This window comes from Caballeronia arationis, from assembly GCF_001544975.2.
GTDB lineage: Bacteria > Pseudomonadota > Gammaproteobacteria > Burkholderiales > Burkholderiaceae > Caballeronia > Caballeronia arationis.
Window position 1 is genome coordinate 57,672 of record NZ_FCOG02000018.1, and the last position, 57,008, is coordinate 114,679.

Annotated in this window: 53 protein-coding genes (2 of these 53 cut by a window edge); 29 read left to right on the forward strand and 24 right to left on the reverse strand. The window is 65.2% G+C overall.

All coding sequences use genetic code 11. The annotated features are described in order from the left end of the window. The 7 genes from AWB81_RS13440 to AWB81_RS13470 all read left to right on the forward strand — a co-directional run. Positions 1-1,723, forward strand: partial view of a ShlB/FhaC/HecB family hemolysin secretion/activation protein gene (locus tag AWB81_RS13440; protein WP_235025792.1) — the 3' portion only. 38 nt of this gene lie to the left of the window's left edge; only the last 1,723 of its 1,761 coding nucleotides appear in the window; its start codon lies off the left edge, out of view; its stop codon occupies positions 1,721-1,723. A gap of 16 nt (positions 1,724-1,739) precedes the next feature. Further along, on the forward strand, positions 1,740-2,393 hold the full coding sequence (locus AWB81_RS13445) for a FecR family protein (RefSeq protein ID WP_235025793.1): 654 nt from the start codon (positions 1,740-1,742) through the stop codon (positions 2,391-2,393). Positions 2,394-2,461: 68 nt separating this feature from the next. Then, positions 2,462-2,641: a hypothetical protein gene (locus AWB81_RS13450; protein ID WP_062636048.1), complete on the forward strand. Its 180-nt coding sequence runs from the start codon at positions 2,462-2,464 to the stop codon at positions 2,639-2,641. A gap of 57 nt (positions 2,642-2,698) precedes the next feature. After that, positions 2,699-4,921 carry a CHASE2 domain-containing protein gene (locus AWB81_RS13455; protein ID WP_062636050.1) on the forward strand — a complete coding sequence of 741 codons (2,223 nt, stop codon included), beginning with the start codon at positions 2,699-2,701 and terminating at the stop codon, positions 4,919-4,921. A gap of 332 nt (positions 4,922-5,253) precedes the next feature. Next, a complete protein-coding gene (locus tag AWB81_RS13460) occupies positions 5,254-5,538 on the forward strand; it encodes a hypothetical protein (protein ID WP_062636052.1) in 285 nt (94 codons plus the stop codon). Positions 5,539-5,789: 251 nt separating this feature from the next. Next, a complete protein-coding gene (locus AWB81_RS13465; protein WP_062636055.1) occupies positions 5,790-6,230 on the forward strand; it encodes an Hsp20/alpha crystallin family protein in 441 nt (146 codons plus the stop codon). Positions 6,231-6,257: 27 nt separating this feature from the next. Further along, positions 6,258-6,671, forward strand: coding sequence for an Hsp20/alpha crystallin family protein (locus tag AWB81_RS13470; protein WP_062636056.1), 414 nt, complete (start codon positions 6,258-6,260; stop codon positions 6,669-6,671). A 70-nt stretch (positions 6,672-6,741) separates the two neighbouring features. Here AWB81_RS13470 and AWB81_RS13475 read toward each other — a convergent pair whose 3' ends face one another. Beyond that, positions 6,742-9,900, reverse strand: coding sequence for a bifunctional diguanylate cyclase/phosphodiesterase (locus AWB81_RS13475; RefSeq protein WP_062636058.1), 3,159 nt, complete (start codon positions 9,898-9,900; stop codon positions 6,742-6,744). Next, complete coding sequence (locus AWB81_RS13480) at positions 9,897-10,691, reverse strand: substrate-binding periplasmic protein (protein WP_062636173.1); 795 nt, start codon at positions 10,689-10,691, stop codon at positions 9,897-9,899. The genes AWB81_RS13475 and AWB81_RS13480 overlap by 4 nt, the downstream gene beginning before the upstream one ends. 377 nt (positions 10,692-11,068) lie before the next feature. Between AWB81_RS13480 and AWB81_RS13485 the strand changes: the two genes are divergently transcribed. After that, on the forward strand, positions 11,069-11,524 hold the full coding sequence (locus AWB81_RS13485; protein ID WP_062636060.1) for a universal stress protein: 456 nt from the start codon (positions 11,069-11,071) through the stop codon (positions 11,522-11,524). Positions 11,525-11,542: 18 nt separating this feature from the next. Here AWB81_RS13485 and AWB81_RS13490 read toward each other — a convergent pair whose 3' ends face one another. From AWB81_RS13490 to AWB81_RS13505, 4 genes are all read right to left on the reverse strand, one after another. Then, on the reverse strand, positions 11,543-13,096 hold the full coding sequence (locus AWB81_RS13490; RefSeq protein WP_062636061.1) for a phospholipase D family protein: 1,554 nt from the start codon (positions 13,094-13,096) through the stop codon (positions 11,543-11,545). Between the two features lie 126 nt (positions 13,097-13,222). After that, entirely contained in the window at positions 13,223-13,534 is a 312-nt protein-coding gene (locus AWB81_RS13495) for a hypothetical protein (RefSeq protein ID WP_062636063.1), read from the reverse strand. 86 nt (positions 13,535-13,620) lie between these two features. Beyond that, positions 13,621-14,739 (reverse strand): extracellular catalytic domain type 2 short-chain-length polyhydroxyalkanoate depolymerase, encoded by a 1,119-nt coding sequence (locus AWB81_RS13500; protein ID WP_062636065.1) that lies wholly within the window; start codon positions 14,737-14,739, stop codon positions 13,621-13,623. Positions 14,740-14,953: 214 nt separating this feature from the next. Next, complete coding sequence (locus AWB81_RS13505) at positions 14,954-16,525, reverse strand: sensor domain-containing diguanylate cyclase (RefSeq protein WP_087134965.1); 1,572 nt, start codon at positions 16,523-16,525, stop codon at positions 14,954-14,956. Between the two features lie 388 nt (positions 16,526-16,913). Between AWB81_RS13505 and AWB81_RS13510 the strand changes: the two genes are divergently transcribed. After that, positions 16,914-18,104, forward strand: coding sequence for a chromate transporter (locus AWB81_RS13510; RefSeq protein ID WP_062636067.1), 1,191 nt, complete (start codon positions 16,914-16,916; stop codon positions 18,102-18,104). Here the strand turns inward: AWB81_RS13510 and AWB81_RS13515 are convergent. Then, a complete protein-coding gene (locus AWB81_RS13515; protein WP_235025794.1) occupies positions 18,101-18,859 on the reverse strand; it encodes a ProQ/FinO family protein in 759 nt (252 codons plus the stop codon). The genes AWB81_RS13510 and AWB81_RS13515 overlap by 4 nt on opposite strands. Before the next feature lie 277 nt (positions 18,860-19,136). Continuing rightward, a complete protein-coding gene (locus tag AWB81_RS13520) occupies positions 19,137-20,027 on the reverse strand; it encodes a LysR family transcriptional regulator (RefSeq protein WP_062636070.1) in 891 nt (296 codons plus the stop codon). A gap of 142 nt (positions 20,028-20,169) precedes the next feature. Between AWB81_RS13520 and AWB81_RS13525 the strand changes: the two genes are divergently transcribed. Then, on the forward strand, positions 20,170-21,054 hold the full coding sequence (locus AWB81_RS13525; RefSeq protein WP_062636071.1) for an aldo/keto reductase family oxidoreductase: 885 nt from the start codon (positions 20,170-20,172) through the stop codon (positions 21,052-21,054). Between the two features lie 14 nt (positions 21,055-21,068). On the opposite strand, the gene arsH is transcribed toward AWB81_RS13525, so the two are convergent. Beyond that, positions 21,069-21,839: an arsenical resistance protein ArsH gene (gene arsH / locus AWB81_RS13530; protein WP_062636073.1), complete on the reverse strand. Its 771-nt coding sequence runs from the start codon at positions 21,837-21,839 to the stop codon at positions 21,069-21,071. After that, positions 21,839-22,162, reverse strand: a complete 324-nt coding sequence (locus AWB81_RS13535; RefSeq protein ID WP_062636075.1) for an ArsR/SmtB family transcription factor — start codon at positions 22,160-22,162, stop codon at positions 21,839-21,841. The genes arsH and AWB81_RS13535 overlap by 1 nt, the downstream gene beginning before the upstream one ends. 114 nt (positions 22,163-22,276) lie before the next feature. On the opposite strand from AWB81_RS13535, the gene AWB81_RS13540 reads away from it, so the two are divergent. The 3 genes from AWB81_RS13540 to AWB81_RS13550 all read left to right on the forward strand — a co-directional run bounded on the left by AWB81_RS13540 (position 22,277) and on the right by AWB81_RS13550 (position 24,563). Continuing rightward, positions 22,277-23,326, forward strand: coding sequence for a DMT family transporter (locus AWB81_RS13540; RefSeq protein ID WP_062636077.1), 1,050 nt, complete (start codon positions 22,277-22,279; stop codon positions 23,324-23,326). Positions 23,327-23,432: 106 nt separating this feature from the next. Continuing rightward, positions 23,433-23,825 carry a DUF6632 domain-containing protein gene (locus AWB81_RS13545; RefSeq protein ID WP_062636079.1) on the forward strand — a complete coding sequence of 131 codons (393 nt, stop codon included), beginning with the start codon at positions 23,433-23,435 and terminating at the stop codon, positions 23,823-23,825. Between the two features lie 63 nt (positions 23,826-23,888). Then, the gene (locus tag AWB81_RS13550) at positions 23,889-24,563 is read left to right on the forward strand and encodes an HAD family hydrolase (protein ID WP_062636081.1); all 675 of its coding nucleotides are present in this window, start codon (positions 23,889-23,891) and stop codon (positions 24,561-24,563) included. Between the two features lie 57 nt (positions 24,564-24,620). On the opposite strand, the gene AWB81_RS13555 is transcribed toward AWB81_RS13550, so the two are convergent. Beyond that, on the reverse strand, positions 24,621-25,067 hold the full coding sequence (locus AWB81_RS13555; RefSeq protein WP_062636083.1) for a DUF3597 domain-containing protein: 447 nt from the start codon (positions 25,065-25,067) through the stop codon (positions 24,621-24,623). A gap of 85 nt (positions 25,068-25,152) precedes the next feature. Beyond that, entirely contained in the window at positions 25,153-25,311 is a 159-nt protein-coding gene (locus tag AWB81_RS45685; RefSeq protein WP_159938889.1) for a hypothetical protein, read from the reverse strand. A gap of 181 nt (positions 25,312-25,492) precedes the next feature. On the opposite strand from AWB81_RS45685, the gene AWB81_RS13560 reads away from it, so the two are divergent. Further along, positions 25,493-25,786: a hypothetical protein gene (locus tag AWB81_RS13560; protein ID WP_062636085.1), complete on the forward strand. Its 294-nt coding sequence runs from the start codon at positions 25,493-25,495 to the stop codon at positions 25,784-25,786. Between the two features lie 73 nt (positions 25,787-25,859). Here the strand turns inward: AWB81_RS13560 and AWB81_RS13565 are convergent, their stop codons facing one another. Continuing rightward, positions 25,860-27,872: a glycoside hydrolase family 28 protein gene (locus AWB81_RS13565; protein ID WP_062636088.1), complete on the reverse strand. Its 2,013-nt coding sequence runs from the start codon at positions 27,870-27,872 to the stop codon at positions 25,860-25,862. Between the two features lie 478 nt (positions 27,873-28,350). Between AWB81_RS13565 and AWB81_RS13570 the strand changes: the two genes are divergently transcribed. From AWB81_RS13570 to AWB81_RS13580, 3 genes are all read left to right on the forward strand, one after another. Further along, positions 28,351-29,661: an MFS transporter gene (locus AWB81_RS13570; RefSeq protein WP_062636089.1), complete on the forward strand. Its 1,311-nt coding sequence runs from the start codon at positions 28,351-28,353 to the stop codon at positions 29,659-29,661. Positions 29,662-29,731: 70 nt separating this feature from the next. Next, positions 29,732-30,544 (forward strand): NAD-dependent epimerase/dehydratase family protein, encoded by an 813-nt coding sequence (locus AWB81_RS13575; RefSeq protein ID WP_062636091.1) that lies wholly within the window; start codon positions 29,732-29,734, stop codon positions 30,542-30,544. A 165-nt stretch (positions 30,545-30,709) separates the two neighbouring features. Next, positions 30,710-31,498 carry an HpcH/HpaI aldolase family protein gene (locus AWB81_RS13580; protein ID WP_062636093.1) on the forward strand — a complete coding sequence of 263 codons (789 nt, stop codon included), beginning with the start codon at positions 30,710-30,712 and terminating at the stop codon, positions 31,496-31,498. A 208-nt stretch (positions 31,499-31,706) separates the two neighbouring features. Here the strand turns inward: AWB81_RS13580 and AWB81_RS13585 are convergent, their stop codons facing one another. Both AWB81_RS13585 and garD read right to left on the reverse strand, forming a co-directional pair. Then, positions 31,707-32,099: a hypothetical protein gene (locus AWB81_RS13585; RefSeq protein WP_143753709.1), complete on the reverse strand. Its 393-nt coding sequence runs from the start codon at positions 32,097-32,099 to the stop codon at positions 31,707-31,709. A gap of 189 nt (positions 32,100-32,288) precedes the next feature. Further along, positions 32,289-33,875, reverse strand: coding sequence for a galactarate dehydratase (gene garD / locus AWB81_RS13590; protein ID WP_062636098.1), 1,587 nt, complete (start codon positions 33,873-33,875; stop codon positions 32,289-32,291). Positions 33,876-34,112: 237 nt separating this feature from the next. Between garD and kdgD the strand changes: the two genes are divergently transcribed. From kdgD to AWB81_RS13615, 5 genes are all read left to right on the forward strand, one after another. Beyond that, entirely contained in the window at positions 34,113-35,030 is a 918-nt protein-coding gene (kdgD, locus tag AWB81_RS13595) for a 5-dehydro-4-deoxyglucarate dehydratase (RefSeq protein ID WP_062636100.1), read from the forward strand. An 81-nt stretch (positions 35,031-35,111) separates the two neighbouring features. Next, positions 35,112-36,473, forward strand: coding sequence for an MFS transporter (locus AWB81_RS13600; RefSeq protein ID WP_062636102.1), 1,362 nt, complete (start codon positions 35,112-35,114; stop codon positions 36,471-36,473). A gap of 174 nt (positions 36,474-36,647) precedes the next feature. Then, entirely contained in the window at positions 36,648-37,391 is a 744-nt protein-coding gene (locus tag AWB81_RS13605; protein WP_062636104.1) for a FadR/GntR family transcriptional regulator, read from the forward strand. Next, positions 37,392-38,348, forward strand: a complete 957-nt coding sequence (locus tag AWB81_RS13610; RefSeq protein ID WP_268811740.1) for a 2-hydroxy-3-oxopropionate reductase — start codon at positions 37,392-37,394, stop codon at positions 38,346-38,348. 241 nt (positions 38,349-38,589) lie between these two features. Continuing rightward, positions 38,590-40,098 (forward strand): MDR family MFS transporter, encoded by a 1,509-nt coding sequence (locus tag AWB81_RS13615; protein WP_062636174.1) that lies wholly within the window; start codon positions 38,590-38,592, stop codon positions 40,096-40,098. Between the two features lie 21 nt (positions 40,099-40,119). Here AWB81_RS13615 and AWB81_RS13620 read toward each other — a convergent pair whose 3' ends face one another. Next, on the reverse strand, positions 40,120-40,860 hold the full coding sequence (locus AWB81_RS13620; RefSeq protein WP_062636108.1) for a DUF899 family protein: 741 nt from the start codon (positions 40,858-40,860) through the stop codon (positions 40,120-40,122). A gap of 188 nt (positions 40,861-41,048) precedes the next feature. On the opposite strand from AWB81_RS13620, the gene AWB81_RS13625 reads away from it, so the two are divergent. Further along, entirely contained in the window at positions 41,049-41,267 is a 219-nt protein-coding gene (locus AWB81_RS13625) for a hypothetical protein (protein ID WP_062636116.1), read from the forward strand. Between the two features lie 17 nt (positions 41,268-41,284). On the opposite strand, the gene AWB81_RS13630 is transcribed toward AWB81_RS13625, so the two are convergent. Genes AWB81_RS13630 through AWB81_RS13645 form a run of 4 tightly spaced genes read right to left on the reverse strand, consistent with a single transcriptional unit; the run spans position 41,285 to position 45,801 of the window. Beyond that, positions 41,285-42,247, reverse strand: coding sequence for an amidohydrolase family protein (locus AWB81_RS13630; protein ID WP_087134966.1), 963 nt, complete (start codon positions 42,245-42,247; stop codon positions 41,285-41,287). Then, positions 42,247-43,248: a 4-hydroxythreonine-4-phosphate dehydrogenase PdxA gene (locus AWB81_RS13635; RefSeq protein WP_062636178.1), complete on the reverse strand. Its 1,002-nt coding sequence runs from the start codon at positions 43,246-43,248 to the stop codon at positions 42,247-42,249. Before AWB81_RS13635 ends, AWB81_RS13630 begins: the two co-directional genes overlap by 1 nt. Before the next feature lie 24 nt (positions 43,249-43,272). Next, the gene (locus AWB81_RS13640; protein WP_062636118.1) at positions 43,273-44,574 is read right to left on the reverse strand and encodes an MFS transporter; all 1,302 of its coding nucleotides are present in this window, start codon (positions 44,572-44,574) and stop codon (positions 43,273-43,275) included. A 51-nt stretch (positions 44,575-44,625) separates the two neighbouring features. Then, positions 44,626-45,801, reverse strand: a complete 1,176-nt coding sequence (locus AWB81_RS13645; RefSeq protein WP_062636121.1) for an L-rhamnonate dehydratase — start codon at positions 45,799-45,801, stop codon at positions 44,626-44,628. Between the two features lie 219 nt (positions 45,802-46,020). On the opposite strand from AWB81_RS13645, the gene AWB81_RS13650 reads away from it, so the two are divergent. Beyond that, positions 46,021-46,944, forward strand: coding sequence for a LysR substrate-binding domain-containing protein (locus AWB81_RS13650; RefSeq protein WP_062636123.1), 924 nt, complete (start codon positions 46,021-46,023; stop codon positions 46,942-46,944). 5 nt (positions 46,945-46,949) lie between these two features. Here AWB81_RS13650 and AWB81_RS13655 read toward each other — a convergent pair whose 3' ends face one another. Beyond that, the gene (locus tag AWB81_RS13655; protein WP_062636125.1) at positions 46,950-48,266 is read right to left on the reverse strand and encodes an MFS transporter; all 1,317 of its coding nucleotides are present in this window, start codon (positions 48,264-48,266) and stop codon (positions 46,950-46,952) included. Positions 48,267-48,586: 320 nt separating this feature from the next. Here AWB81_RS13655 and nadE point away from each other — a divergent pair, with 320 nt between their 5' ends. From nadE to lhpH, 3 genes are read left to right on the forward strand one after another with little or no spacing between them, the layout of a single operon-like run. Further along, positions 48,587-49,438, forward strand: a complete 852-nt coding sequence (gene nadE, locus AWB81_RS13660) for an NAD(+) synthase (RefSeq protein ID WP_062636127.1) — start codon at positions 48,587-48,589, stop codon at positions 49,436-49,438. A 57-nt stretch (positions 49,439-49,495) separates the two neighbouring features. Next, positions 49,496-50,617, forward strand: coding sequence for a branched-chain amino acid ABC transporter substrate-binding protein (locus AWB81_RS13665; RefSeq protein WP_062636128.1), 1,122 nt, complete (start codon positions 49,496-49,498; stop codon positions 50,615-50,617). 10 nt (positions 50,618-50,627) lie between these two features. After that, complete coding sequence (lhpH, locus tag AWB81_RS13670; RefSeq protein WP_062636131.1) at positions 50,628-51,635, forward strand: trans-3-hydroxy-L-proline dehydratase; 1,008 nt, start codon at positions 50,628-50,630, stop codon at positions 51,633-51,635. 41 nt (positions 51,636-51,676) lie between these two features. On the opposite strand, the gene AWB81_RS13675 is transcribed toward lhpH, so the two are convergent. Further along, a complete protein-coding gene (locus tag AWB81_RS13675; RefSeq protein ID WP_062636180.1) occupies positions 51,677-52,639 on the reverse strand; it encodes a substrate-binding domain-containing protein in 963 nt (320 codons plus the stop codon). Between the two features lie 272 nt (positions 52,640-52,911). Between AWB81_RS13675 and AWB81_RS13680 the strand changes: the two genes are divergently transcribed. Continuing rightward, positions 52,912-54,627, forward strand: a complete 1,716-nt coding sequence (locus tag AWB81_RS13680) for a methanol/ethanol family PQQ-dependent dehydrogenase (protein WP_062636132.1) — start codon at positions 52,912-52,914, stop codon at positions 54,625-54,627. A 69-nt stretch (positions 54,628-54,696) separates the two neighbouring features. Further along, positions 54,697-55,869, forward strand: a complete 1,173-nt coding sequence (locus tag AWB81_RS13685; RefSeq protein WP_062636134.1) for a c-type cytochrome — start codon at positions 54,697-54,699, stop codon at positions 55,867-55,869. A 413-nt stretch (positions 55,870-56,282) separates the two neighbouring features. Here AWB81_RS13685 and pqqA read toward each other — a convergent pair whose 3' ends face one another. Next, positions 56,283-56,357, reverse strand: coding sequence for a pyrroloquinoline quinone precursor peptide PqqA (pqqA, locus tag AWB81_RS13690; protein ID WP_062636182.1), 75 nt, complete (start codon positions 56,355-56,357; stop codon positions 56,283-56,285). 183 nt (positions 56,358-56,540) lie between these two features. Beyond that, positions 56,541-57,008, reverse strand: partial view of a sigma-54-dependent Fis family transcriptional regulator gene (locus tag AWB81_RS13695; RefSeq protein WP_062636184.1) — the end only. It continues 1,461 nt past the right edge of the window; 468 of the gene's 1,929 nt are visible here — the last part of the coding sequence; its start codon lies beyond the right edge, outside the window; it ends in the stop codon at positions 56,541-56,543.

The following is a 57,008-nucleotide window of genomic DNA, read 5'->3' on the forward strand; positions in this document are numbered from 1 at the left end:
AGCGCGCCGCCATCGTCGCTTCGTGCCACAGGGCGCTCTCGCGCGTCTTCGATGTCGCGCATCGCGGGCGGCGTTCGGGCTCGCGTTCGCGGCCCTTTTCCTGCATGGCGCCAACGCCCAGATTCCCCAGGTGCCGAACGCGGGCAGCACCTTGCGCGAACAGCAGCAGCAACCGGCGCCCGCGCCGCCGCCATCGGATTTCCGGCTGCAGGTCGCGCCGCCGGCCTCCACGCCGCCCTCGTCGCCGGGTGGTATCCGCTTCGCCGTCAACGCGTTCGAGCTGAGCGGCAACACGACGATCGCCACGCCCGACCTGCTCGCGCTCCTGAAGGAAGACACCGGCCCCGCCCGCTCGCTCGACGACCTGAACGCCGCCGCCGCGCGCATCACCGCCTTCTACCGCGCGCACGGCTATCTCATCGCGCGGGCCTACGTGCCGCCGCAGACCATCGACAACGGCATCGTGCATATCGCGATCAGCGAGGGCCATTTCGGCCGCGTCGAATTGTCGAACCAGTCGCGCACGCGCGACGCCGTGCTCGCGCGCTTCATCACGCCCGAGCGGCTCGGCGACGTGATCGACGAGGACCGGCTCGCCCGCGCGACGCTCCTGATGCAGGACGTGAGCGGCACGACCGGCGCGAGCGCGACGGTCTCGCCGGGCATGGCGCCCGGCACGTCTGATCTGACGCTGCAGATACCCTCCGCGCGACCGCTCTCGGGCAGCCTCCAGGTCGACAACTTCGGCGAAACGTCGACGGGAACGGCTCGCGTCATCGGCGCCTTGCAGTGGAACAACCCGCTCGGCCTCGGCGACCAGCTGGGCGCGCGCGTACTCACCTCGATCACCGGCCAGACTTACGGCAACATCGGCTACACGCTGCCGCTCGGCGGCAGCGGACTCGCGTGGGGCGTCGCCTACACGCGTTCGACGTATGTCGTCGGCGGCGACTTCAGCTCGCTCGATGCGCACGGCAGCGCGAACGTCGTCTCGACGTACCTGAGCTATCCGCTGCTGCGCTCGGTGTCGGCGAATGTGATCGCGACGCTCGGCATCGACCACAAGCTGCTCGCCGACAACCTCGGCGCCTTCAACATTTCGAACGACAAGAACAGCGACGTCGGCCGCTTCGGCCTCTCGGGCAACGTGAATTTCGCGAAGAGCATCAGCACGTTCGACGCGAGTCTGCAGCAGGGCAACCTGCGTCTCGACGATCCCGCGCCACAACAAGCCGTGGCGCAGACTGCCGGCGCGTTCACCAAGTTCGTGTACGCGTTCACGCACACGCAGGCGCTCACCGATGCCACGCAGGTCTACTTCGCGGTGAACGGACAGTTCACGTCGCGCAACCTGGATTCGTCGGAACAGATGTCGCTCGGCGGGCCGTACGCGGTGCGCGCCTACGCGACCGGCGACGGCGCGCTCGACCAGGGCTACGTCGCCACCTTCGAGTTGCGCCAGACGATCCGGCAGTCGCTCGTGCCGGGCCTCGTCACACTGATCGGTTTCATCGATACCGGCGACGGCAAGCTCGTCGCGCATCCGTTCCTGCCTGGCAGCAATCATCTGAGGCTGTCGGGCGGCGGCGTGGGCGCGTCGCTGATCGCGCCGGGCAACTACCTGCTGATGATGTCGTATGCGCACACGCTCGGCTATGTGCCCTCGACGCTCGGCACCGGCCACGCGAACCGCTTCTGGCTCACGCTGGCAAAGTCGTTCTAGCCCGGTCCCGGACATCGTGAAAACGCTCCGCATTCTCGCTTCGTGTTTGTGGTTCGGCTTGGTTGCCGCGATGCTCCCGTGCACGGCCGCAGCAGCAGCGGCCACTCCGGTCGCGACCGTCACGGCGCTCGTCGGCAGCGTCGCGATCCAGTCGGCGGACGGCGCGCAGCGGCTCGCGGCCGTCGGCGGCGAAATCAGGAACGGCGACACCGTCGAGACCTCGGCGGGCTCCGAGATCGTGATGGTCTTCACCGACCATCAGCGCGTGTACCTGAAGCCGGGCACTGTGTTCCGCGTCGACGACTTCAACTACGTCCCCGCCGACGCGCAGCAAGGCCGCAGCTTCCTGTCGCTCGTGAAGGGCGGGCTGCGCATGCTCGACGGACTCGTCGCGAGCCAGGGCAAGGGCGAGAACTACAAGGTGAAGACCCCGACATCGACGATCGGCATTCGCGGCACCGAATACTCCGTGACCGATTGCGGCGACAACGCCGCCTGCCAGGGCGACCAGATCGTCGTGTTCGCGGGCGAGATCGTGGTGAGCAACGAAGTCGAGTTTCGCGTCGTGCGAGCCGGCGAAGGCGTGATCGTCGCCAGCTTGCGCGCGCCGCTCAGGGTGCTGCCGGCGAGCCGCGTGACGCCGGTGGTGCCGTCGGCGGCATGCCGATGAGGTTGCAGCGGTAACGGCGCAGCGGCCGGACGCGAGTCCACGGCAACTTCTTGCATGAGACCAGGGCCATGGCAGCACTCGAAGATCCATCGCACGTGCCGACGGTCGTTCTCCGGCTCACGCTGCCGACGCTCCGTCGTCTCGAAGCCGAAGACCCGGCGCTCGCGTCGCAAGTCCACGAATTCGTCGTGAAGGTGCTGGCAGCGCGGCTCGCCATCGCCAACGAGCAGATTCGCGCGGCGCATTAGATCGCGGGCGCCGGGAGCATCGGCGCACACCGTCGCCCATCGTCACCCGAGGTCGACTTGAAACAGCACGCATTGCGCTTCGCCGCCGGCCTTCTGATCGTGTTCGCGCTCATCGGACACGTGCTGCATCGCTACGACGTGCGCTTTATCGACACGCTCGACGCCCTCGCCTACGACACCAAGGTCCGGCTCACCATGCCGCGTGGCGTCGATACGCGCATCGCGATTCTCGACATCGACGAGAAGAGTCTCGCCGAACTCGGCCGCTGGCCGTGGGACCGCGCGCGCATGGGAACGCTCGCCGACACGCTGTTTGCGCGCGACGGCATCGCGCTGCTTGCCTTCGACATCGTGTTCGCCGAGCCCGACGAGAGTTCGGGGCTGCCGGTGCTGAACCGTCTGGGCAGGAGCGAACTGCAGGACGACGCGCAGTTTCAGCGCGCGCTGCCCGGCCTCGCCGCACAACTCGACTACGACCGCCGCTTCGCCGACGCGCTGCGCGGCCGGCCAGTCGTGCTCGGCTACTACTTCGCGAATCAGGGCGCATCGAGCGGCGCGATCCCGCCGCCGGTGCTCCCGGCGACCGCGTTCGGCGCGCATCCGATGACGCTCTTCGACTGGAGCAGCTACGGCGGCAACCTGCCCGCGCTGCAGACGGCGGCGGGACGCGGCGGCTTCTTCAACCCGGTGATCGATTTCGACGGCTCAGTGCGGCGCGTGCCGCTCGTGACCGAGTATCGCGGCGGCGTGTATGAAGCGCTTTCGCTCGCGGTCGTGCGCGCGCTGTCGGGCGACGCGGCGCTCGCGCCCGTCTTCGACGACCCGGCCGATGCCAGCTCGACACTCGCCGGTCTCGCGCTGCGCACGCCGCGCGGCATGCTCGCGATTCCCGTCGATGCGAACGGCGCCGCGCTCGTGCCGTATCGCGGACGCGAGCGCAGCTTCGCCTATTTCTCCGTGGCGGACGTGCTGGCCGGTCGGGTCGCGCCCGAGGCGTTGCGCGGCAAGATCGCGCTCCTCGGCACCACGGCGCCGGGCCTCGTCGACCAGCGCACGACGCCTGTCGGCGAGGTGTATCCCGGTGTCGAAGTCCACGCGAACCTGATCGCCGGCATGCTCGACGGCACGCTGCGCGCCGAACCGGCGTTCGCCGGCGCGGTTCAGGCGTTGGCGGTGCTCATCGTCGGCTGCGCGATGATCTTCGTGTGGCCGTGGCGGGCGCCCGCCCGCGCGACGCTCCTCACCGTGCTGCTGACCGGCTGCGTGATCGCAGTGGATCTCGCGCTCTGGCGCTATCGCGCGTGGTCCCAGCCGGCCGCCTCGCTGCTCCTTGCGATCGGCGCGCTGTTCGTGCTGAACATGTCGTATGCGTTCTTCGTCGAATCGCGCGCTCGGCGGCGCTTCACCCAGCTGTTCGGCCAGTACGTGCCGCCCGAACTCGTCGAGGAGATGAGCCGCAATCCCGAGAGCTACAGCATGACCGGCCGACGCGCGGAACTGACCGTACTGTTCTCCGACGTCCTCGGCTTCACCGCGATTGCCGAGACGCTCGAACCGGAGGAACTCGCGGTAATGATGAACGAGTATCTCGGCACGATGACGGCGGAGATCCGCAAGGAACGCGGCACGCTCGACAAGTACATCGGCGACGCGATCATGAGCTTCTGGGGCGCGCCGATGGAGGATCGCGACCACGCGCGCCGCTCGGTGGCCGCGGCGCTCGGCATGCGCGCCGCGCTTGCCGAGCTGAACCGCACCTTCGCTGCGCGCGGCTGGCCGACGCTCTGGGTCGGTATCGGCATCAACACCGGGCCGATGACGGTCGGCGACATGGGCTCGACCGTGCGCAAGGCGTACACGGTCATGGGCGACGCGGTCAATATCGCGGCGCGGCTGGAAGGGCTGACGCGGCACTATCGGGTGTCGATTCTGGTCGGCGAAGCGACGCGGGAAAACGCGCCCGATGTCGTGTATCGCGAGATCGATCGCGTGCGGGTGCGCGGGCGCGCGACGCCCGTCGCCGTGTACGAGCCGCTCATGACGAACGAAGCGTGGGCCGCAGCCGATGCCGAAGCCCGCGAACAGCTCGAGCGATGGCATGCGGCGCTTCGACACTACCGCGCGCGGGAATGGGACACGGCCGCGCGCCTGCTTGCGACGCTCATCGAACGCGATCCGGAGAGCGGTCTGTACGTGGCGTATCGGGAGCGTATCGCGGTACTGCGCGAGGCCGCGCTGCCCGCCGACTGGGATGGCGTGAATACGTTCGATACGAAGTGAAGGGTTGTTTTAAGTACAGACTACGAAGCATCACCCCACGAAGGCATGTCTCCTTCATGCGGACTATTCCCGCCACGCCGGCATCTATAACTTAGATATCGCGCTTGCCCGACTGTGTCCGGACCCGACCGCCACAATCGATCGCTTTCCTCAACAAGTCTCTTGGCAGGGCAGGCGCCATTCCGGCCGCTTTCGCGCACCCATTTCCGCGAAGGCGGCACGACACCATCGACGCAAGGCGCAGTGAACCTGCTTTCACGAACGCCTCGCGCCCTAGCATGGGACCAGAGCAGGCGCTAAAGCGCCAACTCTGCCCGACACTGGAGATCGACATGAACGCAAGACTCTTCGCCGCCGCTGCCGCGGGGCTTTTCGCAATCGCCGGCGCGGCGCAGGCGCAGATGCCGACCGACGCCCAGCAACTCGTGCAGACCATGCGCCCGATCCAGCCCGCGCAGTCCTCGCAAGCGGCGCGCGACAACGCGAGCATGCAGGCCGCATCGACCGACGACGCTTCCTACGGCGGCGCCGCCGCGACGCGCAGCATGTCCGCACCGGGCCATCGACAAGGTTCGTGCAGCACCGCGCCGAACTGCGACATCTTCTTCGGCCAGTAAGCATCGCATGGGGAGGCGCGCTCGCATCTGCGCGCCCTTCCCCGCTTCCCGCGCGTGAAAAGCGCCCGCAAATATGGGCGGTGGCGCGCGTTTCAAGACGCTTCAACGCAATATCGACTCCGAACGAAAATTCCGCTGAATCGATATTGAAAGTCCCGTAACGGCTCCAATCTGGGTATCACCGCAGCCACAAAGCAGTTTCGCTTTGCCGCGCTGACCGATCCCAACGTCCGTATCACGGAGACGAAGCCATGAGTGACTTTTACTTCACGAGCGACCTGCTCGGAGAATTCGATCGCGTGCAGCGACAGATGTCCGCGCTGCTCGGCAACTTGCCGTCGAGCATCCGTTCGAGCCGCACGAACACCTTTCCGCAACTGAATATCGGCAGCACCGACGATTCGATCGAGATCGTCGCGTTCGCGCCCGGCGTCGATCCGGCATCGCTCGACGTCACGGTCGACAAGGGTACGCTCACCATCAGCGGCGAGCGCAAGGCGAACGAAGCCACTAGCGAGGGCGAAACGCGCACCTACGCGAAAGAGCGCTTCGTCGGCAGCTTCCGCCGCGTGATCGAACTGCCGCAGAACGCCGATCCCGACAAGGTCGAAGCACGCTATTCGAACGGCACCCTCGCCATCAGCGTCGGCAAGCGAGAAGCATCGAAGCCGCGCGCCATCGCCATTCAGTAACGGACACTCGGAAATCGGGAGCAAGCCATGAACGCAAACACACAGATCGCAGAACGCAATACCGGAGCGGCCGCCGAAGTCGCGCGGCGCGAGTCCGAGCGCACGCGGCGCGTCGCACTGACGCCGGCCATCGATATCGTCGAAGACAGTCACGGCGTGACGCTATGGGCGGACCTGCCGGGCGTGCCACGCGAGAACCTCGACGTGCGCGTGCACGACGGACGGCTTTCAATCGAAGCCCAGGCTGTCGTGGCGACACCGGAGAATCTGCGGCCGAGTCATGTCGAGATTCGCGAGCCGTTCTTCGCGCGGGCCTTCACGCTGAGCGACGAGTTCGACACATCGAGGATCGACGCCAATCTGCAGAACGGCGTGCTGAAGCTGACCATTCCGAGGCGGGAGGAAGCGCGGCCGCGACGCATCGAAGTGCGCACGCAATAAGAAGCCGCGCAGGTGCTCGCTTCAGGGAGCCAGCCATCGTCCAGCGACGATGGCTTTTTTTTTCCGGCGATCAGGCCTCGACCCGCACGTCCCCCGCGACCCCGTCGCGCTTTCGCCCTGCTCCCGTCCGCTGCCACGGATCGAACTTCTCCGCGAACTCCTCGAAGCCTTCGATCGGCAACGGCCGGCAAAAGAAGTAGCCCTGATACGCGTGACATCCTGCGCTCGCGAGAAAGCCGCGTTGCGCTTCGGTCTCGACGCCCTCGGCGATCACCCCGAGCCCGAGGCTCTGCGCGAGCGCCACGATGGTCTTCGCGATGGTGGCATCGTTCGGATCGACGAGCACGTCGCGCACGAACGACTGGTCGATCTTCAACTGGTCGAGCGGCAGCCGCTTCAGATACGACAGCGATGAATAGCCGATGCCAAAGTCGTCGAGCGAGAAGACCACGCCCTTCGCCTTCAGCGCATACATCTTCTGGATGATGTCCTGCACGTTGTCGACGAGCACGCTCTCGGTCAGCTCCAGCTTCAGGCGATGCGCCCGCGCGCCGGTGCGCTCGATCGCCGTCAGCACCTTGTCGACGAAATCCGGTTCGCGCAGCTGCTGCGCGCTCACGTTCACCGCGATCGTCAGGTGCGCCATCTCGGGCCGCAGCGCCCACAGCGTAAGCTGCATGCACGCCGTCTCCAGCACCCAGTTGCCGAGCGGAAGGATCAGCCCGGTCTCCTCCGCGAGCGGGATGAAATCGGCGGGCGGCACGAGGCCGCGCTGCGGATGCCGCCAGCGCACGAGCGCTTCGGCGCCCGTCACCCTGTCGCCCTGCGTGACCTGCGCCTGATAGTGCAGAAGGAACTGCTGGTCGTCGATGGCTTTGCGCAGATCTGCTTCCAGCGCCGCGCGCTCGACCACGACAGTCTGCATCGCGGGGTCGAAGAAACAGAGCGCGTTGCGGCCGCGCTCCTTCGACTTGTACATCGCGAGATCCGCCTGCTTCAGCAATTCGTCGATCGACGTGCGATGACCCTTGAACACGGTCGCGCCGACGCTCGCCGTAGAGCGGTATTCGACCTCGCCCAGCTGATACGTATTGCCGAGCAGCGCCAGAATCTTTTCGCCGAGCGCCTCCGTCTGGATCGCCGCCTCCTGCCGGTTCTCGTGCAGGCTCTGCAGCACCACGACGAACTCGTCGCCGCCCACCCGCGCCACGGTGTCGCTCTCGCGCACGCTCGACGCGAGCCGTCGTGCCACCTCCTGCAGCAGCCGGTCGCCCTTGTCGTGGCCGAGCGTGTCGTTGAGCGTCTTGAAGTGATCGAGGTCGATGAAAAGCAGCGCGCCGCAGTAGCCGCCGCGCGCGCTCGCCGTGATCGCCTGCTTCAGGCGGTCGAGCAGCAGCGAGCGGTTCGGCAGGCGCGTGAGCGCATCGAAGAAGGCAAGCTCCCTGATACGCTCTTCCGCGATCTTGCGCTCGGTGATGTCGTGATGCGTGATGACGTAGTGCGTGACGACGCCATCGTCGCCGCTCACCGCCGAGATCGTCAGCCACTTCGGATACACCTCGCCGCTCTTGCGACGATCCCAGATCTCGCCCTGCCAGCCGCCCTCGCGACGGATCGTGTCCCACATCTCGCGGAAGAACGCGTCGTCATGACGGCCCGAGCGCAGCACGTGCGGCGTCTGTCCGACGATCTCTACGGACGCGTAGCCGGTGCACTCGGTAAACGCGGTATTGACGCGCAGGATGGTGTTGTCGGCGTCGGTCACCATCATCGCCTCGAGCGAATCGAACGCGACCGCCGCGATGCGCAACTCCGCTTCGAGCTGCTTGCGCTCGGTGATGTCGCGCCCGCTCGTGCGAAAGCCGGTGAACGTGCCCCGCGCGTCGCGAATCGGCGCCCACGACACCGAGAACCAGATGATCGAGCCGTCCTTGCGCACGCAGCGGAATTCGAGATCGTCGCCGCGCAGGCCGCGCAGTCCATCGGCGAAGGCAGGCGCGACGCGCGACATGTCTTCCGGATGAATCAGCGTGCCGGCGAAGTCGGGCATCGCCATGCATTCGTCGACGGTGTAGCCGGTGTACTCGGTGACCGACGGATTGATCCAGCGCGGCTTGCCATCCGGACCCCACCAGACTTCCCAGTTCACCGTGCAGTCGGCGATCGCGCGGAATTTCGCTTCGTTCTCGCGCAGTTCGCGCGTCATCATCGAGGCGATCTGCATCGCGCGGCGACGGCCCGTCAGCGTGAGCCACGCGAGCAGCGCGAGGAGCAGGCTCAGGCCTGTGCCCGCCACGGCGATCATCAGTTCGGCGTTGCGGCCAAAGCGCGCCCGGAAGTCGTCCTGCGCGTTCATCGCGAGCATCCAGTTGTGCCCGGCTACCACCAGATATTCGTTCGCGGAAAGCGGCGCGCCCGAGTGCGGGGCGGCGGCGTCGGATGAACGATAGAGCAGCGTCCTCGCGGACGCCTCGACGCCGTCATACACGGCGAGCGCAAGCCCGGCCGGCCGCTCGCCATACAGGCTCGCGATGACGTCGGTCATGCGGAACGACGCATACACCCAGCCGACCAGATGCGCCCGCCGCTCGGCGACAGTCAGAAGCGGCTGCCCGCGCTCGTAGACCGGCAGGTACATGACGAAACCGGGCGGCGCATCGGGCTCCGTGTCGACGGTCAGGCGCAGCTTGCCGGTGATGCACGCCATGCCGGAATCGCGTGCCTTTTCCATCGCGAGGCGCCGCACGGGGTCGGCCCACGCGTCGTAGCCGAGCGCCGCGCGATTGCGGCCGATATACGGCTCGCGCTGCACGATCGGCGCATAGCCCTGGCGGCGGCCCTCGGGCTGGATCGCGTACTGAGGGAAACCGCGCCGGCGCATGCCGTCGAGGTGCGCCTCTCGACTCGCCGCCGGCACCCATTCGACAATCCCGATTGCCTGGATGCCAGCGAAGTTGGCGTCTAGATTGAGCGAGCCGACGTAATCGTGGAAATTGTCGCGGTCGACACGATCGGTGGCCGCGAAAAGGCTCTGCACGCCGCGCAGCATCAGCTCGTAGGTCGCCATGCGCTGTTCGACGCGGCTCACCGTGTCGCCGAGCGAATACTTGAACTGCGACAGCAGTTCATTGCGGGAGCTTTGCCGCTCGTGACTCCAGATGGTGCAGGTGACGCTAAGCGCGGCGCACAGGATCAGGAGCGGCAGCAGAAGTAGGCGCGCCCGGCTCATGGTGGCGTCTGGAAACCGACCATCGAATTGGCGAGGTCGGACTTGAAGTATTTCTCGAAGATGCGCCGCACGGTTCCGTCGGCGCGCATGTCGTTCACGAGCGCGCGCCACTTCTCCTGCTCGGCGGCGGGCAGCGATTTCTTCGACATGATGAGGCCGTGCGGCACCGCCGGATCGTTGAACTCGATGATCGTCGTGACGTCGCGGATCTTTCGCTCTTCGAGCGCGGGATAGTCGAACGGCTCGATGATCATGCCCTGGATGCGGCGCAGAAGCAGCGCCTGGTAGAGCGGATCGAGCCCGCCCGCCTGGCTCGTGCGGTTCGCGGCGGCGAGCTCGTCGACGAGACGGTTCGCCGACTCGCTATACCGGAAACTGCGGATCACGCCGAGCTGGAAGGCGTCGTTGTGCTCGAAATCGGCGAGTTGCTGGATGCCGGCGTCACGGCGCACGAGCAGGTAGTACTTGTTGCTGAAGTACCAGGCGAACGACGCGTAGCGGTTGCGGTCCGCATTTGCAATGCCGGACAGGCTGAAATCGAGCGCACCGGATTCGATCAATTGCCAGATACGCGCGCGCGACATGAGGCTTACGCTGACCTTGCAGCCGCTGCGGCGGATCAGTTCGTCGGCGAAATCCTTGTCGATGCCGGTGTCCGTGTCGGCGGAATAGAGAAGGCCGTGATCGTGCAGCGCGAGCGTGAACGGACGCGAGCAGTCGGGCCCGGCTGCCATCGCGCGGCCGAGCATGCACAACGCGAGCAGCAAGCCGCCGATACCGTGTCGGATCACAACGCCTCCAGGAGATTGAAGCGAACGAAAGCGGCCGTCGTTGCCGGGCGCTGTCGATAACGCGATTGATGTGCCTTCCTGCATGGACGGCCAGATGCCCACACGACCACAAGCGGGCGCGCCGCAGGTGCGCGCTCCACGAAAGGCTCCATATGCGTTGTCGGCAGCGGCGCGGCAATCTTAAGGGCGGACGGAGGATTTTGCCATCGTCGCGATGGTCGCCGGCGATCGGCGCCATTACGCGAGCCCAATCCATGCATCCGGATGCCCGCTTTTCGGTGGAGCACGGCCCCGCGCATGCCGGGTAGTGCCCGCGCGCCGGGTATCGAAGAATGGGCGCAGGACACGCAGCTGAAACAAATGGGCGGGAGCATCTCATGCGGTGCATCGTGGTGGCATACAACGGCTCGGAGTGCGCGCTCGGAGCCGCGCTTTTCGCGAAAGACATGGCGCAGCAACGCGGCGCGCGACTGCACATCCTGACGGTCGCACGAGTGCCGGCGGTCGGTTTCGACGCCTGCATGAACGAGATCATGGAGCAGCGGATCGCGCACTGGGAAGAGGCGCTCCGCGCCTTGAAGGCGAGGCTGCCGGACACGCAGGACACGATCAGGCTGTCGCTGCGCACGGGCGACCCGTGGCGCGAGATCGTCGATTACGCGGCGGAGCACTGCGCGGGCGAGATCGTCGTCGGCTGCCGCCGCTACTGGCTGGGACGCTGGCCGGCGAGCCACGTCGTGCGGCGCGTCGTGGCGCATGCGCGGTGCGCCGTCACTGTCGTGCCGGAGCCCGGACGCGCCTTGCCTGTGACTTGCGGCCACGCGATCGCGTAATTGCGCGGCAACGTCCGCTCACAGTTGCGATTCGATCGGCAAAAGCCCGAGGAACCAGATCCCCGTGCGCCGCATCGCCGACACGTCCGGCTCCTTGTCGAGTTCCGTCACCGTGCCGTCGGCCGCAGTATCGATCCAGACGATGTGGCTGCCGCCCTGCGGATCGCTGCGTAACTCGAGCCGCCACGCGGCGCGGTCGAGGTTCTTGCCGATGCCGTCGACCACTTCTCCCGCCGCCTGCCCGCTCTCGCAATACACGCCGATCTCCGTGTTCAGTTCGACCGAGCGCGGATCGAGGTTCATCGAACCGATGAAGATACCCGTGCGGTCGAACACGTAGGTCTTCGCGTGCAGCGAAGCCTTCGACGATCCGAAGGTCGATTTCTTGTCCGTCGACTGGCCGCCCGCGACCGGCTTGAGTTCGTAGAGACGCACACCCGCTTGGAGCAGGTCCTTTCGATAGCGCTGATAGCCCGCGTGCACGGCTGAGACGTCGGTGGCCGCGAGTGAATTGGTCAGCACCGTGACGCGCACGCCGCGCGCGGTCATGCCTGCGAGCCACGCGACGCCTTCCTTTTGCGGCACGAAGTACGGCGAGACGACGAGCATCTCCTGCTCCGGCTGGAGTTTCAGGGCCTTCAACTGCGACATCAGATGCCCTTGCGCATCGGTGGGCGCGCGGGTGATCTTCGATGGATCGTCGTAAAGGAGCGTGGCCTTGCCCCAGGAGAATTCGGCGTCGCGGGTGCGCAGCGCGTCGGTCAGGCGCTCCTTGGCCTGGATGAAGTACGCCGTGTTGCGCTCGGTCGCCATGTACGCGTCGAGCTTCGCGCGGTACTCCGCGAGCTCGCCCGGGTCCGCCTGGCGGCCCATCAGGCGGTCGATCGGATAGGCGGCCTCCGAGTTCCAGTATTCGTCGAACGCGACCGATACCTCGCGCACCACCGGACCGTGCACGAGCACATCGAGATCGCCGAATGCGACCGTCGTCGAGGCGCCGAAGTATTCGTCGCCGATGTTGCGCCCGCCGAGAATCGCGCCCTGGTTGTCGGCGATCAGCGCCTTGTTGTGCATGCGCCGGTTCACGCGAAAGAATTCGAGCGCGGAGCCGAGCTTCTTGAAACTGCGGCTCGCGACCGGGTTGAAGAGCCGGACCTCGACGTTCGGATGCGAGGCAAGCGCGAGCAGCACGCGATCGTTCGCGTTCGTGCCGAGGTCGTCGAGCAGGAGGCGCACGCGCACGCCCCGGTCCGCCGCGCGCAGCATCGCGGCCGCCAGCGTGCGGCCGGTGGCGTCGTCGTGCCAGATGTAGTACTGCATGTCGAGCGTGCGGTCCGCGGTCTCGGTCAGGATGATGCGGGCGACGAGCGCGTCGATCGCGTTGGGCAGCAGGTGGAATGCGGTTTCGCCCGGATGCTTCTGCTCGCCCGGGGCGAAGGCGGCGCCGAGCCGCGTATCGGCGGTGTCCTGCAGTGCATGTGTCGCGTTGCGGCCGGCCTGCGGCGGAAGGCTCGCGCATGCGTTCATAAGCAGTACGAGCAAGGCCGCCAACAGTCGACGAAGCTGGATCATGTGCGCTCCCCGAGTGACATGAAGAGGCGCTGCCGAGGGCAGCGCGCCGACGACGATCCTACATGGTTTGCCGCGAGCGCTGGTTTCCTGCTTCTTCGTTAGGCGACGCCTTCGGCGGTTCGCCGGCTAGTCGTCGGCGCCGGGGTTCTTCTCCGGCAGCGGCTGATCCGTGCCGGGCTCCACGGGCGTGGGAATCGCATCGCCGACCGGCTTCGACACCTCGCTCACCGGCTCTGGCGTGTCCTCGACAGTGGGGGCGACATCGGCTTCATTCCCCGGGATATCGCTTTTTGCGGGTATCGGCTGATCGAGGCCCGGTTCGACCGGCGCCGGTATCGCATCGCCGACCGGCACCGAGATGTCCGTTGGCGGCGTGTCGTGTGCTTCGTCGCGTGCTTCGTCGGGCGCTGCGTTGTCATCCGAGGGTGAAGTCGTCATGACGGCCTCCTGCCGGCAGTGGTTGATCCACTATGCCGCAAGACGCGTTCCACGCGCGCTTGTCCGATCCGCTTGTCGTCGACAAATCACTGGTTTGCGCCGGACGCAAGCCGGTCGATCATGTTGCGGATCGCGCGCATCTGGACGCCCCGGTTGTCGGCGAAGTGGCTGTCGGTATAGCCCCACCAGTCCCAGCAGCCGTTGGGATTCAAACCGGGTATGGAGACCGCCTGCGGAAACAGCACGACGATACGGTTGGTCTCCGCCCAGCGCGCGTAGCCCGCGTGGCGCACGAACGTCTCGCCGTAGAAGAGACCGCCGCCCGGCGGCGAGTGCAGCGGCAGATAATCCTGCCCCTGCTCGCAGCCGTGCAGCGCGACGTGCAGGCGGCAGCGCGTCCCCGTCTTGCACGCGGCGGGCACGTAGAGCCAGCCCGAGGAATCCATGCCCGTTGTCCACGCGAAGCTCGCAGGGCGATCCGCCGGCAGATAGCGGGTCTGGTCGAAGCGGACAAAGTGCGCCTGCGTCGCTTGCGTCGTGGCGGGCGCTTCGAGCGGCGCCGGACTGTAGATCCAGCCGAGCATCTCCTTCGCGGCGTCGAACTGGCATTTCCCGATGAACGGCGACTCGGACTTCGAGCACCCCACACCGTAATTCGTAGTCGGCATCGTGTGGCCGGTCTTCTCGCGATCGATCTCCGTGCGGTTTTGCTCCGGCACGCCGAGCGCCGCGTAGTAGCCAGCCAGCTGCTTGACGACGGGTCGAGGCACGGTCGTGTCGCTCGCGCCGGAAATCGTGATGACGCGCTGGGCGCCGATGTTCGCCGCATCGTCGATCAGGTGGCTCGCTGCGAACGCTTTCGTCTTCGAGACGAGCGCGGGAACGTCGGCGCTCGTCGGCGTGACCGCGCAGAGGCTGGTCGGCTGGATCGTGCACGAGCATCGGGTCATCGCGATCGCGACGCTGTCCTGCGCACAGTAGTAGGGACCGCCAGCCACGACGCCGACGCCCTTCACGATCGACGAATACGCGACGCCGAGTTGCACCGCCATGAAGCCGCCCGACGAGAGACCGGAGACGGAAGTCTGGCTCACGTCGATACCGAGTGCAGGCAGCGGCGGATAGGTCTGCGCGCAGGCGCCACCCGCCCAGAGCGCCGACATCGTCGACATCGCAAACGCGCAGATACACGGAATGGCTCTCATCGGTTCGCCTCGCGCGGTTCGATGTGGCTCGTGCAAAAAGGGAAGCGATCGTCGCGCAGGGAAACGCCGGGGATTTCAGCGCAAGGGAGCCAGGCGATCGCAATTCGACTGCGCGCGCTGCTTTCAAGGGCGCGCGCGGCTGATCGAGATAATCTTAGGAGGAAAAAGCGGCGTGATCGGTTTTGTGTCGTTCCGATGCCGGAGATTGGCCGATTTACCGGGCCAGCGCGCCCTGCCCGAACGCCGGTCCTTCGGCGGCCAGCGCCTCGGCGCAGCGGCTCGAGAGCGCCACGACATTCCGGCCCATCGCCTTTGCGCGATACAGCGCGCGGTCCGCGTCCTGGATCATGTCGGACACGTCCATGCCGGATTCCGGGTCCCAGCTCGCGCTGCCGATGCTGGCCGTCACGCAGCCGAACTCGCTGCCGGCGTGGCGAAGCGACAGGTTGCAGATGGCCGCACGAATCTTTTCCGCGATGAACGACGCGCCCGCCGCAGGCGTGTTCGGCAGCACGACAACGAATTCCTCGCCGCCATAGCGCGCCGCCGTGTCGCCGGGACGCCGGATGCTGTCGCCGATGCACTTCGCGACCGCTGCGAGCGCTTCGTCGCCGGCCTGATGGCCGTAGGTGTCGTTGTAGGCCTTGAAGCGGTCGATATCGACGAAAAGCAGCGAAAACACGCTGCGCGCGCGCCGTGCGCGGCGCCATTCGAGATCGAGGATTTCGCCGAACGTGCGACGGTTGTTGAGGCCGGTGAGACCGTCGGTTCGCGCGAGCAGCTGCAATTCCGATTCCGCGCGCATGCGCCGCCGCAACTGGCTGCCGAGCACCGCCGAGAGCGCGACGAACGCCACGCCGAGCGCCGCCATCAGCGAGCCGATCGTGAGCGCGCGGCGCCGCCACGCTGCATAGATGTCCTGCTCGGCGACCGCCACCATCACGATGAACGGCAGGTGCGGCAGCGTCTTGAACGTATAGAGGCGCCGGACGTTATCGATGGAAGCCGTATCCGCGAAGTCGCCTTCCTTGTCGGCGACGAAGCGGCGGAACGTGCTGGCCGTGCTGATGTCGCGCCCGATGATGCGCTCGTCGAAGGGCTGGCGCATGACCATCAGGCCGTTGCTTCCGATCACGGATGCCGATCCGCGCGCGCCGAGCGACAGCCCGGCAAAGAGATTGCGGAAATAGTCGAGGCTGACGGCGATCATCGCGATGCCCGCGAACGCCCCGTCCGGGCGCGAGATGCGGCGGCTCAGCACGATACTCGGCGTCGGGCCGAGCATGACGAAGCGGACCGGATCGCTGATGAAAAGGCCGGCATCGCGCTTGTCGCGCTGCGCAGTGAAGAACGCGGCGCTGCCGAAGTTGGCCTTGCGCGGCACTTCGCTCGTGGAATCGATGACGACATTGCCCGACGCGTCGAGCACCAGCAGCGCTTCGAGAAATTTGGCGGTGGCCGCGCGGTCGAACAGGACGTCCCGGCGCAAATGCGCGGGCAGCGCGCCGACGGCGGGCTGCCTGAGTCCTTCGATGACCGCCTGTAGCGAGAGATCGTAAAGCTCGAAATTGCGGACGATGTCGCGCTCGGCAATCAGCGCGACATTACGCGACGTTTCGCGCGTGCGCTCGAGCGCGTCCTGGCGGCTCTGATAAAGCACGAGCGCGCAAAGGCCGACCATCACGAGTGCAAGCAACGCAGCGCCATACACGATGCCGTGCAGCGCAATGGATTCCTTGCATTTGAATCGTTCTCGCAGACGAATAAACCATTCGTTCGTTTTCATTGATCTGAACTTTGAAACGTTTGCCAGGAAATTCTATTTATAAAAGCGCTTCAGTGCCATTGAAAAAAATCTGTTGAAACGTTTTCGTTGGATAAATACCCACATCAGGAAAACTCCATCATCCTTTCGCAATACGAATGCAAGGCCGCGTTAATATCGCTTGAAGCCCAAGCCTGGCGCGGCTTGACGGCAAAAATCGCGGGGGCGGATTCAAGGGTTGACCCGCGTTGAGCGGGGCTTTTCCATCCTTTATGCAGCACGAACATTCGTAAGCTGCGAGTTGCGTCAAATAAACATCGCGTAAATCGCACGGCCGCTCGGCGTTTTTCCCGTGCGCACAAAAACAGGACAAAGCGGATCAGGTTTTCGGAATACGAAAAAAATAGCGATGACAAGTGCGGACATCAATCTCGCGGGCGAGCGTGAATCGCTGTGGCGCCTGTTCTGGACGGTATGCGGTTTATCGTCGGTATCGTGGGGAGGGCTCGCGTTAATGGCGCAACTCGAGCGCCATTATGTGGAGCGCAGGCAATGCCTTTCGCCATTGGCATTCGCGGACCTTACGGCGCTCGCGTGGATGGTGCCCGGACCGGTGGGATGCAACGTCGCCGTGCAACTCGGACACGTATTGCGCGGCCGCGCGGGCGCGTGGGCCGCCGGCATCGCGAGCGTGCTGCCGTTTTTCCTGCTGATGACGCTTTTCGCGATCTTCTATCGCACGCCGCTGATCCGCTCGCTCACCTCGCCGACCCTCGTGAATCACTTCAGCGTCGTGCTGGCCGTGCTGATCGGGGTGACCTGGTACAAGCAGACGCGCACGATCCTGCGCGGCAAGGTGGAGTGGGCGGCATCGCTCTTCGCCTGCGCGACGCTCGTGCTCGCGCATGGTCCGGGGGCCTACGTGCTGGTGCTCGCGAGCACTTTCGCCGCGGGATGGATGCTCGAAGCGGAGCGCGAAACCGTCTCGGACGTGCTGCGCACGCGCAGCGACTGGCGGCTGCCGGTGATCCTCGTCGCGCTGCTGCTGGTTTTTGCGCTGCCGCTGCCGACGCCGTGGCAGTTCACCCTGTTGTGGCCACGGCTCGCGGGCGCGGGGCTGACACTGTTCGGCGGCGGCTTTTCGGCGTTGCCGGTGCTGAAGGCGTTGTTCGTCACGCCGGGCACGGGTGTCTCCGACAAGGATTTCACTCTCGCTTTTGCACTTTCGCCAATCTCGCCGGGGCCGCTTCTGAACGTGATTCCGTTCTTCGGCTATCTGATCGATGGCTGGCTGGGCGCGCTCGTCGCGACGGTCGCGTTGTTCGTGCCGTCGGGATGCCTCGTCATCTTCGCCCAGCGGCATCTGGCGGCGCTCAAGAGCTATCCGCGCTTTGAGAACGGAATGCGGCTGCTGCGCGCTGCGACCACCGCATTTCTGGCGATCGCCGTGCTGAAGATTTTGCTGCACATCCCGCCGCAGCCCGCCTATCTCGTGACTGCGGCCTTCGGATGCATGTGCCTCGCGAAGCTGAAGCTGCCGGTGTACACCGTCTACGCGACCGTCGGTGGCGCATTCGGCCTCTGGCTGCTATGCCATTAGGAATGGCTCGCTGAGGCCTGCTCCGGTGCGACGGCCGGTTCGACAGCCTGCTCGACCGCCGGCGCGACGTCAGCCGGCGCCTCGCTGCCTGCCGGAGCTTGTTCCGGCGCCGCAGCCTGCTCGGATCTGCGTGCCGCCTTCGCGGCCCGGTTCGATTCCGAATTGCGGGCCCGCACGCCATCTTCCGCCGACACCTCGCCCACGGCCGCGCCGCCGAGATCGACGCGCGGCGCGCCCTCGACGAGACACGACCAGTAACGACTGCCGCGACACCAGATCTTGATGGCGTCGCGCAACTCGGCTTCCGTCAGCGCGAGCTCTTCCGCCTGCGCCACCAGATCCTTGAAGATGCCGACCTTCAGCGGAACCTTCGGCGCCGGTTTCTTCGGGAACGCCTGCGGGAAGCGGTTCTGCAGCTTGCGGATCGTCAGGACGACGGGATCGGTCGGCTTCGTGTCGACGGGCTTTGCCTGCACCGGCGCCGGACGCGGCGACTTCGCGCGCTCGGGCCTGGCGTGCGCCGTCCTCGCCTGGCCAGGCTTCGGCTGCGCGGGCTTCGCTTGTCCGCCCTTCGCTTGTGCGCCCTTCGCTTGCGACGCCTGCGCATCGCGTCCGGCTTCGCCCGCTTGCGGACGATGCTGCCGGGAAGGCTTGCTGTTCGGTTTGGACGCCTCGGACGTCTTCGGCGGCGGCGTTTTCGCCCGTTTCGCCAGTTGCTCTTTCAGTGCCGCGAGTTGCTCGAAGCCCATGTTCATGCCTCAGGAAGTTTTCGATGCCGGTCGTGAAATGACGAGTGCCAATGGGCCGTTCGTCGCGTGACCGCAGAACGCATGATACGCAACCGGTTCGGATCGTGCCGCGAATCAAGCGAATCGCGTGCGAACCGGCGCTGGCCCCCTGCCGGTCGGGGCGAGCGGCGGGCAAAAAAATGCCCGCTTAATTTGAGCGGGCGTAATCCATATCGGTTGAGACATGGAGGAGACAAGGTCAGTATAAACCCGATTCGCGTTAACCGCTAGTCCAGGATGGATTCTATTGCCTGATGAAATCGACAAAGGCGCGCAATGGCGCGGGCATGTACTGGCGGCTCGGGTAATACAGGAACGGCCCGGAAAAACTGCACCACCAGTCTTCGAGCAGCGGTTCGAGCGCGCCGCTCTCGAACGCGGGCGCGAGCCACTCCTCGAACAGGAAAATGACGCCCAGACCCGCGATGGCCGCGCTCACCGCCATATCGGCTGCGGTCGTGGCCACCACGAGCGGTCCGCTCGGGTCCACGCGCACCATCTTGCCCTTGCGCTCGAATTCCCAGGGTGGCATCGCGCCGCTCGCGAAGCGCTGGCGGATGCACGCGTGCCCGAGCAGATCGCGCGGATGGCGCGGCCGCGAGCGCTCCGCGAGATACGCGGGCGCGGCGGCGGTCGCGAAGCGCTGCCGCCTCGGACCGATCGGCACCGCGATCATGTCCTGTTCGAGGCGCTCCTCGTACCGCACGCCGGCGTCGCAACCGGCGGCGAGCACGTCGACGAAGGTATCGTCGACGGTGAGTTCGATCCGGATGTACGGATGCGCGTGCAAAAACGTCTCGATGATCGGCGACAGGAAGAGCCGCGCCGCGACGGCCGGCACGTTCAGCCGCAGCGTGCCGCGCGGACTTTCGCGAAAGCCGTTGACGACGTCGAGCGCGGCCTCCACTTCGCCGAGCGCCGGCACGAGCCGCTCCAGCAATTGCGTGCCGGCCTCGGTGAGCGTGACGCTGCGCGTCGTGCGTTGGAGGAGGCGCACGCCGGCCTGCGGTTCGAGCCGGCGCACGGCGGCGCTCAACGCGGACGCCGAATAACCGCTCGTGCGCGCCGCCTCGCGAAACCCGCGGCTCTGCGCTACCGCCATGAACGCCGCCAGATTGCCCAGATCCAACGCCATCGCCCGCCTCCGTCGCTCAGGTCTTGAGGCGCTCATTGTGCAGCTTTTCGCACGACCTGTATCGAATGATCCTGCTTATCGCACAATGCGGACGCGCCTATAGTTTCTCCACGGCGTTCTCCAACATCAACGGAGAAATCGCATGACTTCCTCAGCAAATCTCGGCGGGCGCTTTACGTTCGCGGGCGGCGCGCTCACGGTGAACCGCATGGGCTACGGCGCGATGCAGCTCGCCGGTCCCCAGGTATTCGGGCCGCCCAAGGACGAAGACGCGGCCGTCGCCGTGCTGCGCGAAGCAATCGCGTGCGGTGTCGATCACATCGATACGTCGGATTTCTACGGCCCGCATGTAACCAACCAGATCATCCGCAAGGCGTTGCATCCGTATCCCGACGATCTCGTAATCGTCACGAAAGTGGGCGCGCGCAGGGAGGCGGACAAGTCCTGGCCCGTCGCGCTCTCGCCGAAGGAACTCAAGGACGCCGTCCACGACAATCTGCGCAATCTCGGACTCGACGTGCTCGATGTCGTGAATCTGCGCGTCGGCGGTGTGCACGGACCGTCGGAGGCGGCCATCGAAGCGCCGCTGACCGTGCTCGCCGACCTGAAGCGCCAAGGGCTGATCCGCCATATCGGCCTGAGCAACGTCACGCAGCGACAGTACGAGGAGGCACGGCCGATCGCGGAGATCGTCTGTGTGCAGAATCACTACAACCTCGCGCATCGCGACGACGATCCGATGATCGATGCGCTCGCCGCCGAGGGTGTCGCGTACACGCCGTTCTTTCCGCTGGGCGGATTCACGCCGCTGCAATCCTCGACGCTGGATCGCGCCGCCGCCGCGCTCGACGCCACGCCGATGCAAGTTGCGCTCGCGTGGCTGCTGCAGCGCTCGCCGAACATCCTGCTGATTCCGGGGACATCGTCGGTCGGGCATCTGCACGAGAATCTCGCGGCGGCATCGCTCGCGATTCTTCCCGAGGTACTGGCCGAGCTGAACGCGATCGGGTCCGGCGCGCCGGGTTGAACGCGGTTGCGGCGTTATTCGACTTCGCCGTCGTCGGAGTCGGCGTCGAGGCCGCCGGAGGCGGTTTCGTGGTCCATCGCGGCGCCCGCGAGCGATGTCGCGAGTTCCGGATGCGCTTCCTTGCGCTCGCTGTAGCGGTCGGTCAGATAGTCGGTCCGGTCGCGCACGAGCAGCGTGAACTTGACCAGCTCCTCCATCACGTCGACGACCCGGTCGTAGTAGGACGAAGGCTTCATGCGGCCGTCGGCATCGAATTCCTGCCAGGCCTTCGCCACCGACGACTGGTTCGGAATGGTCACCATCCTCATCCACCGGCCGAGCACACGCAGCGCGTTGACCGCGTTGAACGACTGCGAGCCGCCGCTCACCTGCATCACCGCCAGCGTGCGGCCCTGCGTCGGACGCACGCCGCCCGTCTCGAGCGGCAGCCAGTCGATCTGGTTCTTGAACACCGCCGTCAGCGTGCCGTGGCGCTCCGGACTGCACCAGACCTGCCCTTCCGACCAGAGCGACAGCGCGCGGAGTTCGCCGACTTTCGGATGATCGGCGGGAACGCTGTCGGCGAGCGGCAGGCCGTGCGGATCGAAGACGCGCGTCTCGGCGCCCAGATGCCGCAGGATGCGCTCGGCTTCGAACGCGAGCAGCCGGCTATACGACGTCGGCCGAAGCGATCCATACAGCAAGAGGATGCGCGGCGGATGCGACGAGATCGACAAAGGGGTGAGCTTCGCGAGGTCGGGAACGTCGGCGTGAGGCGCGCTCAGATTCGGCAAGTCAGACGACATCAGCAATTTCCCGGTTGAAGAGCGCCGGCAGGGCAGGCGGCGCCCGAGCAGCAGTTCTCGGTCAGAAAGCCGATGAGACCGCTCATCGCATCGAAATTCGCCGAGTAGTAGATGAAGCGTCCCTCCTGCCGGCCGTTCACGAGCGCCGCATGCGACAGGTCCTTCAGATGGAACGAGAGCCCGGAAGGCGTCAGGCCGAGTTGCTGAGCGATTTCGCCCGCCGGCAAGCCCGCCGGACCGGCGACGACGAGCGCGCGAAAGATCGCGAGCCGCGATTCGTGGGCGAGCGCGCCAAGCGCGCGTACTGCGAGGTTCGGGTCCATGCGGCAGAGAATACGCGCGTCTCGACGTCGTTTCAAGTTTTGTTGAAATAATGAGGGCGACGGCTCGCGCGTAGTACTCTGATTGAAGATCAACCCACACGTCCGCTGTCGATCATGTTCAATGCCGCACTCATCGCTCTTTCCGCCGCCGCGCTCTTCGGCGCGACTACGCCGCTCGCAAAAATCCTGCTCGGCGCGCTCTCGCCGTTCATGGTCGCGGGACTTTTCTATCTGGGCAGTGGGATCGGGCTGGCGTGCTGCATCCTGATTCGCCGCCTGCGCCAGAACACGCGCGAACGCGGTCACGAAAGCCATATTCCGCCCGCGGAAGTGCCGTGGCTGCTCGGCGCGATCGTCGCTGGCGGAATCGCCGGTCCCGCGCTCCTGATGCTCGGACTTTCCTCGACGCCGGCCGCGACCAGTTCGCTCCTGCTCAACCTCGAAGGCGTCCTGACGGCGGCGATCGCCTGGATCGTGTTTCGCGAGAATGTCGATGTTCAGGTGTTTCTCGGCATGGTCGCCATTGTCGCGGGCGGACTGCTGCTGTCCTGGCAGGGCGCGGCCGGCGTGCCCACCGGCGCGCTTTTGATCGTCGGCGCGTGCCTCTGCTGGGCCATCGACAACAATCTCACGCGCAAGGTCTCCACGCACGACGCGATGACCATCGCCTGCATCAAGGGTCTGGCGGCGGGATGCGTGAACCTGTCGATCGCGCTGCTGCTCGGCGCGCATCTGCCCGCGACGGCGAAACTGGCCGCCGCCCTTTTCACCGGCTTTGCCGGCTACGGCGTGAGCCTCGTGCTTTTCGTCGTCGCGTTACGCCATCTCGGCACTGCGCGAACCGGGGCGTATTTCTCCGTGGCACCGCTGTTCGGCGTGGCGTTGTCGCTCGCGATCTGGCCCGAGGCGCCGCCCGTCGCCTTCTGGCTCGCCGCGCTTTTTATGGCGGCGGGCGTCTGGCTGCACATCCGCGAGCGTCACGAGCACGTTCATACGCACGAAGCGCTCGAACACAACCATCCGCACACGCACGACGAGCATCATCGCCATGCGCATCCGTTCCCCTACGACGGCGACGAGCCGCACACACACCCGCACCGCCACGCGCCGATCACCCATTCGCACGCGCACTACCCGGACATCCATCACCGTCATTCGCATTGATCCCGCTGAACGTTCGTCGCGCGAGCCACGGAGCATCGCGACCTGTTTTTTCGACCGTTCGCGTCTATAACGGATTCAATCGACCACCGACAGACCGACAGTTCACATGGATGACACCCAGCGGCTGAAATACTTGCGGATCGCGCTGGTCGCGGTCGGCGTGATATCGGTCGCGGGCATTTATCCGCTGATGCTCGTCTGGCCCTCGGGCTGGACCTGGCACACCGGCTATTCCGACTATCCGGCGATGATCGTCGGCATCTATGCGACGCTTGGCGTCTTCCTGATCCGGGCCGCGCGCGATCCGCTCGCCCACCTGAGCCTCATCTGGTTCACCGTGTGGTCGAGCGTGGTTCACGGTTCGATCATGACGGTGCAGTCGTTCGCCCACCCGGCGCATCGCGCTCACCTGCTCGGCGACGTCCCCGCGCTCTTCATCGTCGCGATCGTGCTGGCCGTGCTGACGCCTCGCGCAGGAAAGGCATCGTCCGTGCGGTAGTACGATGCGCATTCGACACCGCCGGCGCGCCGCCTGTCGCAAACTCTTCCAAGGATTGACATCATGCGAATCGAAACCTCGTTCCTGTTCGATCTCGACGGCACACTCGTCGACAGCGTCTACCAGCACGTGCTGGCGTGGAAGGAAGCACTCGACGATGAAGGGATCGAACTGTCGGTGTGGCGCATCCATCGCAAGATCGGCATGAGCGGCGGCCTGTTCACCAACCAGTTGCTGCGCGAGACGCACGGCGAGATCAGTCCGGACCGCGTCGAACGGCTGCGGCGCTCGCATGCGGACGCGTACAAGCGGCTGCGCGCACAGGTGTGTCCGCTGCCAGGCGCGCGCGAGCTGCTCGCGGCGCTGACACACGCCGGCACGCGCTGGGCCATTGCGACCAGCGGCCGGATGGAAACGGCGGCGGTGAATCTGGCGGCGCTTGGCGTCGATCCGGCGACGGCGGTCGTCGTCACGCGCGACGATGTGAAATACGCGAAGCCCGATCCCGACCTGTTCATCGCGGCGGCGGAGCGGCTCGGCGTATCGATCGAGCACACGGTGGTGGTCGGCGACAGCATCTGGGACATGCTCGCCGCGCGACGCTGCCGCTCGCTCGGCGTCGGCCTGCTGTCGGGCGGGTATGGAATGGATGAACTGGAACGCGCGGGCGCGCTGCGCGTATACGAAGATCCGGCGGACCTACTGCTGCACCTGGATGAGGTGGCCGCGCGGCCGTAGTTGACGGGAGTCCGCGCGAAACCGGCGCGGATCTCCCCGATTCAGCGTCGTCGCTGATCAGTCCTTGAGGTCGTCGGGCACCTTGCCGCCGTTTTGCGCGAGTTTTTGCATGACCGCCTTGTGCAGCCACATGTTCATCGCGGCCGAATCCTCGGTGTTTCCGCTGTAATGCAGTTCCGTCGCCAGTTCCTTGCGCGCGGCGAGGCTGCTGTCGAGCCCCAGCAGTTTCATCAGATCGACGATCGACGTGCGCCAGTTGAGTTCCTGCCCCTGATTCGCCTGCATGCTGCTGAGAACGGCTTCGACATCCACGACCGGCATCGGTGTGACGGGCGGCTGGACGGCGCCCGCTGCCGCTGGCGTCGACGAACGCGACGGCGCGGCGGTCGCGCCCGCGGGACTCGGTTGTTGCGGCGTGGCGGGCGCCGCGGCCGCGCCGGAACCTGAGGCCGCCGGATGGTCGTGCGGGAATATCTTGTTGAGGATGGTCGAGAAGATGCTCATGTCGGTCTCCGTGAAGTGGGCTGATCGCCTCGTCCGGAAACGCAACGATCGTTCCCAGCCATTCAATTTGCGCTGATCCGCCCGTTTATCGGCTGACCGAGGCCGTTTCGCGCTCGGCGATGTCTCGCGCATCAGAAGCGTTTTCTTCATGTTGATGCCGAATTGCAACGCCGACTAAAAAATGCCAGCCGCCGCATAAGCGGCGCCCTATAACAAAAGCAGGAAGCAAAAAACCGGCACGCACGCATGCATCCTTAGCCGTATGAATCGCAGTCGGCGCCAGTCGTTAAGCGTTTTCTTAAGAACGCAAGAGCCGCTTCCCCGGAACGCGCGCGCGAATAGTCGCGGCGCGCACATTTGATTCGAACCCATCTCGCGCGAGCCAGGGACTCCCGCCCCCGAAGCCTCATGCAAGGAGCATCAAAATGAAATCCACTTTCGTTTTGACCGCAGCAGCCGCCGCGGCCGGCCTCGTCCTACTCGCATTGCCGGAAATAGCAGGCGGCCAGGAAACGCGCAGCGCCCCGCCGACCGCGCGCGCCATGATGCAGCACAACGCCAACCAGTCGGCGCAGTCCACCACCGACATGTCCTATGGCGGCGTCACCGACACGCAAAGCGCCACAGGCGGCGTGAACGCGACGCCGGCGCCCGCCGACACCGCGCCTGCGCAGGACAAAAACGGCATGCCGTCGACGCAGGCGCCGTCGCGGTGGTAAGGCACCGCCTCCGTCCATCGGATGAACCGCAGCCGGGCCCGCACCCCGCAGCCCGGCCGGTTCGCGATTCGCGCTAGCGCGCGTCGCTCACGGTCGTATTCATCGTCTTGCCCGCGATCAGCGTGTTTTTCAGCGTGATGTCGTGCACGTTGTACGCGTAGATCGGCCCGGGCGTCGTCGAGGTGGCCGGCCCGGCGGCGACCGGCGTGCCGAAGTCGCAATTGGTGATGGTGACGCCGGCGATCGCGGGAATCGTCGGTGCCGGGGCGGGGCCGTTGTAGTCGAACGCGACCGGACCCTGCGCGACGATCGCCTGGAAGCATGAGCCCGTCAGCCCGTTCAGCGTCACGTTGCTCGCCTTCACGTTCGAAATATTGACGTTCTGCACGAGCGCCGGACGCGTGCGGATCGCGTCCTTCGACGGCTGGTAGTCGCAGTCAAAGGTGACGATCCCGCCCTGCGCCGCCGACGGGTTCGCGGCGGCGGCCGTCGACACGCCGAGCGGCACGCTCGCATTGATCGGGCTGCCCGCGAGCAGGCTGCTGCCGTAGCCCGAAGGCGTCAGGCTCACGCCGTTCGGCAGCGTCACGTTGTCGACGTAGAAATCCTTCACGAAGCCGCCGCGGTTCATGTTGGTCTTGATGCGGATCGCGATGTTGAGCGAATTGGTCGCCCAGAACTGGTTGAGCATCGCGAGATTGCGCGCGTAGATCTTCTGCACGCCGCCGCCCATTTCGCTGCCGAGCGTGATGCCGCCGTGGCCGCTGTTCATCGTGCAGTTCTGGATGACGTGGTTCTGCGCCGGGCCGTATTCGTTGTCGAGGTTCTTGCCCGACTTGATCGCGATGCAGTCGTCGCCGGTGTTGAACACGACGCTGTCGCACAGCACCATGTCGCAGGCGTCGGGATCGAAACCGTCGTTGTTCGGGCCGATGCTGTCCACGGTCACGGTGCGGATCACGACGTTCTTGCAGTCGGTCGGATGGTGCTGCCAGAACGGAGTGTTGTTGGTGCGATAGCTTTCCATCAGCACGTTCGTGCAGCCGATGAACTCGACCATGCACGGCCGCAGGTAGTGGCCGATGCCGAAAATGCGCTTCTCGATGGCGACACCCGCCTCCGACAACGCCGGCAGGTAGTTCTGGTCCTGCTGCCAGGGCGTGGCGGGATCGGTGAGCTGCTTGTAGAGCGTATCGGAGATGCCGGGCGCGGCCGTCTTCAGGTCGACGTTATTCGGGTTGGAATACGCCTGCGACGGCGTCGACGAGCCGGCGAAACCGTAGGCGCCGCTGTTGCCCTTCCAGGTCCACCAGCAGGTGCTCGTATTGCCCGTGCCGGCGAAAGGCGTCATCGCCTGTCCGTTCAGCACGGAGGTGTTGCCTTCGCCGGTGATCGCGACGTTCGTCTGGTTGCGCGCGTAGACCGGCGGGCCGTAGTTCAGGCAGTCGTTCGATTGCCAGCGGCTGTAGTAGAGCTTGCCGTTGGTGCCGCAGTCGACCGGGCCGTCCTTCGCGTAATCGGCGGGGTTCGGGCTGAAGTAGATCGTGCAGTTCGCGCTCAGGTGAAAGTTGACGTTCGAGAGCAGCACGATCGGGCCTGCGCAGTACCACGTGCCCGCCGGAACGACCACGCTTCCGCCGCCCGCCGCGTTGCACGCCGCGATGGCCGCGAGGAACGCGGGACGCGAATCGAAGGAGCCGGGCGCGTTCGTCTGGTCGGCGCCCGTGCTGAGCGGAGATTTCGACGGGTCGGTGTACGGGTTCGCCGCGACGACGACCGCACACGGCTTGGCGCCGTAATCCGTGACGATGAACTGGCGGCTCGGGAACATCGACTGCGCCACGCCCTGCAGGGCATTGATGATCTGCGTGCCCGCGCCGGTCGAACCCCAGATCGGATCTTCGACGACGGGCGGCGTCGTGGTCGATCCGGAATCGTCGTTGCCGCCGCAGCCGCCGAGCACGCCGAGCGTGCCGAAAAGCGACGCACCCGCCGATGCGCCCGCGAACTTCACGAAAGTGCGTCGCGCAGGCGAATGCAACGCGACGGGCGTGCGGTCCAGCGTCCTGTCCTTCGATTGCTTCATTCTCGTCTCCTTATCCGGCCGGGCCGGTTGCTCACGGTGGGTTGTGGTCGTGTATTTCCGTGCTGGTCGCGGCCGACGTAAAACGTTTGCCCGGACTCGTCCACAACGACTCCGGTCGCTGTTCTCATTGCTGCATAGAAACGATGTCATACAACTAAGAACATTTTCTATCCAGCGCCTCAGCGGTTTATCCGCCGCGATGTCGCTGACAATATCCAAGTTGTCAGGCAGACGTCAAGCAACTTTTCCAGCGATCCTGGACCGTATAAACCCTGTGTGTAAGGCTTTGAAAGGCTAAGAAGCTGTCCGTGTTTACCCGTTAGTTAATCGTTTTCCATTGACAGGGCATCACGATTCACCGAAAGTTGTCGTACATCTTCACGAAATTAGACGCTCGATAGTTGTACGACGTCACATATTTAGATTCAACGGCAACCCTAGCCGCAGCAACACCTACGCAACTGGAAGGAGACACGCCATGCTGACAGACAAGATCAAGGGACTGAGGTGGTGGATCGTCGGGCTGATCATGCTCGGGACCATCTTCAATTACCTCGCCCGCAGTTCCCTCTCGGTCGCGGCGCCGACCCTCACCGACAAGCTGCACATGACCACGCAGCAGTACTCGTACGTAGTCGCCGCGTTCCAGGGCGCGTACACGGTGATGCAGCCTGTCGCGGGTTATATCCTCGACGTCGTCGGGCTAAAAATCGGCTTCGCGATCTTCGCGACCGCCTGGGCGGCGTCGAACATGATGCACGGCCTCGCGACCGGCTGGGGCTCGCTCGCGTTCTTCCGCGGCCTGCTCGGCATGAGCGAGGCGGCGATCTTCCCGGCGGGCATGAAGACCATCACGCAATGGTTCCCGGCGAAGGAGCGCTCGGTCGCGACCGGCTGGCTCAATACCGGAACGTCGGTCGGCGCGATGCTCGCGCCGCCGCTGGTCGTGTTCTGCATCCTCCAGTTCAACTGGCAGACGGCGTTCGTCGTGACGGGCGGTGTCGCGTTCATCTGGGTTGCGCTGTGGCTCTTCTTCTACCGCTCGCCCGCCGACCATCCGAATCTCTCGGAAGGCGAGCGCGAATACATCCTGAGCGGCCAGGAAGAAGGCAAGCTCACATCGACCAAGCGTCCTTCGTGGAAGCAACTGCTCTCCACGCGCCGCTTCTGGGGCATCGGCATTCCGCGCTTTCTCGCCGAGCCGGCATGGCAGACCTTCAACTTCTGGATTCCGCTCTATCTCGTCTCCGTGCGGCACATGAACCTGAAGGAGATCGCGCTGTTCGGCTGGCTGCCCTTTCTCGCCGCCGACCTCGGCTGCGTCTTCGGCGGCTATCTCGCTCCCTTCCTGCTGCGCAAGTTCAACACGCAGCTCCTTACGTCGCGCAAGCTGGTGATGATCGTCGGCACGCTGTTCATGTTCGGCCCGGCCTGCATCGGCTTTGCGACGAGCCCGTATGTGGCGATCGGACTCTTCTGCCTCGGCGCCTTCGGCCATCAGACGATTTCGGGTGCGCTCTACACGCTCGCCTCCGACGTCTTCGGCCAGCACGAAGTCGGCACGGCGACCGGCCTCTCGGGCATGATGGGCTGGCTCGGCGGGATGATCTTTTCGCTGATGGTCGGCGCGCTGGCGACCACCATCGGCTATAACCCGCTCTTTGTCTGCCTCGTGCTTTTCGACATCATCGGTGCTACCGTCGCATGGTTCCTGCTCCGGCCGAGCGATTACTCGGGCACGCTGCGCGCACCGAAGATTGCAACGCCGGCCGCGAGCACCGGACGCTGACCCGTCGATGGCCGACTGCGCCACAGGACCGGCGCGCGGCCGAGTCAACCTTCAAGAAGGAAACCATATCGTGACCAAGATTGCATTGAGCGGGGCAAGCGGACAACTCGGCACCGTGCTGCGAAAGGCGCTTATCGGGCGCGGCTACGACCTGCGCTCGGCGGGCGGTTCGAAGGCACTTGTGCCGCTCGTCGAGGGAGAGGACGTCATGCACGGCGACCTGCGCGATCCGGCGGTCGTCGACCAGCTGCTCACCGGCGTCGACGTGCTGATCCATATGGCGGGCACGAGCGTCGAGCGCCCGCTGCCCGAGATCGTCGACAACAATCTGCGCGGGCTCGTCGAAGTGTATGAAGGGGCGCGCCGCAACAAGGTTCGCCGCATCCTGTTCGCGAGCTCGAATCATGCGATCGGCATGTATCCGGTCGAAGACAAGCTCGATCTCGACTGCGAGTTCCGTCCCGATGGCTTCTACGGCTTGAGCAAGATGTGGGGCGAAGGCATCGCCCGCATGTACTGGGACAAGCACGGGATCGAGAGCGTGTGCGTGCGCATCGGCAGTTGCATCGAGAAGCCGACTGAGTTCCGGCACCTGAGCACATGGCTCGCGCAGGAGGATTTGCTGCAGATCGTCGAGCGCACCGTCGATGCACCGGATATCGGCTACATCGTCGTGTGGGGCGTATCGGCGAACACGCGCAGCTACTGGAACAACGACGGCGCGGCGCGACTCGGCTACCGGTCGGAGCGCAACGCGGAAGACTTCGCCGATGAGATCCTCAAGAAGCCGAATCCGCTCGATGCAATCGGTCAGCGTTATCAAGGCGGCAGCTTCGCCGGCATCGACTTCACGCCGCCGGAGGCGCGCGGCGGCAAGCGCTGAACGGACCGCACGGAGCTTTCCGCGAACGCGCGGCGCGTCTTACCATTGAATTGAAGTCGTCCGTCCCGTGGTGCTGCGCATGTCCATCCAAGGACAAGCCAGCGGCATTTTCGACATGAAGGGTTGACGGGCCGTGCGCGGCCCGCGAACAGGAGGAGCACGAGCATGCGTGAGAATCGGATTCGTTCGATCTGGAAGGCGGGCGGTGCCGTCGTCAATGGATGGCTTGCCATTCCGAGCGCGTTTTCCGCTGAGACGATGTCGCATCAGGGATGGGATTCGCTGACGGTCGATCTGCAGCACGGTGTGGTCGATTATCAGAAGGCGGTCGAGATGTTCACCGCGATTTCGACGACCCAGACCGTACCGATGGCCCGCGTGCCATGGAACGAGCCCGGCATTCTGATGAAGGTGCTCGACGCGGGCGCGTATGCCGTCATCTGTCCGATGGTGAACTGTCGCGCGGACGCGGAACGGCTCGTCGCCGCGACGCATTATCCGCCGATGGGCACGCGCAGCTTCGGGCCGGTGCGCGCGTTGCTGTACGGCGGCGCGGATTATCCGAAAGCGGCCAATGACACGGTGGTCGTGCTCGCGATGATCGAGACGCGCGAGGCGCTCGACAATCTCGAGGAGATCGTCTCGACGCCGGGTCTGGATGCGATCTATATCGGTCCTTCGGATCTGTCGCTCGCGCTGGGATGCACGCCGACTTTCGACGACGTCGACCCGCCGGTCGCGGAGGCCATCGAGCATATCCTCGCGCGCGCCAAGGCGCATGGCGTGGTGGCCGGGATTCACAACGGCTCGCCGGAGAAGGCGCTTGAGCGAATTGCGATGGGGTTTCAGTTCGTTACCATCAGTTCGGATGCGCGGTTGATGGCGGCCGGGGCGCAGCAGGTTATCGGGAAGATGAAGGCGGGTGGGCCTGCGGGGACTGCGGGGGGTTATTGAGGCGGTTAGTTTTTTACGTTGCAAGGTTTGACGCGCCTGGGTGCGCGTCGACCCTGAGGCGCACCGCGTGTCGCTTTTCCCTGCGGATTTTCTGAATCGGCGGACACGGCGACTGCTCCCTACCGTCACCTACACATGCGGCTCCACGCGCCTTGGCCCGCGATAAGATGCGGCTTCGGTTCGCATTTGCACTCGCACCGGTCGCCGCTTAAGGCCTATGGCCGGCACTCGCGTGCCGCGCAAACAATGCGGCCTTCGCTGCCGCACTTCGGACACGAACCCGCATCACCCTCATACGCGACAGCACGGCCGTCGATCGAGTCGGTTCGCGACGGGGGTGAACCACGCCCTGAATCTTGCGGCCCTTGGCGGCCGGTGCCGTGCTAAAGGAAACGGGCTGAAGTGTGAAAGTTGCCGGCCGGCTCACATAATCGCCGCGCGGTAAATCGGCAAGCGGATAGGTGAACGTGATATTGAACCGCCGCGCCTCGTCGATGGCTTCGACCCCGGCAAATCCAAGAACACTGAAGTCTTTCGCGCTCGACACGCGCAGCGCGTCGAGCGAATACGATTTGTGATGAAACGCTGCAGCGACGGGCACCGCTTCCCTCCCGTTCATTTATTTTTTAATGAACGGGAGCTTGTCGATCGGTCGTCGCGTTGCGCTACACGAATAATCCTAAGTTCGACGACGCCTTCGAAAGGACCCTCGTGTCAGCGATCCTCATCGGGCAAACCAATAAATGGCTAGGGTGAACAATGCCCTTCGAAACGAAGGCCCGCTAGACCCTCAGGTCACCGGCGCCGGATTGAACAGCACCAGCGCATTGTGCAACTTGAGCGCCTCTGCGCAGGTCTGCTTCCGCCCGCTCGCAATTTCGAGCATCAACCGGAACAACTCCCAGCCCACATCTTCGATCGACGCCTCCCCGGTCGCGATCGTCCCGGCATTCACGTCCATCAGATCGTGCCACCGGCGCGCGAGGTCCGAGCGCGTCGCGACCTTGATCACCGGCACTTCGGCAAGACTGTAAGGCGTGCCGCGCCCCGTCGTGAACACGTGCAGATTGATGCCGGCCGCCAGTTGCAGCGTCCCGCAGATGAAGTCGCTCGCCGGCGTCGCAGCATAGATCAGCCCCTTCTGCTTCACCTTCTCGCCCGGGGAGAGCACGCCTGAAATCGGCGAATTGCCCGACTTGATGATCGACCCCATTGCCTTCTCGACGATATTCGACAACCCGCCCTTCTTGTTGCCCGGCGTCGTGTTGGCGCTGCGGTCCGCGCTGCCGCGCTTCAGGTAATTGTCGTACCACGCCATCTCGCGGATGATCGCCTGCGCGACCTCCGGATTCGCCGCGCGGCTCGTCAACTGGTCGACGCCATCGCGCACTTCGGTCACTTCCGAGAACATCACCGTCGCGCCCGCGCGCACCAGCAGATCGGTCGCGAAACCGACCGCCGGATTCGCCGTCAGTCCGGAAAACGCATCGCTGCCGCCGCACTGCACGCCGACCACCAGGTCCGCCGCGGGACACGTCTCGCGCCGCCGGTTGTTCAGGCGCTCCAGATGCCGCTCGGCCATCTTCATGATCGAATCGATCATCGACTGGAAACCGACATGCTCCTCGTCCTGGAGCACCACGACATCGCCGTTATCGTCCGCGCCGTTATCGCCGATGTCGGCCACGTCGTCGACTGCCGTCGTCACGATCGGGATCGTGCCCGGCGGCATCAGGCGTTCGGGCTGCAGCTTCTCGCAGCCGAGGCTCACCATCATCACCTCGCCGCCGAAGTTCGGATTCAGGCTGATGTTGCGCACCGTGCGGATCGGCACCATCGCGTCGGGCGCGTCGATCGCGACGCCGCAGCCGTACGTGTGGCCGAGGCTCACGACATCGTCGACATTTGGAAAGCGCGGCAGCAACTCAGCCTTGATGCGCGTGACCGCGTGCTGCACGACGTCGGCGACGCACTGCACGGTCGTCGTGATCGCGAGGATGTTGCGCGAGCCCACCGAGCCGTCGGCATTGCGGTAACCCTCGAAGGTGAAGCCTTCGAGCGGTGGCATCGCGGGCGGCTTGACGGTTGCGATCGGCAGGCCTTCGAGTCCCGGCGGGCTCGGCATGCGGATCACGTGCTCGTTGATCCAGCTTCCCTTCGGCAGGTTCTTGAGCGCATAGCCGATCACGACGTTGTAGCGAATCACTTCGTCACCCTCGGCGAGGTCGGCGAGCGCCACCTTGTGACCCTGCGGCACGCGTTCGCGCAGCGTCAGGCCATCGGCAAAGGTCGCGCCCTCGGGCAGCCCGCCGTCGTTCACGACGATCGCGACGTTGTCCTGCGGGTGAACGCGTATGTAGAGAGGAGACTGTTCCATGTCAACCGTTCCTTTTGGTCCTTTTGACCCTTCTGTATTCGTGCGACACCTTGTGTCGGTCAGTTTCACGGCTATATCATACGTCATCCTACAACTAGCCAACACGATTCGACCGTGGGTATTTACCCTAAAGGCGGGCCTGCATCGCAGATTCCTTGTTGAATCTGCGAAATTCATGTTGTACGATGACGTATCAGATGGCTTCTCAAATTCATCGCCGCCCACGGACATTCAACCATGACCACACCGCAAGAACTCAAGCAAATCGTCTCTGAAGGACTGCTGTCGTTTCCCGTCACCGATTTCGACGCCAAAGGCGATTTCCGCGCCGACACCTACGCCGAGCGCCTCGAATGGCTTGCACCCTACGGCGCGACCGCGCTCTTTGCCGCAGGCGGCACGGGTGAATTCTTCTCGCTGACCAAGAGCGACTATTCGAACGTCATCCGCACCGCGACCGAAACCTGCAAGGGCAAGGTGCCGATCCTCGCCGGCGCGGGCGGCCCGACGCGCGTCGCGATCGAATACGCGAAGGAAGCCGAGCGCCTCGGCGCGAACGGCGTGCTGCTGATGCCGCATTACCTGACCGAAGCGTCGCAGGAAGGCATCGCCGATCACGCCGAGCAGGTCTGCAAGGCGGTACCGAAGATGGGCGTGATCATCTACAACCGCGCGAATTCGAAGCTCAACGCCGACATGCTGGAACGCCTCGCAGACCGCTGCCCGAACCTGATCGGCTTCAAGGACGGCGTGGGCGAAATCGAGGCAATGGTGACGATTCGCCGCCGTCTGGGCGATCGCTTCTCGTATCTCGGCGGCCTGCCGACGGCCGAAGTCTACGCAGCGGCATACAAGGCGCTCGGCGTGCCGGTGTATTCGTCCGCGGTATTCAACTTCATCCCGAAGACGGCGATGGACTTCTACCACGCGATCGCCGCCGACGATCACGCGACGGTCGGCAAGCTGATCGACGAATTCTTCCTGCCGTATCTCGCGATCCGCAATCGCCGTGCGGGCTACGCGGTCAGCATCGTGAAGGCGGGCGCGAAGCTCGTCGGCCACGACGCAGGTCCGGTGCGCGCTCCGCTCACGGATCTGAACGAGGAAGAACTGGCGCAACTCGACGTGCTCATCAAGAAGCTCGGCGCACAGTAAAACTCAGTATCAAACGCCGGCGGCCCAGGCGCCGCCGGCACACCGGCACATTCAAGGTTGATGGAAGGAGACAAACCCGCCATGCAAACGACCCACGTTGCGAGCGCCGCTGGCGTCGCGAAACGCACGAGCGTCCGATACACGATCCTGCTGATGGTTTTCATCATCACGACGTTCAATTACGCAGACCGTGCGACGCTTTCGGTGACGGGCTCCGCGATGCGCGGCGAGTTCGGTTTCGACGCGATCAAGATGGGCTACATCTTCTCCGCGTTCAGCTGGGCGTACGTGCTCTCGCAGTTGCCGGCGGGATGGCTCCTCGACCGCTTCGGCGCGCGACGCGTCTACGCGGCGAGCATCTTCTTCTGGTCGCTTTTCACGCTGCTGCAAAGCGCGGTCGGCCTCGCCGGCAGCGCGGCGGCCGCGGTCGCCGCGCTGTTTGTGCTGCGCTTCGCGATGGGCGCCGCCGAATCACCGGCGTTCCCGGCCAACGCGAAAGTCGTCGCGAGCTGGTTCCCGACGGCCGAGCGCGGCACCGCATCGGCGATCTTCAACTCGGCACAATATTTCGCAGCGGTCATCTTCACGCCGCTGATGGCGTGGATCACGCACAAGTTCGGCTGGCACTACGTGTATGTCGTGATGGGCATCGCGGGCCTGCTGCTCGCCCTGACCTGGCTCAAGGTCATGAAGAATCCCGCCGATCACCCGCGCGTGAACCGTGCCGAACTCGATCACATCGAGCAGGGCGGCGGCGTCATCAACGCCCCGAAGAAAGCCGCTGCGGGCGATGCACCGCGCGCGACGAGCTGGTCGCTCGTGCGCCAGCTGCTCTCCAACCGCATGCTAGTCGGCGTCTATCTCGCGCAGTACTGCATCAACGTGCTGACCTACTTCTTCCTCACCTGGTTTCCGATCTACCTCGTGCAGGCGCGCGGCATGACGATCCTGCAGGCGGGTCTCATCGCTTCGCTGCCGGCAATCTGCGGCTTCACGGGCGGCGTGCTCGGCGGCGTGCTCTCTGATTCGCTGATCCGGCGCGGCCATTCGCTCACCGTCGCGCGCAAGGTGCCGATCGTCGGCGGCATGCTGCTGTCGTCGTGCATCATCGGCTGCAATTATGTTTCCACCGACTGGATCGTCGTCGCGCTGATGTCGCTCGCGTTCTTCGGCAAAGGCATCGGCGCGCTCGGCTGGGCCGTGGTCGCGGATACGTCGCCGCGGGAAGCCATCGGCCTGTCGGGCTCGATCTTCAACATGTTCGGCAATATCGCCGGCATCGTGACGCCGATCGTGATTGGCTACCTGGTCGCGCAAAGCGGCGGCTCGTTCAACGGTGCGCTCGTGTTCGTCGGCGTCAACGCGCTCCTGACCGTGTTCAGCTATCTCGTGATCGTGAAGGACATCAAGCGCGTCGAGCTTCGGCAGCCGGTGGCGCAGTGAGCGGAAGACGGGGTCCGATGACATACGACCAGACCGCCCGGAGCGCCGCGCGCACAGGCGAAAGGCCAGCGCGGCTGCCTCAAACGGCCGTCGACGAGTCGTCAGACAACGCTATAATGAATCGACCCTTCTCGCCGCATTCACCGACGCATTGACCGATTCAGGAGCGCTTTGATGGCCGCCCAATTCACAAGCATCGCCGCGCCTCGCCGCGCCCGCAACCTCGCGGAGTCCGTCGTGAGCTTCGTGAAGGAGCAGATCGCCTCGGAAGCGCTCAAGCCGGGCGACAAGCTGCCGACCGAATCCGAACTGATGGTCGGGCTCGGCGTGAGCCGCACCGTCGTGCGCGAAGGCATCTCGCGGCTGCAGGCGAGCGAGGTGATCGAAACGCGTCACGGCATCGGCAGCTTCGTGCTGGAGCCGCGTCGCGAAAAGCTCGGCATCGACATGGTGCCGGCCACCACGCTGCGTGACGTGCTCTCCGTGCTGGAACTGCGCATCAGCCTCGAAACCGAGAGCGCCGGGCTCGCCGCGCAGCGCGCGCAGCCGGACGACCTCGCGCGCATGCGCTCCGCCCTCGCCGCGATCGAAACGACGAGTCGCATGGGCGGCGACAGCGTCGCAGCCGATCTGCAGTTCCACATCTCGGTCGCGCAGGCGACCGGCAACCGTTATTTCGTCGACATCCTCACGCAAATGGGCAGCGCGCTGATTCCGCGCAACCGCATCGATTCGGCGGGCATCGCACATTCGGACCCGAAGGCGTATGTCGCGCTCGTCAACCAGGAACACGAAAGCATCCTCGATGCCATCTCGCGCCACGACGCCGACGGCGCCCGCGCGGCGATGCGCATGCATCTGTCGAACAGCCGGGAGCGGCTGCGTCGAGCGAACGAGTCGTCCGAAGCGAAGGCCTGATTGCAATGCGTCGCCCATGACGCGAGCTTCGACGGCGCCCCACCCCCTCATCAGGAGAACCACATGCAAAAGGCAGGATTCATCGGACTCGGGATCATGGGCAAGCCCATGGCGGCCAACCTTCGCAAGAACGGCGTCGAACTCGCGGCGTTCACGCGCAGCGGCGTGCCCGACGAGCTGACGCAAGCGGGCGTGAAAGCCGCGGCCAGTCCCGCCGAAGTCGCGAGCCAGGCGGATGTGATCTTCATCATGGTGCCGGATACGCCGGACGTCGAACGCGTGCTGTTCGGTGAGAACGGCGTCGCAGACAAGCTGAAGGCAGGGCAGATCGTCGTCGACATGAGCTCGATCTCGCCGATGGCGACCCGCGACTTCGCCGCGCGCGTGCGCGAGCGCGGCGCCGAGTATCTCGATGCACCGGTCTCCGGCGGCGAAGTCGGCGCGAAGGCGGGCTCGCTCACGATCATGGTCGGCGGCTCGCAGGCGACCTTCGACACCGTCAAGCCGCTTTTCGACATGATGGGCAAGAACATCTCGCTGATCGGCGAAGTCGGCGCGGGACAGGTGTGCAAGGTAGCGAACCAGGTGATCGTCGCGGCGACCATCGAGGCGGTCGGAGAGGCGCTGTTGCTCGCTTCGAAGGCGGGCGTGGACGCCGAAAAGGTGCGCACCGCGCTGATGGGCGGCTTCGCGTCGTCGCGCATTCTCGAAGTGCACGGCGAACGCATGACGAAGCGCACCTTCAACCCGGGCTTTCGCATCGAGCTTCATCAGAAGGACCTGAACCTCGCGCTGTCGACGGCGCAGGCGCTCGGCGTCTCTCTGCCGAACACCGCGACCTGCCAGGCGCTCTTCAACGCGTGCACGGCGCACGGCGGCGCCGCGTGGGACCACTCGGCGATGGTGCGCGCGCTCGAAGTCCTGGCGAACCACGAGATCGGGCAGTCGTCGAAATAGGGTTCTGAAAGCATCACGGCGGCGCGGGTCGAACGGGCGGTCATGCCCGTCCCCGCTGCACGCCGGGCGCGGCCGCGCCTTGCACGCCGCGTCGGCAATGGACGAGCAAGCCGACTTTATCGCCCGGGTGTAACATTCCAGCCCGGCATTTCTCCCGGCCGATACATCGATCCCGCGCTCGCCGCGCGACTGAGTTCGCGTAAGGTCCATGCCTGCCGCGCCGCATCTGCGCACGAAAACAATGACCAGCCCCGCTTCTGCTTCGAATCCTGCTTCAAAACGCGCGTTCGTGATTGCCGCCGTGATGGCGTCGATGGCGATGGTCGCCATCGAGGCGACCATCGTCTCCACGGCGATGCCGCAAATCGTCTCGCAGATCGGCGACCTGCATCTGTACAGCTGGGTCTTCTCGTCTTTCCTGCTCGCGCAGACCGCGATGACCGTGATCTTCGGCAAGCTCGCCGACCTGTACGGCCGCAAGCCGGTCATCCTCGCCGGCATCGCCATCTTCCTGGTCGGATCGGTGCTTGCCGGCTTCGCGTGGTCGATGCCCGCGATGATCGTCTTCCGGCTGATTCAGGGCATCGGCGCGGGCGCGATCCAGCCGGTCACGCTGACGGTCGTAGCCGACCTCTATCCGGCCCGCGAGCGCGGCAAGGTGCAGGGCTATCTCGCGAGCGTATGGGCGATCTCGGCCGTGCTCGGTCCGATGGTGGGCGGACTCATCATCCGCGACTGGTCGTGGGCGTGGATCTTCTGGCTGAACGTGCCGATCGGCCTCGCCTCGGCGGCGGGCTTCATCGCCTATCTGCGCGAGGCGCCGCGGAGCGCGCGTCCCTCCATCGACGTGCTCGGCGCCGTCCTGTTCACCGCTGCGATCGGCTCGTTCATGATGTCGCTGACCTACGCGGGAACGTCCGAGGACCGCGCGGCGACGCTCACCGCCATCGCGTGCGTGGTGTTCGGCGTGCTCTTCGTGATGCAGGAGCGGCGCGCCGTCGAGCCGATGATCTCGTTCGGGCTCTGGAGCCGGCGGCCGATCGCGGCATCGAATGCGGCGACGGTGCTCTCCGGCATGATCCTGATGGGCGCGACCACGTTCCTGCCGATGTACGTGCAGGGCGTGCTCGGCCGCGCCCCGGTCATCGCCGGCCTCGCGCTCACGATGATGATGGTCGGCTGGCCGTCGGGCGCGACGCTTGCCGCGCGCTCGTTCCATCGCTTCGGGCTGCGGCCGATTCTGGTTGCCGGGAGCGTCTTCGTGCCGGCGGGCGTGCTGTTCTTTGTGCTGCTCACGCCGCAGTCTTCACCCGTGCTTGCGGGAGTCGGATCGCTCGTCGCGGGCTTCGGGATGGGACTCTTCAGCGTGAGTTCGCTCGTGCTGATCCAGGAAATCGTCACCGTCGACCAGCGCGGCAGCGCGACGGCGTCGAACCTGTTCTCGCGCAATCTCGGCAGCACGCTGGGCGCGACGGCGTTCGGCGCCGCGCTCAACTACGGACTCAGCCACTCCACGCTCAGCAAGGCCATCACCTCCGAGCAGTTGCGCGAGTTGCTCGACGCGCGGCACATCGCCGAAGTCAGCGAGCCGGTCGTGCGGCTCGTGCTGCATGCGTCGCTGCACCTGACCTTCTGGGCGATGCTGGCGATTGGCGTGTTCATCGTGCTGTTCGCGGTGCTCGTGCCGCATGTCGCATTGGGGCGCGCGCCAAGCCCGGCGCTCGAACCACTGGCGCCGGTCGAAGACTGACGGGCTTCTCCGGGCGGCGCGTTATCGTCCGTCCGCCTTTGCAGGCGCGCCGTACTCCAGCTTCGGATACCAGTCCGTGCCGCGGCCGCCGGGCGTCATGTCGAGCACGATCCAGAGCGGCATCGCGTCCGGCGCGCCGCGCGGGTCCTGGCCCGGATCGGCCGACTCCGGCCCCATCTCGTCGCCCCAGAAATGGCGCACCGTCCCGTTCGACTTCACGAAGACGTTGAAACCCGCGTTGTCGCCTTTTTCGGGGTCCTCGTCGGCGTAATCGCGATTGAAGCTGTTGCCGCCCGAGGAATAGATCCGCAAGTGCCGCCAGCCGCGCTCCTTCGCGAACCCCACGAGCCGTTGCACCGGCGAACGCGCGATCACCGCGAACGCGACGCGCTGCAGGATATCGGGCATCTCGCCGTCTAGCGCGCTCAGAAAGGACGTGCACATCGGGCACGAGCGCTGGCGCTGCGGCCCGAACATCCAGTTGTAGGTGACGAGCGTGTCGTGCGCGCCGAACAGTTGCGAAAGCGTGACCGGCCCGTCGACGCCTTCGAACAGATAATCCTCGGGCACCTCACCGCCGGGCGGCAATGCGCGGCGCTGTGCAGCCACGCGCTCGATATGGCGGCGCAATTCGATTTCCTGCACGAGCAGCGCATTGCGCGCGGCGCGGTATTGCGGGCTTTCGCCGGGAAAACGGCGCCTGGACTGCCCGAGTTCCTCGGCCGGCCTGAGAACTTGCGGGGATTCGTCTGCGGAAGGCATCGATCGTCTCCTCTAGAGTAAAGGGCGGCAGAAGCGCCCCTATCACCACGACGAACGAAATGCCCGCAAATCGACACTGCTCCCGATATTTCCGGCAAGGGGCTTTCCGCTGACGAACCGCACGTCGGAGTAGAATTTCCTGATCGACCACTCTCCCGACGGCGCCCGCCGTCGAGCCGCGATTCCAGATGAAACCGCCATCCACCGACGAACAGACGCGCCGCCGTCCGTCCACCGTCACGCTCAATGTGCTGACCGCGCTGATCGGCCTCGTGACGCTGTGCGCCGGAATCGGCTGGCTGATCTACACGTGGATCGTCGACATGGAAGTGCAATATTTCGCGATCCCGCTCGTCCTTACCGTGCCCGTCATCGCGGCCGCAGCGTTCCGCAATTACTGGGACTAGCCGTCGAGGATACCGCCTCAGATCCGGTACAGCGCGACGGCGTTGTCGTGAAAGAGCGCGAGACGCTCTTTCGGCGCAAGATCGGCCACCATCGCCTTGAAGCCGCTCCACAGCGCGTCGAGCGACACCACCACGCTGTCCACCGGAAAGTTGCTCGCGAACATCGCGCACTGCCAGCCGAAGATGCGCAACGCATCTCGCACGACCGGCCCGTTGCGCTCGCCACTCCATCGCACGCCGGGCTCGCCCAGGCCCGAAATCTTCAGCCATACGTTCGGACACGCAGCGAGCGTCTCGAGCGCGGCGCGCCACCCGCGCAACCCTTCTTCGCTGCGATCGGCGGGCAGTCCCGTATGGTTCACGATGATCGCGACATCGGGGAAATCGCGCGCCAGTTCCGCCGCTTCGCCGAAGTGCCACCACGGCGCCTGCAACTCGAACATGAGACCGGTTTTCGCCAGTAACGCGTAGCCGCGCCGCCAGTGCTCGCAGCGCATCGAGCCGGGCGCCGCAAACGTCGGCGTGTGCTCGCTCAGCGGCACTGCCTTCGGCTTGTGGCGCACGCTGCGCACGAGCGGCATCGACTCGAATTCGCCGAGCACGTGTTCGACGTCGGCGCGATCGAGCCACACCTGTCCGACGATCGCGTTCGGCAAGCCGCAACCCGCGTTCAACGCTGACGCCCAGCGCGCTTCGCCGAGCGGATCGCGCGGGTCCCACTCGCCTTCCATCATCACCGTCTTCACGACGCGATGGCCATTGGCTTGCGCGAAATAGTCATCGGGCAGGAAGTCGCGGCAGATCGACTCGTAGTCGCCGTAGCGAAACGGGATACGCGGACGGTCGCACAGCCACGGATGGTAGTTGTGCCGCAAGTCCCAGAAGTGATGATGCGCATCGACGATGGGCAACTGGGCGTCGTCGCCGGTCGCGAGGAAACGCACGCGCAGCGCGTCGATGTCGGTTTCTCGCGTGTGCATCAGCGCATCCGGTCGAGAGCCATCTGCGTCGCGATGTCGAACGCCTTCTGCGTCGCCCCGACGTCTGCGCGGCCCGCGCCGTGGATATCGAACGCGGTGCCGTGAGCGGGCGTCGCAATCGGCACCGGCAGTCCGCCGTGCACGGTCACGCCGCGCCAGAAGCCCATCAGCTTCATCGCGATCTGGCCTTGATCGTGATACATCGTGACGACGCCGTCGAACACCTTCTGGTCGCGGGCGCGCACGAAGATGGTGTCGGCGGGGAACGGGCCCTGCGCGTCGTAGCCGAGCTTCTTCGCCTCTTCGATCGCCGGCGCGATCACGTCGATTTCCTCGCGGCCGAACGCGCCGTTGTCGCCGTTATGCGGATTGAAACCGCACACGGCGATACGCGGCTTCGCGTTGCCCGCGCGCTTCAGGCCGTCGTGAATCAGCCGCACCGCGCCGATGATGCGCTCCGGCGTCAGCTTCGCGCTCACGTCCTTCAGCGCGATATGCGAGGTCACGCGCGAGGTCCACAGTTCGTCGAGCACGTTGAATTCGCAGAAGACACCGTCGTAGTGAAGCTGGCGCGCGAACCATTCCATCTCGTCGCCGGTTTCCATGCCCGCCATGTGCATCGACGTCTTGTTGACGGGCGCGAAGAGCATCGCCTGCGTCTCGTTCGCCTGCGTGAGCGCAAGCCCTTTTTTGAACGCTTCGAGGCTGTAGCGGCCGCCGCGTTCCGTCGATACGCCGCGCTCGTAGGGTGCGTCGTCGGGCAGGCGAAAGTCGATGAGCGAAGGCACAGCGGTATTCGTGGCCGCGGACTTCGCATCGTCGACGAGTGTGTAGTCGAAGCGTTGTCCTGCGATCTCCATGCCCTTCTCCAGCTCGCGCCGGTCGCCGATGATGAGCAGATCGGCGCGAGCGCGGTTCTCCGGCCGCGCCAGAAGACGCGCGATCAGTTCGGGGCCGATTCCGGCCGGATCGCCGAGCAGGACAGCAATGCGAGGTTTCATCGTGTTCACCTTGTATTCGTGCTTTCAGTGTGTGCGGCGCAGATCGATGGCGATCGAGCCGAAGATATAAACGAGCGCGCAGGCGCTATAGAACTGCAGCACCGCGTCGAACGATCCGGTGCGCTGCAGGATGAAGCCGGTGATGAGCGGAATCGAAACCCCGCCGATGCTGCCGAAGCAGTTCATCAGCGCACCGAGCAGCCCCACGCGGCGCGGGCTCGCGAGCAGCGACGGCAGGCTCCAGTAGAGGCTGCCCCACATCAGGAAGAACGCCGCCGCGCACAGCACCGCGACCGCCACGACCGCCGATGTGATCGACGGCAGCAACCAGAAGACGGCGAGCGTCGTCAGCCCCGAGACCGTGACCATGCCCTTCACCACCTTGCCGCGCGAAAATCCGCTCGCGCAAAGCGCATCGCAGAGGAAGCCGCCCGCGAGCGAACCCAGCGCGCCCGACAGGAAGATGAAGAACGTCGACGTGCCAATCTGCTGGAGGCTCAAACCGCGCGCCTGCGTCAGATAGCTCGGTCCCCACGTGAGCAGGCCGAAGAAGATCATCGCCCAGCTCATCCGGCCAATGCACATGGCAACGGCCGAGCGCTTCGGGAATGCCGGCTCATTGTCGGCGGCGAATGTGGCGCTCGCAAGCGGCGGCGCACCATCGCGGATATGGTCGAGCTCCGCGGCGTTCACGCCCGGGTGTCTCGCCGGATCGTCGCGCAGATAGCGCCACGCGAGCCAGCCGCACGCAATCGTGACGAGACCCGCCGCGATGAACGCCATGCGCCACGAGCCGAACACGAGGATCAGGTTCGAGATCGCAAGCCCGCCGATGGCTGCGCCGAGCGGCGAGCCGGCGTCCATCAGCACCGCGCCGCGCGCGCGTTCGTGACGCGAGAGCCAGAGCGCGTTGAGCTTGCTGCCGGCGGGAAAGAGAGGCGCTTCCGCGCCGCCGAGCCCCACGCGCAGGAGCAGCATCGAGAGTCCGCCCGTTGCCGCGCCGAGCAACGTCTGGAAAATACCCCACAGAACCGTTGCGCCCGCGATCACCCGACGTGGACCGTACCGGTCGATCAGCCAGCCGCCCGGAATCTGCAACAGCGCGTACGACCAGAAGAAGCTCGACAGGATCAGGCCCTGCATCGTCGGCGAGAGCGCGAACTCCTTCGCGATGGTGGGCATCGCGATCGACAGCGAGATGCGGTCGACGAGGTTCACGAGCGTGATGAGAAACACCACGCCGAAGATGCGCCAGCGCACGCTGGTGGCATGGTCTGCGTGAACCGCGTCGCGCGGGGCGGCGCGGGCTTCGGCGGGTGTCTGCATGGCTGTCTCCGGTATCGATATTGTGTGCGGCGTGGTGTGGGGCCTTGCGTGCTACTCGATGATGTCGAAATCGGCCAGATGCTTGTCTGAGAGCGTGATGCCGAGTCCGGGCGTTTCGTCCGAAAGCTGCAGGTAGCCGTTCTCCGGCTGCGGCTCGCCCTCGAAGATGTAGTAGAACAACTCGTTGCCCACTTCGACGTCGAACACCGGGAAGAACTCGGACATCGGGCTCGCGGTGGTCGACATCGTCAGGTGATAGTTGTGCATCTGGCCCGCGTGCGGAATCACCGGCACCGACCATGCCTCCGCCATCGCATTGATCTTGCGGGCCGCCGTGATGCCGCCGACGCGGTTGGTGTCGTACTGGATCACGTCCACCGCGCGCCGTTCGAGCAGGTCCTTGAAGCCGTAGCTCGTGTACTCGTGCTCGCCGCCCGAGACCGGGATGATGTTCATCTTCTTCAGTTCCTGATAGCCCTCGACGTCGTCTCCGATGACCGGCTCCTCGATCCAGCGCGGATTGAACTCGGCAAGACGCGGCAGCATGCGGCGCGCGTATTCGAGCGTCCAGCCCATATAGCACTCGAGCATGATGTCGATGTCGTCGCCTGCAAGCTCGCGCAAGAGGCGCACCTGTTCGAGGTTCTTTGCCATGCCCTTCGGACCGTCCTTCGGGCCATAGCCGAAGCGCATCTTCATCGCGGTGAAGCCCTGGTCGAGATAGCCCTGCGCCTCGGAGAGGAAGGCATCGCGGTCGTCGTTGTTGTAGAGCTTCGATGCGTAGCACCAGATCTTCTCTTTCGTGCGCCCGCCGAGCAGCTTGAAGACCGGCTTCTTCGCGGCCTTGCCCATGATGTCCCACAGCGCGATATCGACCGCCGAGATCGCCGCCATGCCGATGCCCTTGCGGCCCCACGCGAGCGTGCGGCGGTACATCTTCTGCCAGATGTATTCGTTGTCGAACGGGTCTTCGCCAATTGCTATCGGCGCGAGATATTCATCGACGATCTGCTTCGCGACGCGCGGCGCAAGCGCGCAATTGCCGATGCCGATCGTGCCGTCGTCGCACTCCACCTCGACGACGAGCCAGCCATGAAAGCGGAACGAGCCCATCGCGTCGCCGCGTTCGTACAGGATGTCCACGGCGTTCGTGCAGAAGTGCGCCTGCGGCGGCACGACCTTGCCTTTCCATTCGAAAACGCGCGTGCGGATGTGCTTGATCTTCATGGCTGGTGTATCTCCGTGATGTTGTCAGTGGCCCGGGCGTTCGCCGGGCGCAGTTGCCGAATGGGTGATGAAGCAGGCTCTCCGGACTGTCTCCGTCTCGTCCGCGCGTCCGGCGATGTCGATGCGCGCGTCGTTTTTGGTGACGCTAGTGTGCGAAAATATGCGATAACTGACCATTGAATAATTCGAATCGGTCTATTTCCTGGAGTTATCGCTCGCATGATCGCGCCTGCCTCGACCATCCGAAAACGCCTGCGCCTGCGCCATCTTCAGTTGATGGTCGCGCTCTCGGAAACCGAATCGCTCAGAAGCGCCGCCGACGAACTGGCGATGACGCAGCCCGCCGCGACCAAGGCACTGAAGGACTTGGAGGATACGGTCGGTGTGTCGCTCTTCGTGCGGCATGCGCGCGGCATGGAGGCGACCATCTACGGCGAGGCGGTGATGCGCTATGCGCGCGTGGTGTTCGAGGATCTGGACGAGTTGCGCGAGGAGCTTGCCGCCATCGAAGCAGGCGACATCGGCAAGGTGCGCATCGGCGCGGTGATGGCGCCCGCGCCGGACCTGCTCACGCGCGTGATCGTCACGTTGAAGGAGGCGCATCCGCGCCTGCAGATCACGGTGCAGATCGACACGAGCGACGTGCTCGTGCAGGCGTTGCAGCAGGATCAGCTGGATATCGTGGTGGGGCGGATTCCGTATGGCTTTCCGGCGCTCGACCTGAGCTTCGAGACGCTGTCGGAAGAAGCGCTTTCGATCGTCGCGCGGCCGGAGCATCCTGTCGCGAATGCACCCGCGAAACCGAAGCTCGCGGAACTGGCGGCCTATCCGTGGATCGTGCAGCCGCATCCGAGTCCGATGCGGCAGGTGATCGACCAGACGTTTCGCGAGTCGCGTGTCGCGCCGCCGGTGAGCACGGTGGAGACGTCGTCCATCCTCACCACGCTCTCGCTCCTGCGCGATTCCGACATGCTCGCCGTGCTGCCGAGTTCAGTCGCGCAATACTACGCGGCGCTCAATACGATCGCGACGCTGCCCACGCCGTTGCGCGGGCGCCTCGCGCCATACGGGCTGATCCTGCGGAAGAACCGCCGCATCAGCCCGGCGACGCAACTCGTGATCGACGCGATACGGGCTGCGTAGAAACCTCAGTGGCCGAGCCTTTCGGCCAGTTCGAGATCCTGCTCGCGCGTGACGTCAGTCGAGCCGATGCCCGGCTCCAGTGCGATATCCGGCCGCATGAAGAACGTCATCACGATGCCGACGGCGAGCAGCCCGAGCGATCCGGCGAACGGCAGCGTCCAGCTTCCGGTGTGATCGACGATGAAGCCGAACACGATCGGCGAGAAAATGCCCGCCACCGCCGATCCCGCGTTGACGAGTCCGCTCGCGATGCCGACGTGCTTCGGCGTGATGTCCATCGGCACGGCCCAGATCGGCCCGATGGTCATTTCGAGGAAGAAGAACGAAAGGCTCATCGATGCAGCCATGATCGGCAGCGACTTCACGAACATGACCGGCGCGAGGAAGACGAGCGCGCCGAGGAATGCAACGATGATCATGTTGCGCCGCGCCGCGACCACGTTGCCGGTGCGTTTCAGGATGCGGTCGCTCAGCACGCCCCCAGCCGTATTACCCACCACGCCTGACAGGAACACGCCTGCCGAAAAGAGCGCCGAGCTTTTCAGGTCGAGGCCGCGTCCGTGCATGAAGAACGTCGGCAGCCAGGTGAAGAAGAGCCAGCCGGTCCAGCCGTAGCAGAAGTACACGATCATCGTCGGCCCGATGCGCTTGATGAGTCGTCCCCACGGCGTCGGCTCGCGCGTCTTCTCGATCACGACCTTGCCCGCCGGCGGCAGTTCAGCTTCTTCCTCGGCCGTCATGTGACGATGCTTGCGCGGGTTGTCGGCGAAATACCAGGCGTAGACGACGACCCAGATCGCCGTCAGCACGCCGACGAGAATGAACGACGCGCGCCACGAGGCAAACGCGACGATGAGCGCGATGAGCGGCGGCGTCACCGCATTGCCAAGGCGCGAGAACGAATGCGTGAGGCCCTGCACGAAGCCGCGCTTGCTCGCGGGATACCAGTTCGTCAGCGCGCGCGCCTGAGCGGGCAGCGCCGCGCCCTCGCCGACACCGAGCAGCATTCGCGCGCAGAACAGCGACACGACGCCGCCCGCGAAGCCCGTCGCGACGGTGGCGACGATCCAGATCGAAGCGCAGATGGTGAGCGTGGTCTTGGCGCCGAAGCGGTCGCTGACCCAGCCGCCGATCACCTGGCAGATCGCGTAGGTGTATGCGAACGCGGCGAACACGAGGCCGACGTCGGTGTTGGTCAGATGCAGATCGTCGCGGATCACGCCGGCGGCCGCCGACAGGTTCACGCGATCCAGATACATGATGAACGACATCGCGCACATGATCGCGAGTATCGAGCGGGTGACTTTTGGTCGATGAAACATGTCTCCTCCGGTTGCGCTTGGCTGCGCTTCTTTGATGTCATCGCCAGTCCTTCGCATGCAGCGAGCGTGCTGCAAAGGACCGCGTGGAGGCCAAGTCTCGGCAATTCAGCGATATCCGTCCACTGAATTTACGGAATGCGTCGATATCCAGTGGTTATCGCTCGCCCGCGCGTCTCGAGCCACCGGGCCGCCTGCTCCGGCCTTCGGGCTAATGCTCATGCCGCGAGGGCGCGTTCGTCGTATATTCGCTGTCGGGCACGTCCGGTTTCCCGCCGTGCGCCTGCGCCGGCTTTCAACGTCATCAGAAGAGGCAGAAATCCATGAAACCCGATTCGTCGACTGGAACGGACAACGCCGCGCGCCAGCGCGCGATCGTCGCGGAGTTGCACGTCGCGTCCGATTTCGATGCCGAGACCGAGCGCGAGCGGCGCGTGCGCTTTCTCGCGGAATATCTTTCGCTTCAGGGCCTGCGCACGTATGTGCTCGGCATCAGCGGCGGCGTCGATTCGAGCGCCGCCGGGCGGCTCGCGCAATTGGCGGTCGAGCGCCTGCGCGCCACGGGGCGCGAGGCGCATTTCGTCGCGATGCGCCTGCCCTACGGCGAGCAGCACGACGAAAGCGACGCGCAGCGCGCCCTCGGATTCATCCAGCCGGACGAGACGCTCGTCGTCAACGTGAAGCCGGCGGCGGACAGCATGCTCGCGTCGCTGCTTCACGACGGCTTCACGTTCACCGACGAGGCACGCCAGGACTTCGTGCTCGGCAACATCAAGGCGCGCCAGCGGATGATCGCGCAGTACGCCGTAGCGGCCGCGCGGCACGGTCTCGTGATCGGCACCGATCACGCCGCCGAATCGGTGATGGGCTTCTTCACGAAGTTCGGCGACGGCGGCGCGGACCTGCTGCCGCTCTTCGGCCTGAACAAGCGTCGCGTGCGGGCGCTCGCGGCGCACATGGGCGCGGCCGAGGCGATCTGGCGCAAGATCCCGACCGCCGATCTGGAAACGCTGACCCCGCAGAAACCCGACGAAGACAGCTACGGCATCACCTATGAAGACATCGACGACTTTCTCGAAGGCAAGCCAGTCAGCGAGAGGGTTTACACGACGGTCTTTCGCTTCTACGATGCGACCCGTCACAAGCGTGCGCTGCCGGTCACGCTTTACGACTGAGCGCAGTTGTGTGACGCTTTGCCGGTTATCCGCTGGTCCAAAAAACAGGAGACGTCGATGAACAAGGCACTTCAAGGATTACTGGCCGTCGCGGCTGCGTCCGCATGCGTGCAGGTCCACGCGCAGGAAGTCGTGACGATCGGCCATTCCGCGCCGCTGACCGGCCCGCAGGCGGTCAACGGCAAGGACAACGAGAACGGCGCGCGCATGGCCATCGACGATCTCAACAAGCGCGGCGTGACCGTCGCGGGCAAGAAGGTCACCTTCAAACTGGACTCCGAAGACGACCAGGCCGACCCAAAGATCGGCGTGCAAATCGCGCAGAAGCTCTCAGACAGCGGCATCGTCGCTGTGGTCGGGCCGTACAACTCGGGCGTTGCGATCCCCGCGTCGCGGGTCTACAACACGGCTGGCATTCCCATGCTGCCGGTCGCGTCCAATCCCGCGCTGACCAAGCAGGGATTCAAGAACATCTTCCGCATCGGCGCGAGCGACGAACAACTCGGCGGCACGATGGCCGAATTCGCCGTGAAGACGCTCAAGGCCAAGACCGCGGCGATCATCGACGATCGCACGGCTTACGGACAAGGCGTCGCCGAGGAATTCGCGCGCGTCGCGAAGGCCCAGGGGCTGCAGATCGTCGACAACCAGTACACCAATTCCAACGCCACGGACTTTCTCGGCATCCTCACCACGATCAAGTCGAAGAACCCGGACGTGATCTTCTTCGGCGGCTATGCGGCCCAGGGTGCGCCGATGGCGAAGCAGATGCGTCAGCGCGGCATTCGCGCGAAGCTGCTCGGCGGCGATGGCATCTGCTCGGCCGACATGGGCAAGGTGGCGGGCGCGGATGCGTCCATCGTGTACTGCGCGCAGGGCGGCACGTCGCTCGACAAGACCCCGGCGGGCAGCGACTTCCTGAAGCGCTACAAGGACACGTATCACACCGACACGCAGGTGTACGCAGTCAGCTACTACGACGGCGTGATGCTGCTCGCCGACGCGATGGTCAAGGCAGGCACGACCACGGACAAGGCGAAGCTGATCGCCCAGCTGGCGAAGTCGGATTACAAGGGCATTGCGGGCACCTATTCGTTCGATCCGAAGGGCGACCTGATCGGCGCGCCGACGACCGTGTACATAATCAAGAACGGCTTGCCCGCGCCTTACGGGCAATGATGGAGAACGCATGAAGATCACGAAGGCGATCAGCACAGTCGAAGTTCATACCGGCGGCGAGGCGTTTCGCATCGTCACGAGCGGGCTGCCGAGGATGCAGGGCAAGACCATCGTCGCGCGGCGCGCGTGGCTCAAGGAACACGCCGACCACATCCGTCGCGCGCTGATGTTCGAGCCGCGCGGGCACGCCGACATGTACGGCGGCTACCTGACCGAACCCGTTAGCGAAGGCGCGGACTTCGGCGTGATCTTCGTGCACAACGAAGGCTACAGCGACCACTGCGGGCACGGCGTGATCGGACTCGCGACCGCCGCCGTCGAACTGGGCTGGATAGAACGCACGTCGCCGGAGACGCGTGTGGGGATCGACGCGCCGTGCGGCTTCATCGAAGCGTTCGTCCAGTGGGACGGCGACCATGCGGGCAACGTGCGCTTCGTCAACGTACCGTCGTTCATCTGGAAGCGCGACGTGACGGTCGACACGCCCAGCTTCGGCAAGGTGACCGGCGATATCGCGTTCGGCGGCGCATTCTACTTCTATGCGGACGGCGCGCCGTTCGACCTGCCGGTGCGCGAGTCCGCCGTCGAACGGCTCATCGCGTTCGGCGCGGAGGTGAAGGCCGCGGCGAACGCGGCGTTCAAGGTCGTGCATCCGGAAATACCGGAACTGAACCACATCTACGGGACGATCATCGCAAACAGTCCGCGGCATGCAGGGTCCACGCAAGCCAACTGCTGCGTGTTCGCCGACCGCGAAGTCGACCGCTCGCCAACGGGCTCGGGCACCGCGGGCCGCGTCGCCCAGCTCTATCTGCGCGGACGGCTAGGCCGTGACGAGACGCTCGTCAACGAATCGGTGATCGGCACGGTGTTCAAGGGACGCGTCCTGCGCGAGACGAAACTCGGCGAGTTCGACGCCGTGATTCCCGAAGTGGAAGGCAATGCGTACATCTGCGGCTTTGCGAACTGGATCATCGACGAGCGCGATCCGCTGACCTACGGATTCCTCGTACGGTGAGCGCGTTACTCGGGCGTACGTAGTCACCCCAGCCGCGACATCTACCCGCTTTCCTTCGTCACGAGTTGCACCGGTGTTTCGATGTACGGCGAAAGGTCGCGCTGCTTCCTCCCTTCGACGAGCGCCTTCAACGCCACATCGATGCCGAACACGGCCTGTCGCGCCGCGAACTGCTCGACGGTCGCGAGCACGCGGCCGTCCGCAAGCATCGGGCGGATCTGCCCGATGTTGTTGTAGCCGGTCACATACACGCGCCCGCTGCGTCCCAGCGCGCGCACGACGCCCGCCGCGCCGATCGCGATGTTGTCGTTGCCGCACAGAAGAGCGCGAATGCCCGGATGCGCGTTCAGCATCGACGACGCAATCTCCCGGCCGCTCGACACGCTCCAGTCGCCCGCCTGCACCGCGACGATCTTCACGCCGGCCGCATCCATCGCTTCCCTGAAGCCCGCCGTGCGCTCCTCCGCATTGCGTTCCGCCGCCGCGCCTTCGATCACGCCCACTTCATCGCGCGGCTTCAGCCGCTGCGCGAGATATTGCCCGACGAGACGCGCGCCCTTGCGGCTGTCCGGTCCGACGAACGGAATCGAAACCTGCGCCGCGTCTTCCGCCGCATCGTCGAACGGATTGTCGATCGCGATCACGACGATCCCCGCCGCAACCGCCTTCGCGGCCACCGGCACGAGTGCCTTCGAATCGGCCGGCGCGATGACGATCGCAGCCGCCTTCGCGACGATCATCTCTTCGACGAGCCTGATCTGCCCGGCCGTATCGGTTTCGGTTGCGGTGCCGCTCGTCGTCAGGTCGAGTTGCGACGCGTAGTGTCGCTGATAGTTCGTCGCACCGTCGATCATCGCGACGACGAATGGGTCGTCGACCGACTTCATGACGAGCGCAATCCCGAACTTGCGGTCCGCGACCGCCGAGGCGCCCGTCGCCCGGCTAAGCCCGACCGCCGCGAGCGCGGACGCCGCAAGCATGCGGCGGCGAAGAATGCGTGTCATCTGGAGGGTCGTCGTGTCATGGCAGGCGATGACCGATTGTACCTTCGCATGCTTCGCCGTCAGGCGCGATAAAACCCGCACTCGACTGCTTCTCCGCGCAACACCCTGGACTGTCCGCTGTGCCGCTTTGCAACACCTGCACCGGCAGGCTTCTCGCGCTCACGACCGCGCGGCGGCCCTGTCCGCCAATGGCATACGACTTGCCTTGAGCCTTGCGCAGCGCCCCCCACGATACCGCGCTGCGTCACAACGAATACATCAAGGAGACAGGGATGAGAACGACTTCGATACCGAGGCTCACGGCACTCGCCGCGATCACGACGACGGCGCTCGCCGCCGTGTACGCATACGCCGCCGATGCGTACCCGCCCGTGACCTACGAGCGCCTCACGGACGCGCAGGAGGACCCGGGCTGGCTCACCTACTACCGCAACTACGGAGGCCAGTCGCACTCGCCCCTCAAGCAGATCGATACCTCGAACGTGAAGAAGCTGAAGCAGGTGTGGAGCTACAAGTTTCCGGCCGAGCTTCAGCAGGGCTTCGAAGCGACGCCGCTCGTGAACGGCCGCTATCTCTTCGTCACCACGCCGAAGGACAACGTCTATGCCTTCGATGCCGCGACCGGCAAGCCACTCTGGAAATACGAGCCGAAGCTCGGTGCGGAATCGTTCAAGACCGCCTGCTGCGACGTAATCAACCGGGGCGTCGCGCTCTATGGAAAGAACGTCTATGTCGCGATGCTCTCCGGCGACGTGGCCGCGCTCGACGCACAGACCGGCGCGCTTGTCTGGAAGAAGCAGATGTTCGAGCCGGGCATCGGCTATGCGTTCTCGCTTGCGCCGCTTGCGCTCGACGGCAAGCTGATCGTCGGCAGCGCGGGCGGCGAGTATGGCGCGCGCGGCTTCATCGCGGCGCTGAGCCCCGACGATGGCAACGTCCTCTGGAAGCGCTTCACGGTGCCCGCCGCGAACGAGCAACACGGCGATACCTGGCCGAAGGGCATGCAGGAGCACGGCGGCGCGCCCGCCTGGCTGACGGGCACCTACGACTCGGGATCGAAGACGCTCTACTGGGGCGTCGGCAATCCGGGCCCGTGGCTCGCCGACCTGCGCCCCGGCGACAACCTCTATTCCGACTCGCTGCTCGCACTCGATCCGCAAACGGGCGATCTCAAGTGGCACTACCAGTACACGCGTCACGACACGTGGGACTACGACGGCGTGAACACGCCGGTCCTTGCGAAGATCACCTACGAGCAGAAGGACTACGACGCCATCGTCCACGCGGACCGCAACGGCTACTTCCACGCGATCGACCGCACGACCGGCAAGCTGATCTACGCGAAGCCGTTCGTCACCGCGACTTCGGTTAAGGGCTACACCCCGGATGGCAAGCCGATCCAGGACGACTCGAAATATCCGAAGGTCGGCACGACGATCGAAACGTGTCCGAGCTTCCTCGGCGGCAAGAACTGGTGGTCGGTTTCCTACGATCCGGAGAAGCATCTCGCGTTCGTGCCTTCGCTGCATGCGTGCATGTCGCTGTCGGGCAAGTCGGTGAACTTCATGGAAGGCCTGCCGTATCTCGGCGAGGGCTTCGAGATCAAGCCGGAACCGGGCAGCAAGGGCTATGGCGAGTTGCAGGCCATCGACGTTAATACCGGCAAGAAGGTCTGGAGCCACTGGACCAAGCTGCCCTGGAACGGCGGCGTCGCGACGACTGCGGGCGGCCTCGCGTTCAGCGGCTCGCTCGACGGCCACCTGTACGCCTTCGACGAAACGAACGGCAAGATCCTCTGGCAAAGCCCGAAGCTTGCGAGCGGGATCATCGCGCAGCCTTCGGTGTTCGAAGTCGACGGTCAGGAATACGTCGCGATCCTCGCGGGCTACGGCGGCGCCAATCCGATCTGGGGCGGCCCGATGGCGAAGGCCGCCGAGAAGATTCCGCGCGGCGGCACGCTCTACGTGTTCGCATTGCAGCACGGCTGATCGAGCGATGCCGCCCGTCGTCGATACGGGCGGCATCGCGAGTACCGAATCCCTGAAGGAAACACTCCCATGAAGAATCATTCGATACAACTGGTCTGCGCGGCCGCGGCGCTCGCGGCGATACCCGGCCTCTCGCATGCGGGCGTGCGCGTGTGCACATTTCCCGGCAGCCCGTCGACAACGCTCGATCACAGCGTTGCGAAAGAGGTGTTCAAGACCGCGGGTCTCGACGTCTCCTTCGTGCGCGAAGCGATCGGCGAAGGCGACGACGATGGCGTGTCGCCGAAGGAACTGCGCAAGGTCCTCGCGAAAGATTGCGACGTGATCGCGGGCTTCCCGCGCTCCAGCGTCGCCGACGGTTCGGACAGCAAGCTGCGGTTCTCGGCGAGCTATCTGCGCTCGGGTTACGTGAGCGTGGGGCCGCGCGACAAGCGCGCGCAGGCCGGCGCACCTGACATCGTCGCGGCCACTTATGCGAGCCCGGCACAGCTCATCGCCGTGCAGCAACGCGATGTCGAACTGGATCTGGAGAACACGTCGGAGTCGACCGTCGATGCCGTCGCGAACGGCCGCGCGCGGCGGGCGATCGTCTGGTATCCGGCGCTGGTCGCGTATCGCGGCAAGCATCCGCAGGCGCGCTTTGTGACGGCTTCGACGAGTTCCGCTTATGCGGACTGGTCGCTCGTGTTCGCATTCGCCCCCGACGCGGCGCAGTTGCAAAAGCGCGTCGACCATGCGCTCGCGACGATGTCCGCTGATGGACGCCTCGCTTCGTTGACAAAGGACTGGGCGCTACCCGCCGACGAGAAAACGGCGCAGACGAAGCCCGCGTATCTCGACGGCCCGTCACGCACCGCCGCCGATGCGCACATTGTCAGAGTGGATGCGAGCACCGCCGCCGATCCCGCGTTCAACCCGGCGCAGGTCGCGCACGGCAAGACGCTCTATGCGAGTTCGTGCGCGAAGTGTCACGGTCCCGACTTGCAGGGCGTCACGGCGCCCGCGCTGCGCGGGCCGTCGTTCGCGCCCGCATCGGCGAAGGCGCATCCGATCGGCGCGATCTTCCAGTACATGGCGAGCAACATGCCGGCAGACCGGCCGGGCAAGATGCGGGATCAGGACTACGCGGACATCATGGCGTTCCTGCTGCATTCGAATGGCTACGGGGCGGGCACGGCCAAGCTCACCGCCGATGCCGCCCGCGCATCCACTACGCCGCTCGCGGCGCGCACGGCGCAGTGAGGCGCGAAAGCACGCCACGCGAGACGCGTGGCGTGCTCTTGAAGTCACGTCCTGCAGTCAATCGACCTGTTTCCGCAGCAAGTCCGCCATCGAAGTATCCAATACATCAAAAGACTCGATATTTCCGGCAGGCAAGCGCAACGCTGTGAACTTCTGCTCAAGGCTGGAGAAGAGATCGCCATACGGCGTCCACTTCAACGTTCGACTTTAGCCGGAGCGGATGACGAGGTCGTACCATGCCCGCGACGCCGCCTGGCACCAAACCGACTTGGCGCGCAGACGGTCATCGTCAGGTCAATGGAAGGAGGGAGAGGACGCGCCCGGGAGATTGCCCGCCGGGGTAGGCCATGCAAAGCGCAATCAGCGTGGGCAGCCCTTTAAAGCGACGCCCACGCTTGCCAAACCGCTAAGGATTAGCGACTAGCGATATACATCGTGATTTCGAAGCCGAAGCGCAGGTCGGTGAAGGCGGGGGTGGTCCACGTCATGAGTATCTCCTTGGGTTTTGCAATGGTTGGTGTGCGACCGGTAAATGACGGCGGTCGGTACAGGACAGGCAAGCTTCGTGCCGTCGCGTGCTGTCTGGAACCAGCCATGAACATGCGCCGCGCATTGCTCCAAAGCGCAACACCATTGCTCCACGCTGCAACAGCGGAGCAACAGTCCGCGGATCAGGCGTCATCGGTCCGGGCACCGACAGCCACCCTGCGATAGATCGTATTGCGCGAGATGCCGAGCGAGCGCGCCGCCGCCGATACGTTGCCGTTGTGCCGCGCAAGCGCCGCCGTGATCGCGGATGCGGTGAACGTGTGCAGGTCGGCGCCGGCAGCGGGCGCGGCGCCGGCGGCAGGCGTCGCGCCTCGCTCGATGTCGTCGAAGAAATCGTCGGGCAGATGTTCGATGCGGATTTCGCCGTCGTCGTCGACCATCGCCGCCGCCGTGCGCAGCAAATTGCCGAGCTGCCGGAAGTTGCCCGGCCAGCGGCATTGCTCGAAAAGCTGCATCACGTCGGGCGCGATCGACAGCGGCACCGCGCTGCTCGCCTCCTGCTGCAACATGCGCTGCACGACCGTGCGCAGATCGGAGCGCTCACGCAACGGCGGCAGCTTCACGACAAGGCCATTGAGCCGGTAATAGAG

Bases quoted from the DNA above. Each gene is read 5' to 3' on its own strand.
- AWB81_RS13495 (WP_062636063.1), bottom strand. From the start codon at position 13,534: ATGACGACTTCACCCTCGGATGACAACGCAGCGCCCGACGAAGCACGC.
- AWB81_RS13640 (WP_062636118.1), bottom strand. From the start codon at position 44,574: ATGCAGACACCCGCCGAAGCCCGCGCCGCCCCGCGCGACGCGGTTCAC.
- AWB81_RS13490 (WP_062636061.1), bottom strand. From the start codon at position 13,096: ATGATCCAGCTTCGTCGACTGTTGGCGGCCTTGCTCGTACTGCTTATG.
- AWB81_RS13655 (WP_062636125.1), bottom strand. From the start codon at position 48,266: ATGTTTCATCGACCAAAAGTCACCCGCTCGATACTCGCGATCATGTGC.
- kdgD (WP_062636100.1), top strand. From the start codon at position 34,113: ATGACCACACCGCAAGAACTCAAGCAAATCGTCTCTGAAGGACTGCTG.
- AWB81_RS13650 (WP_062636123.1), top strand. From the start codon at position 46,021: ATGATCGCGCCTGCCTCGACCATCCGAAAACGCCTGCGCCTGCGCCAT.
- AWB81_RS13550 (WP_062636081.1), top strand. From the start codon at position 23,889: ATGCGAATCGAAACCTCGTTCCTGTTCGATCTCGACGGCACACTCGTC.
- AWB81_RS13615 (WP_062636174.1), top strand. From the start codon at position 38,590: ATGACCAGCCCCGCTTCTGCTTCGAATCCTGCTTCAAAACGCGCGTTC.
- AWB81_RS13605 (WP_062636104.1), top strand. From the start codon at position 36,648: ATGGCCGCCCAATTCACAAGCATCGCCGCGCCTCGCCGCGCCCGCAAC.
- AWB81_RS13570 (WP_062636089.1), top strand. From the start codon at position 28,351: ATGCTGACAGACAAGATCAAGGGACTGAGGTGGTGGATCGTCGGGCTG.
- AWB81_RS13625 (WP_062636116.1), top strand. From the start codon at position 41,049: ATGAAACCGCCATCCACCGACGAACAGACGCGCCGCCGTCCGTCCACC.
- AWB81_RS13665 (WP_062636128.1), top strand. From the start codon at position 49,496: ATGAACAAGGCACTTCAAGGATTACTGGCCGTCGCGGCTGCGTCCGCA.
- AWB81_RS13465 (WP_062636055.1), top strand. From the start codon at position 5,790: ATGAGTGACTTTTACTTCACGAGCGACCTGCTCGGAGAATTCGATCGC.
- arsH (WP_062636073.1), bottom strand. From the start codon at position 21,839: ATGTCGTCTGACTTGCCGAATCTGAGCGCGCCTCACGCCGACGTTCCC.
- AWB81_RS13675 (WP_062636180.1), bottom strand. From the start codon at position 52,639: ATGACACGCATTCTTCGCCGCCGCATGCTTGCGGCGTCCGCGCTCGCG.
- AWB81_RS13470 (WP_062636056.1), top strand. From the start codon at position 6,258: ATGAACGCAAACACACAGATCGCAGAACGCAATACCGGAGCGGCCGCC.
- AWB81_RS13540 (WP_062636077.1), top strand. From the start codon at position 22,277: ATGTTCAATGCCGCACTCATCGCTCTTTCCGCCGCCGCGCTCTTCGGC.
- AWB81_RS13475 (WP_062636058.1), bottom strand. From the start codon at position 9,900: ATGAGCCGGGCGCGCCTACTTCTGCTGCCGCTCCTGATCCTGTGCGCC.
- AWB81_RS13565 (WP_062636088.1), bottom strand. From the start codon at position 27,872: ATGAAGCAATCGAAGGACAGGACGCTGGACCGCACGCCCGTCGCGTTG.
- AWB81_RS13450 (WP_062636048.1), top strand. From the start codon at position 2,462: ATGGCAGCACTCGAAGATCCATCGCACGTGCCGACGGTCGTTCTCCGG.
- AWB81_RS13600 (WP_062636102.1), top strand. From the start codon at position 35,112: ATGCAAACGACCCACGTTGCGAGCGCCGCTGGCGTCGCGAAACGCACG.
- AWB81_RS13520 (WP_062636070.1), bottom strand. From the start codon at position 20,027: ATGGCGTTGGATCTGGGCAATCTGGCGGCGTTCATGGCGGTAGCGCAG.
- AWB81_RS13545 (WP_062636079.1), top strand. From the start codon at position 23,433: ATGGATGACACCCAGCGGCTGAAATACTTGCGGATCGCGCTGGTCGCG.
- lhpH (WP_062636131.1), top strand. From the start codon at position 50,628: ATGAAGATCACGAAGGCGATCAGCACAGTCGAAGTTCATACCGGCGGC.
- AWB81_RS13460 (WP_062636052.1), top strand. From the start codon at position 5,254: ATGAACGCAAGACTCTTCGCCGCCGCTGCCGCGGGGCTTTTCGCAATC.
- AWB81_RS13560 (WP_062636085.1), top strand. From the start codon at position 25,493: ATGAAATCCACTTTCGTTTTGACCGCAGCAGCCGCCGCGGCCGGCCTC.
- AWB81_RS13685 (WP_062636134.1), top strand. From the start codon at position 54,697: ATGAAGAATCATTCGATACAACTGGTCTGCGCGGCCGCGGCGCTCGCG.
- AWB81_RS13555 (WP_062636083.1), bottom strand. From the start codon at position 25,067: ATGAGCATCTTCTCGACCATCCTCAACAAGATATTCCCGCACGACCAT.
- AWB81_RS13645 (WP_062636121.1), bottom strand. From the start codon at position 45,801: ATGAAGATCAAGCACATCCGCACGCGCGTTTTCGAATGGAAAGGCAAG.
- AWB81_RS13680 (WP_062636132.1), top strand. From the start codon at position 52,912: ATGAGAACGACTTCGATACCGAGGCTCACGGCACTCGCCGCGATCACG.
- AWB81_RS13505 (WP_087134965.1), bottom strand. From the start codon at position 16,525: ATGAAAACGAACGAATGGTTTATTCGTCTGCGAGAACGATTCAAATGC.
- nadE (WP_062636127.1), top strand. From the start codon at position 48,587: ATGAAACCCGATTCGTCGACTGGAACGGACAACGCCGCGCGCCAGCGC.
- AWB81_RS13510 (WP_062636067.1), top strand. From the start codon at position 16,914: ATGACAAGTGCGGACATCAATCTCGCGGGCGAGCGTGAATCGCTGTGG.
- AWB81_RS13580 (WP_062636093.1), top strand. From the start codon at position 30,710: ATGCGTGAGAATCGGATTCGTTCGATCTGGAAGGCGGGCGGTGCCGTC.
- AWB81_RS13500 (WP_062636065.1), bottom strand. From the start codon at position 14,739: ATGAGAGCCATTCCGTGTATCTGCGCGTTTGCGATGTCGACGATGTCG.
- AWB81_RS13620 (WP_062636108.1), bottom strand. From the start codon at position 40,860: ATGCCTTCCGCAGACGAATCCCCGCAAGTTCTCAGGCCGGCCGAGGAA.
- AWB81_RS13535 (WP_062636075.1), bottom strand. From the start codon at position 22,162: ATGGACCCGAACCTCGCAGTACGCGCGCTTGGCGCGCTCGCCCACGAA.
- AWB81_RS13635 (WP_062636178.1), bottom strand. From the start codon at position 43,248: ATGAAACCTCGCATTGCTGTCCTGCTCGGCGATCCGGCCGGAATCGGC.
- garD (WP_062636098.1), bottom strand. From the start codon at position 33,875: ATGGAACAGTCTCCTCTCTACATACGCGTTCACCCGCAGGACAACGTC.
- AWB81_RS13485 (WP_062636060.1), top strand. From the start codon at position 11,069: ATGCGGTGCATCGTGGTGGCATACAACGGCTCGGAGTGCGCGCTCGGA.
- AWB81_RS13525 (WP_062636071.1), top strand. From the start codon at position 20,170: ATGACTTCCTCAGCAAATCTCGGCGGGCGCTTTACGTTCGCGGGCGGC.
- AWB81_RS13630 (WP_087134966.1), bottom strand. From the start codon at position 42,247: ATGCACACGCGAGAAACCGACATCGACGCGCTGCGCGTGCGTTTCCTC.
- AWB81_RS13515 (WP_235025794.1), bottom strand. From the start codon at position 18,859: ATGAACATGGGCTTCGAGCAACTCGCGGCACTGAAAGAGCAACTGGCG.